At 60.7% G+C, this 54,846-nt stretch carries 56 protein-coding genes and 2 tRNA genes (2 of these 58 running past the window's edge); 27 read left to right on the forward strand and 31 right to left on the reverse strand.

What is annotated here, in order from left to right:
• Positions 1-211: the 5' end (the start) of an NAD-dependent epimerase/dehydratase family protein gene (locus F0P96_RS12675; RefSeq protein ID WP_151079267.1), read on the reverse strand. Its footprint begins 458 nt before the window's first position; the window shows 211 of its 669 coding nt (coding positions 1-211); the start codon lies at positions 209-211; its stop codon lies off the left edge, out of view.
• A gap of 99 nt (positions 212-310) precedes the next feature.
• On the opposite strand from F0P96_RS12675, the gene F0P96_RS12680 reads away from it, so the two are divergent.
• Complete coding sequence (locus F0P96_RS12680) at positions 311-949, forward strand: class I SAM-dependent methyltransferase (protein WP_151079268.1); 639 nt, start codon at positions 311-313, stop codon at positions 947-949.
• Between the two features lie 15 nt (positions 950-964).
• Here the strand turns inward: F0P96_RS12680 and F0P96_RS12685 are convergent, their stop codons facing one another.
• The 4 genes from F0P96_RS12685 to F0P96_RS12700 form a co-directional block, all read right to left on the reverse strand.
• Positions 965-1,720, reverse strand: coding sequence for a hypothetical protein (locus F0P96_RS12685; protein WP_151079269.1), 756 nt, complete (start codon positions 1,718-1,720; stop codon positions 965-967).
• 77 nt (positions 1,721-1,797) lie between these two features.
• Positions 1,798-2,655: an endonuclease/exonuclease/phosphatase family protein gene (locus tag F0P96_RS12690; RefSeq protein WP_160620097.1), complete on the reverse strand. Its 858-nt coding sequence runs from the start codon at positions 2,653-2,655 to the stop codon at positions 1,798-1,800.
• Positions 2,656-2,707: 52 nt separating this feature from the next.
• Positions 2,708-3,001, reverse strand: coding sequence for a hypothetical protein (locus F0P96_RS12695; RefSeq protein WP_151079271.1), 294 nt, complete (start codon positions 2,999-3,001; stop codon positions 2,708-2,710).
• Positions 3,002-3,026: 25 nt separating this feature from the next.
• Complete coding sequence (locus tag F0P96_RS12700; RefSeq protein ID WP_151079272.1) at positions 3,027-3,902, reverse strand: cation diffusion facilitator family transporter; 876 nt, start codon at positions 3,900-3,902, stop codon at positions 3,027-3,029.
• Positions 3,903-4,152: 250 nt separating this feature from the next.
• On the opposite strand from F0P96_RS12700, the gene F0P96_RS12705 reads away from it, so the two are divergent.
• On the forward strand, positions 4,153-5,898 hold the full coding sequence (locus F0P96_RS12705; RefSeq protein WP_151079273.1) for a hypothetical protein: 1,746 nt from the start codon (positions 4,153-4,155) through the stop codon (positions 5,896-5,898).
• Between the two features lie 432 nt (positions 5,899-6,330).
• Here the strand turns inward: F0P96_RS12705 and F0P96_RS12710 are convergent, their stop codons facing one another.
• The gene (locus tag F0P96_RS12710; protein WP_151079274.1) at positions 6,331-7,032 is read right to left on the reverse strand and encodes a hypothetical protein; all 702 of its coding nucleotides are present in this window, start codon (positions 7,030-7,032) and stop codon (positions 6,331-6,333) included.
• Positions 7,033-7,213: 181 nt separating this feature from the next.
• Between F0P96_RS12710 and F0P96_RS12715 the strand changes: the two genes are divergently transcribed.
• Entirely contained in the window at positions 7,214-7,699 is a 486-nt protein-coding gene (locus F0P96_RS12715; protein ID WP_151079275.1) for a cupin domain-containing protein, read from the forward strand.
• A gap of 42 nt (positions 7,700-7,741) precedes the next feature.
• On the opposite strand, the gene F0P96_RS12720 is transcribed toward F0P96_RS12715, so the two are convergent.
• Complete coding sequence (locus F0P96_RS12720; RefSeq protein WP_151079276.1) at positions 7,742-8,920, reverse strand: M1 family aminopeptidase; 1,179 nt, start codon at positions 8,918-8,920, stop codon at positions 7,742-7,744.
• A gap of 347 nt (positions 8,921-9,267) precedes the next feature.
• Between F0P96_RS12720 and F0P96_RS12725 the strand changes: the two genes are divergently transcribed.
• The gene (locus F0P96_RS12725) at positions 9,268-9,756 is read left to right on the forward strand and encodes a hypothetical protein (protein WP_151079277.1); all 489 of its coding nucleotides are present in this window, start codon (positions 9,268-9,270) and stop codon (positions 9,754-9,756) included.
• Between the two features lie 126 nt (positions 9,757-9,882).
• On the opposite strand, the gene F0P96_RS12730 is transcribed toward F0P96_RS12725, so the two are convergent.
• The 7 genes from F0P96_RS12730 to F0P96_RS12760 form a co-directional block, all read right to left on the reverse strand.
• Positions 9,883-10,389, reverse strand: coding sequence for a DUF695 domain-containing protein (locus tag F0P96_RS12730; protein WP_151079278.1), 507 nt, complete (start codon positions 10,387-10,389; stop codon positions 9,883-9,885).
• Positions 10,390-10,444: 55 nt separating this feature from the next.
• Complete coding sequence (locus tag F0P96_RS12735) at positions 10,445-12,256, reverse strand: ABC transporter ATP-binding protein (protein ID WP_151079279.1); 1,812 nt, start codon at positions 12,254-12,256, stop codon at positions 10,445-10,447.
• Positions 12,257-12,323: 67 nt separating this feature from the next.
• A complete protein-coding gene (locus F0P96_RS12740; protein ID WP_151079280.1) occupies positions 12,324-12,977 on the reverse strand; it encodes a DUF4279 domain-containing protein in 654 nt (217 codons plus the stop codon).
• A 54-nt stretch (positions 12,978-13,031) separates the two neighbouring features.
• Positions 13,032-13,340 (reverse strand): hypothetical protein, encoded by a 309-nt coding sequence (locus F0P96_RS12745; protein ID WP_151079281.1) that lies wholly within the window; start codon positions 13,338-13,340, stop codon positions 13,032-13,034.
• 25 nt (positions 13,341-13,365) lie between these two features.
• Complete coding sequence (locus F0P96_RS12750; protein WP_151079282.1) at positions 13,366-14,223, reverse strand: dienelactone hydrolase family protein; 858 nt, start codon at positions 14,221-14,223, stop codon at positions 13,366-13,368.
• 158 nt (positions 14,224-14,381) lie between these two features.
• Positions 14,382-14,753 carry a cupin domain-containing protein gene (locus F0P96_RS12755; RefSeq protein WP_151079283.1) on the reverse strand — a complete coding sequence of 124 codons (372 nt, stop codon included), beginning with the start codon at positions 14,751-14,753 and terminating at the stop codon, positions 14,382-14,384.
• A 12-nt stretch (positions 14,754-14,765) separates the two neighbouring features.
• Positions 14,766-15,011 (reverse strand): Kazal-type serine protease inhibitor domain-containing protein, encoded by a 246-nt coding sequence (locus F0P96_RS12760; RefSeq protein WP_151079284.1) that lies wholly within the window; start codon positions 15,009-15,011, stop codon positions 14,766-14,768.
• 234 nt (positions 15,012-15,245) lie between these two features.
• On the opposite strand from F0P96_RS12760, the gene F0P96_RS21385 reads away from it, so the two are divergent.
• Positions 15,246-15,680, forward strand: coding sequence for a YtxH domain-containing protein (locus tag F0P96_RS21385; RefSeq protein ID WP_151079285.1), 435 nt, complete (start codon positions 15,246-15,248; stop codon positions 15,678-15,680).
• 151 nt (positions 15,681-15,831) lie between these two features.
• Positions 15,832-16,353: a YtxH domain-containing protein gene (locus tag F0P96_RS12770; RefSeq protein ID WP_151079286.1), complete on the forward strand. Its 522-nt coding sequence runs from the start codon at positions 15,832-15,834 to the stop codon at positions 16,351-16,353.
• Positions 16,354-16,760: 407 nt separating this feature from the next.
• Here F0P96_RS12770 and lysS read toward each other — a convergent pair whose 3' ends face one another.
• The 6 genes from lysS to F0P96_RS12800 all read right to left on the reverse strand — a co-directional run bounded on the left by lysS (position 16,761) and on the right by F0P96_RS12800 (position 24,936).
• The gene (gene lysS, locus F0P96_RS12775) at positions 16,761-18,323 is read right to left on the reverse strand and encodes a lysine--tRNA ligase (RefSeq protein ID WP_151079287.1); all 1,563 of its coding nucleotides are present in this window, start codon (positions 18,321-18,323) and stop codon (positions 16,761-16,763) included.
• A gap of 232 nt (positions 18,324-18,555) precedes the next feature.
• Positions 18,556-19,602, reverse strand: coding sequence for a hypothetical protein (locus F0P96_RS12780; RefSeq protein WP_235917464.1), 1,047 nt, complete (start codon positions 19,600-19,602; stop codon positions 18,556-18,558).
• Between the two features lie 251 nt (positions 19,603-19,853).
• Positions 19,854-21,986 (reverse strand): carboxy terminal-processing peptidase, encoded by a 2,133-nt coding sequence (locus F0P96_RS12785; RefSeq protein WP_151079288.1) that lies wholly within the window; start codon positions 21,984-21,986, stop codon positions 19,854-19,856.
• Positions 21,987-22,184: 198 nt separating this feature from the next.
• Positions 22,185-23,078, reverse strand: coding sequence for a hypothetical protein (locus F0P96_RS21390; RefSeq protein WP_338074394.1), 894 nt, complete (start codon positions 23,076-23,078; stop codon positions 22,185-22,187).
• 176 nt (positions 23,079-23,254) lie between these two features.
• The gene (locus tag F0P96_RS12795; RefSeq protein WP_151079289.1) at positions 23,255-23,623 is read right to left on the reverse strand and encodes a hypothetical protein; all 369 of its coding nucleotides are present in this window, start codon (positions 23,621-23,623) and stop codon (positions 23,255-23,257) included.
• Positions 23,624-23,745: 122 nt separating this feature from the next.
• A complete protein-coding gene (locus tag F0P96_RS12800) occupies positions 23,746-24,936 on the reverse strand; it encodes a proline dehydrogenase family protein (RefSeq protein WP_151079290.1) in 1,191 nt (396 codons plus the stop codon).
• Positions 24,937-25,090: 154 nt separating this feature from the next.
• Here F0P96_RS12800 and F0P96_RS12805 point away from each other — a divergent pair, with 154 nt between their 5' ends.
• Positions 25,091-26,173, forward strand: coding sequence for a bifunctional 3-deoxy-7-phosphoheptulonate synthase/chorismate mutase type II (locus tag F0P96_RS12805; RefSeq protein ID WP_151079291.1), 1,083 nt, complete (start codon positions 25,091-25,093; stop codon positions 26,171-26,173).
• Between the two features lie 10 nt (positions 26,174-26,183).
• Here the strand turns inward: F0P96_RS12805 and F0P96_RS12810 are convergent, their stop codons facing one another.
• Both F0P96_RS12810 and F0P96_RS12815 read right to left on the reverse strand, forming a co-directional pair.
• Positions 26,184-26,603 carry a hypothetical protein gene (locus F0P96_RS12810; RefSeq protein WP_151079292.1) on the reverse strand — a complete coding sequence of 140 codons (420 nt, stop codon included), beginning with the start codon at positions 26,601-26,603 and terminating at the stop codon, positions 26,184-26,186.
• Positions 26,604-26,634: 31 nt separating this feature from the next.
• The gene (locus F0P96_RS12815) at positions 26,635-27,045 is read right to left on the reverse strand and encodes a hypothetical protein (RefSeq protein WP_151079293.1); all 411 of its coding nucleotides are present in this window, start codon (positions 27,043-27,045) and stop codon (positions 26,635-26,637) included.
• 112 nt (positions 27,046-27,157) lie between these two features.
• On the opposite strand from F0P96_RS12815, the gene aroB reads away from it, so the two are divergent.
• On the forward strand, positions 27,158-28,201 hold the full coding sequence (gene aroB, locus F0P96_RS12820; protein ID WP_151079294.1) for a 3-dehydroquinate synthase: 1,044 nt from the start codon (positions 27,158-27,160) through the stop codon (positions 28,199-28,201).
• Positions 28,198-29,436 (forward strand): 3-phosphoshikimate 1-carboxyvinyltransferase, encoded by a 1,239-nt coding sequence (locus tag F0P96_RS12825; RefSeq protein ID WP_235917465.1) that lies wholly within the window; start codon positions 28,198-28,200, stop codon positions 29,434-29,436. Before aroB ends, F0P96_RS12825 begins: the two co-directional genes overlap by 4 nt.
• On the opposite strand, the gene F0P96_RS12830 is transcribed toward F0P96_RS12825, so the two are convergent.
• The 3 genes from F0P96_RS12830 to F0P96_RS12840 all read right to left on the reverse strand — a co-directional run bounded on the left by F0P96_RS12830 (position 29,423) and on the right by F0P96_RS12840 (position 33,089).
• Positions 29,423-30,244 (reverse strand): helical backbone metal receptor, encoded by an 822-nt coding sequence (locus F0P96_RS12830; protein ID WP_151079295.1) that lies wholly within the window; start codon positions 30,242-30,244, stop codon positions 29,423-29,425. The two genes, F0P96_RS12825 and F0P96_RS12830, sit on opposite strands and share 14 nt — an antisense overlap.
• Before the next feature lie 65 nt (positions 30,245-30,309).
• Positions 30,310-31,380 carry a M42 family metallopeptidase gene (locus tag F0P96_RS12835; RefSeq protein WP_151079296.1) on the reverse strand — a complete coding sequence of 357 codons (1,071 nt, stop codon included), beginning with the start codon at positions 31,378-31,380 and terminating at the stop codon, positions 30,310-30,312.
• A 140-nt stretch (positions 31,381-31,520) separates the two neighbouring features.
• Complete coding sequence (locus tag F0P96_RS12840; RefSeq protein ID WP_151079297.1) at positions 31,521-33,089, reverse strand: acyl-CoA carboxylase subunit beta; 1,569 nt, start codon at positions 33,087-33,089, stop codon at positions 31,521-31,523.
• Between the two features lie 282 nt (positions 33,090-33,371).
• On the opposite strand from F0P96_RS12840, the gene F0P96_RS12845 reads away from it, so the two are divergent.
• The 4 genes from F0P96_RS12845 to F0P96_RS12860 all read left to right on the forward strand — a co-directional run bounded on the left by F0P96_RS12845 (position 33,372) and on the right by F0P96_RS12860 (position 36,863).
• The gene (locus tag F0P96_RS12845; protein WP_151079298.1) at positions 33,372-34,457 is read left to right on the forward strand and encodes a DegT/DnrJ/EryC1/StrS family aminotransferase; all 1,086 of its coding nucleotides are present in this window, start codon (positions 33,372-33,374) and stop codon (positions 34,455-34,457) included.
• A 1-nt stretch (position 34,458) separates the two neighbouring features.
• The gene (locus F0P96_RS12850) at positions 34,459-35,157 is read left to right on the forward strand and encodes a WbqC family protein (RefSeq protein ID WP_151079299.1); all 699 of its coding nucleotides are present in this window, start codon (positions 34,459-34,461) and stop codon (positions 35,155-35,157) included.
• Positions 35,158-35,220: 63 nt separating this feature from the next.
• Positions 35,221-35,883, forward strand: coding sequence for a class I SAM-dependent methyltransferase (locus F0P96_RS12855; RefSeq protein WP_151079300.1), 663 nt, complete (start codon positions 35,221-35,223; stop codon positions 35,881-35,883).
• 23 nt (positions 35,884-35,906) lie between these two features.
• Complete coding sequence (locus tag F0P96_RS12860) at positions 35,907-36,863, forward strand: glycosyltransferase family 2 protein (RefSeq protein WP_151079301.1); 957 nt, start codon at positions 35,907-35,909, stop codon at positions 36,861-36,863.
• A gap of 78 nt (positions 36,864-36,941) precedes the next feature.
• Here the strand turns inward: F0P96_RS12860 and F0P96_RS12865 are convergent, their stop codons facing one another.
• The gene (locus tag F0P96_RS12865; RefSeq protein WP_151079302.1) at positions 36,942-39,542 is read right to left on the reverse strand and encodes an ATP-dependent Clp protease ATP-binding subunit; all 2,601 of its coding nucleotides are present in this window, start codon (positions 39,540-39,542) and stop codon (positions 36,942-36,944) included.
• A gap of 51 nt (positions 39,543-39,593) precedes the next feature.
• Positions 39,594-40,292, reverse strand: coding sequence for a WbqC family protein (locus F0P96_RS12870; RefSeq protein ID WP_151079303.1), 699 nt, complete (start codon positions 40,290-40,292; stop codon positions 39,594-39,596).
• A 197-nt stretch (positions 40,293-40,489) separates the two neighbouring features.
• Between F0P96_RS12870 and F0P96_RS12875 the strand changes: the two genes are divergently transcribed.
• The gene (locus F0P96_RS12875; RefSeq protein WP_151079304.1) at positions 40,490-41,365 is read left to right on the forward strand and encodes a hypothetical protein; all 876 of its coding nucleotides are present in this window, start codon (positions 40,490-40,492) and stop codon (positions 41,363-41,365) included.
• On the forward strand, positions 41,362-42,273 hold the full coding sequence (locus tag F0P96_RS12880) for a lysophospholipid acyltransferase family protein (protein WP_167291209.1): 912 nt from the start codon (positions 41,362-41,364) through the stop codon (positions 42,271-42,273). The genes F0P96_RS12875 and F0P96_RS12880 overlap by 4 nt, the downstream gene beginning before the upstream one ends.
• A 61-nt stretch (positions 42,274-42,334) precedes the next feature.
• Here the strand turns inward: F0P96_RS12880 and F0P96_RS12885 are convergent, their stop codons facing one another.
• From F0P96_RS12885 to F0P96_RS12895, 3 genes are all read right to left on the reverse strand, one after another.
• On the reverse strand, positions 42,335-42,967 hold the full coding sequence (locus F0P96_RS12885) for an L-threonylcarbamoyladenylate synthase (RefSeq protein WP_151079305.1): 633 nt from the start codon (positions 42,965-42,967) through the stop codon (positions 42,335-42,337).
• A gap of 88 nt (positions 42,968-43,055) precedes the next feature.
• Positions 43,056-43,889, reverse strand: a complete 834-nt coding sequence (locus F0P96_RS12890; RefSeq protein ID WP_151079306.1) for a T9SS type A sorting domain-containing protein — start codon at positions 43,887-43,889, stop codon at positions 43,056-43,058.
• Positions 43,890-44,052: 163 nt separating this feature from the next.
• On the reverse strand, positions 44,053-45,018 hold the full coding sequence (locus F0P96_RS12895) for a T9SS type A sorting domain-containing protein (protein ID WP_160620095.1): 966 nt from the start codon (positions 45,016-45,018) through the stop codon (positions 44,053-44,055).
• 138 nt (positions 45,019-45,156) lie between these two features.
• On the opposite strand from F0P96_RS12895, the gene mltG reads away from it, so the two are divergent.
• The 11 genes from mltG (at position 45,157) to F0P96_RS12950 (ending at position 53,392) form a co-directional block, all read left to right on the forward strand.
• Positions 45,157-46,230 carry an endolytic transglycosylase MltG gene (gene mltG, locus F0P96_RS12900; RefSeq protein WP_151079308.1) on the forward strand — a complete coding sequence of 358 codons (1,074 nt, stop codon included), beginning with the start codon at positions 45,157-45,159 and terminating at the stop codon, positions 46,228-46,230.
• Between the two features lie 135 nt (positions 46,231-46,365).
• The gene (locus F0P96_RS12905) at positions 46,366-46,806 is read left to right on the forward strand and encodes an acyl-CoA thioesterase (protein WP_151079309.1); all 441 of its coding nucleotides are present in this window, start codon (positions 46,366-46,368) and stop codon (positions 46,804-46,806) included.
• Between the two features lie 57 nt (positions 46,807-46,863).
• Positions 46,864-47,844 (forward strand): YihY/virulence factor BrkB family protein, encoded by a 981-nt coding sequence (locus tag F0P96_RS12910; RefSeq protein WP_151079310.1) that lies wholly within the window; start codon positions 46,864-46,866, stop codon positions 47,842-47,844.
• Positions 47,845-47,966: 122 nt separating this feature from the next.
• Positions 47,967-48,053, forward strand: a tRNA-Ser gene (locus F0P96_RS12915).
• A 51-nt stretch (positions 48,054-48,104) separates the two neighbouring features.
• Positions 48,105-48,189: transfer RNA gene (locus F0P96_RS12920), tRNA-Ser, on the forward strand.
• 609 nt (positions 48,190-48,798) lie between these two features.
• Positions 48,799-50,787, forward strand: a complete 1,989-nt coding sequence (locus tag F0P96_RS12925; RefSeq protein WP_151079311.1) for a pilin — start codon at positions 48,799-48,801, stop codon at positions 50,785-50,787.
• A 217-nt stretch (positions 50,788-51,004) separates the two neighbouring features.
• The gene (locus F0P96_RS12930; protein WP_160620093.1) at positions 51,005-51,487 is read left to right on the forward strand and encodes a TlpA disulfide reductase family protein; all 483 of its coding nucleotides are present in this window, start codon (positions 51,005-51,007) and stop codon (positions 51,485-51,487) included.
• Between the two features lie 35 nt (positions 51,488-51,522).
• Positions 51,523-52,146 carry a thioredoxin family protein gene (locus tag F0P96_RS12935; protein ID WP_151079313.1) on the forward strand — a complete coding sequence of 208 codons (624 nt, stop codon included), beginning with the start codon at positions 51,523-51,525 and terminating at the stop codon, positions 52,144-52,146.
• 180 nt (positions 52,147-52,326) lie between these two features.
• Entirely contained in the window at positions 52,327-52,623 is a 297-nt protein-coding gene (locus F0P96_RS12940; RefSeq protein WP_151079314.1) for a heavy metal-binding domain-containing protein, read from the forward strand.
• 99 nt (positions 52,624-52,722) lie between these two features.
• The gene (locus F0P96_RS12945) at positions 52,723-53,046 is read left to right on the forward strand and encodes a four-helix bundle copper-binding protein (protein ID WP_151079315.1); all 324 of its coding nucleotides are present in this window, start codon (positions 52,723-52,725) and stop codon (positions 53,044-53,046) included.
• 133 nt (positions 53,047-53,179) lie between these two features.
• Complete coding sequence (locus F0P96_RS12950) at positions 53,180-53,392, forward strand: heavy-metal-associated domain-containing protein (RefSeq protein WP_151079316.1); 213 nt, start codon at positions 53,180-53,182, stop codon at positions 53,390-53,392.
• A gap of 210 nt (positions 53,393-53,602) precedes the next feature.
• Here F0P96_RS12950 and F0P96_RS12955 read toward each other — a convergent pair whose 3' ends face one another.
• Entirely contained in the window at positions 53,603-54,292 is a 690-nt protein-coding gene (locus F0P96_RS12955) for a TVP38/TMEM64 family protein (RefSeq protein ID WP_151079317.1), read from the reverse strand.
• Positions 54,293-54,387: 95 nt separating this feature from the next.
• On the opposite strand from F0P96_RS12955, the gene F0P96_RS12960 reads away from it, so the two are divergent.
• A protein-coding gene (locus F0P96_RS12960; RefSeq protein WP_151079318.1) for a zinc dependent phospholipase C family protein crosses the window boundary here: on the forward strand, positions 54,388-54,846 show its 5' end (the start). 807 nt of this gene lie beyond the right edge of the window; only the first 459 of its 1,266 coding nucleotides appear in the window; its start codon is at positions 54,388-54,390; its stop codon lies off the right edge, out of view.

Genomic DNA, 54,846 nt, shown 5'->3' on the forward strand with positions numbered 1-54,846 from the left:
AGCAGGCGTTGTAGCCCGTCAGCTGGCTTTCGATGGGAGAGAGGTTGTAGAAATCGGCGTGCAGTAGCTCGCGCAGCTTGGGGTGCCGCACGCCAGTGGGCTTGCGCGTGAGTACCAGTACCTGCTCCACGTCGGGGTGAGCGAGGCATTCGTGCAGCACGCCTTCGCCCACCATGCCGGTGGCGCCCGTGATGATGGCTCTGATTTTCATAGGGGGATGCAGTGAGGTTTCCGCGGCAGACGCGCTGCCGGCCAACTTACCTTAATTTGCCTCCGCCGGGCCGCTGAGCCAGGCCCGGCCCAATACCCCATGAACATCCAGCAAGCCTACAACGCGTGGTCGGAGAGCTACGACGCCGTCGTCAACAAAACGCGCGACCTGGAAGCCCGTGCCATCCGGGCCCTGGTGCCGGCTGGCCCCTACGCCGAGGTGATTGAGCTGGGCTGCGGCACCGGCAAAAACACCGTGTGGCTGGCTGCGCAGGCCGGGCACCTGACGGCCGTGGATTTTTCGGCCGACATGATGGCGCAGGCCCGGCAAAAACTGCCGCTGCCGCACATCACCTTTCAGCAGGCCGATGTGACGCAGCCCTGGGCCTTTGCCGACCCCGGCGCTGTCGACCTGGTCACGTGCAGCCTCATCCTGGAGCACATTCCCGACCTCGACGTGGTATTTGCCCAGGCCAGCCGCGCCCTTCGGCCCGGCGGCTTGTTCTACATCGGCGAGCTGCACCCCTTCAAGCAGTACCAAGGCAGCAAAGCCCGCTTCGATACCGCCGCGGGCCACACGTTTGAGTTGCAGTGCTACGTGCACCACCTCTCCGACTACACGGAAAGCGCTCGGCAGCACGGCTTCGGAGTCGCCCGCCTGCAGGAGTGGTTCGACGAAGACGACCGCACCGGCCCGCCGCGCATTGTGGCGCTGCTGTTGGAAAAACAAACGGCGTAAGCCGGCGCCGCTCGGTTATTTCTGTTTGGTGAGCGGCAACTGGTTGTGCTGCACCACCAGGGTGTCGCCCACGTTCAGGCGGCTCAGTGTGGTTTCGTTCACGATGTTGAAGGCGTTGCGGTACCCGATGCTGCAGCTCTGCCCGTTGGTGCCCGACACGAAAATGTAGGAAAGCAGGGCCATGCGGGCTTGCGCCCCGTTCAGCTCCAACACGTACAGCGGGTGGTATTCCAGCCGTTCGGCGTAGCCGGTGGAGCCGGGCAGCGGCGACCAGGAATACGTAGGCGTCAAGCCCAGAACTTCTTTGGTAAACAGGCGGCAGCGGTCGGCAAACAGCGGCATGAAATCCGACTGCGCTACGTTGTCGGCCAGTACCAGGTGCTCGGCCGATTGGGCGGCCGCGTACACGCCCGAGTAGGTAGTGTTGGCAGCGGTGGTGAGCTTCAGCGACCCTTGAATGGGCGTGTTGGCCGGCCGGGGGGTGGTAAACGTCAGGTCGACGGCCGCAAAGGGGGCTACCGGCCCCGGCGAGCCGTACAGCAGGCCGCCGTACCAGCGTTGGCTGAAGCGCTGAATCAGCTGCACGTCTTTCACCTCGCCCTGACGGGTGTACATGCGCACAGGGCCGGCCACGAAGTCGGCGGCCGTAGCCGAGTACGTGCCCGAAGCATCAAAAGAGGGTTTCTGTTCTTCTTCCTTGGGGTCGTTGGTGCAGGCGGCCAGGGTGCCAAGGGCTAGGAAAGCGGCTGTAGCGGTGCGAATAAGAAACATGTAGGGGTGGGGTGAGTGAATAGTGTTTTCAAAGATACTGCGCGGGTATACTGCTCCGCAAATGGTGGCCGGGCCGGCTACAACAGCCGCAACCGGCAATAGGTAGCGGGGTGGTCCGACACGTTTTCGCTGCGCGGAATAATGCCGACTTCGCGGGTGCTGAACCGCCCGGCGGAAAGGTAAATGCGGTCGATGGCGCCCCGATTGATGGGCGTGGGAGCCAGTACGTCGGTGTAGTCGGCGGGCGGCAGCTCGGGCACGGCGGTTTGGTTGAAGTCGCCCAGGATGAGCTGGGTGTCGCCGGCCCGCTCGCGGAAATAGGCTGCGGCCGTGCGCGCGGCCGGCTCCGAGGGCTGGAAGTGCAGCGAATACACCCGCACCCGGCGCGGGCCCACCCGCAGCTCGGCCGACAAGATGCTGCGCCGCTGCCACACGCTCACGTACTCGTTTTCGCGGTTGTCGATGCCCTCGATGGGAAAGCGCGTGAGAATGGCGTTGCCCCACTCGCCGCGGGCGGGCTTCACGCCGGGCGGCTCGTTGTGGCCGTGCGCGCCAAAAGCGTAGTTCATGCGCAGACGGGCGGCCAGCTGTTCCAGCAGGTCTTTGGTATCCACGTTGGAGCGGTTGCGCGGCACTTCCTGCAAGCAAATGATGTCGGGGTGCACGCGGCTTAGCACCCGGGCCAGGCTGTCGAGGTGAGCGGCCGAGCCGCCGCGCTGCGCGGCATCCCAGGGGTCCTGCCCGTTGCGAAACCCCAGCTGAATGTTGTAGGTCACGCAGGTGAGCAGGCTGTCGGGCTGGGCGCCGGGTACAGCGTTCAGGTAGTAGGCGGTGCGGGTTTTGTAATCGGGAAACAGCTTTTTGCAGCCGCCCAGCGTCAGAATCGAGGCCAGCGCCAGCGTCAGCAGCAACAGAACAGACGGGCGGTACGGCATGGAATAGGCCAAGAGAAGAGGGCTAACGTCGGGGCACTTCAGGCAGCGGCATTTAGCCCACCACGTTGAAGGCAATGAGCATGGCCGTGAGAAAGATGAAGACCAGGCCGATGAGAAACACGCCGTCGGCCACGCGCTCATAGGCCGCGCTGCGGGGCGTGGAGTCGCGCATGGAGAGGAACGAAAGGATGCTGCTGCTGATGAAAAACAGCGCCGCCACGGCCGTCAGCTCGTCGATGAAGGTGGCCGTGGAGCGGTTGGTCACGCGCAACGAGGTGAGGACGATAAAGCACAGCCCCAGCAGGTTCGACGAGGTATTGAGAATGTGCGGGGCTTTGTTTTTCACGGCGGCAAGGGGCGCTGGTGGCCCGCTAGTGGTAGTCGTTGGGCTCGATGTGCACCAGCACCTGCCCCAGCTCGGGCAGCTGCGCGTGCAAGGTGTCGGCCAGCCGGTGGGCAATGGCGTGGCCTTCGGTTACCGAAATATCCCCGTCGACCATAGCGTGCAGGTCGATGTGGTACTTCATGCCGGCTTTACGCACGTAGCACTTCTCGGTGCCCCGCACCCCCGGCACCTGCGCGGCCACTTGCCGAATGGCGTCTACGAGGTCGTCGTAGAGGTGTTCGTCGAGGATTTCGCCCAGCGCGGGCCGGAAAATCAGGTAGCTGTTGTAGAGAATGAAGCCCGCGGCCAGCAGGGCAGCCCAGTCGTCGGCCGCCTCGTAGCCCTTGCCCATCAGCAGGGCAATGGAAATGCCGATGAAGGCCGCTACCGACGTAATGGCGTCGCTGCGGTGGTGCCAGGCATCGGCTTTCAGGGCCGAGCTGTTGGTTTCGCGGCTCTTGCGCATCATCACCCGAAACGAGTACTCCTTCCAGCCGATGATGGCCCCCAGCACCAGCAGCGTGTAGGGCTTGGGCAGCGCGTGCGGGGTGCGAATGTTCTGCACGCTCTCGTAGGCAATGACCAGCGACGAGATGATGAGGAAGCCCACGACCAGAAACGTGACCAGCGGCTCGATGCGCCCGTGGCCGTAGGGGTGGTTTTTGTCGGCGGGGCGGGCGGCGTATTGCAGGCCGAAGAGCACCAGAAACGAGGAAAACACGTCGGCCGTCGACTCGATGGCGTCGGCAATGAGGGCGTAGGAGTTGCCGAAGTAGCCGGCCAGCCACTTCACCAGCGCCAGCACCACGTTGCCCAGAATGCTGAAGTACGTGGCCTTGATGGCGGTTTTCTCGTGACTCATAGGGAAGCTATACGGCCGGCCGCGCACCGGCAGCGGCCAACCGGGCCCGAAGGTCGGCATTCTTGCCGCGCGGCCCAACTTAGCGGGCCGCTATTGCTCGGGGCAGCGGCACCACCGGCCGCCGCCCGAAATACCCGGAAGTAGGTATAGGTGGCGGACAACCTCCTGAGTAGCTTTGTTCTTCCGAAGTTGCGGCCGGTGGCCGTCGGGTCGGCAAACACATTGCTCCACCTTTATTGCCCGCCACTTTATGGCCTACTCCTACAGACTGATTCTGTTGCTGATTACCGCGCTGCTCTTCTCCGTGAGCAGCTGCAAAAAGGAAACCGGCGAACTGCACGAGCCGGAAGACACGGCCACCGTCACGCTCGACAAAACCACCGCCGTGCCCGGCGACGTGGTGCTGCTGACCTTCTCCAAAACCCTGGAAAACAAACCCGGTTGGGAAGTCACGCTGGGCGGCCGCAAGGTGGTGGTGGGCCGCGTGAGCGACACCGAAGCGGGTTTCATCGTGCCCGAAATGCCCAGCGGCGCCACCAGCCTCGACCTCTCGGCCCTCGGCTTCAAGAAGGCCCAAAGCCTGACCATCGGGCAGTATACCGCCATTCAGGATCCGGCCGCGGTGTTTGCCGACTTCCAGACGCGCCTGACTACGGCCGTTGCCTACACCGAGGGGCTGACCCGCACCAGCACCTTCCCGCTGCCGGCCCAGAACCTGGCCGTGCTCAAGAACCTGCAACAAAGCCTACCGGCCATGTACGCCGCCGCCACGCCCGCCCAAAAGCTGGAAGCGGCCTACCTCGTGCGCCAGCTGGCCTTCGAGCAGACGGATTTTACCACTTATGGCGAGAAGACAGCCAACGACAACCCGGCCGATAAGCTCTCTAAAATGGTAACGCCTTACGCCCAGGCACGCATCAAGCTGGCCGTTACCATCGGCGTGATGGTCGCGGGCACTGCGGTAGCCAGTCCCCTGATTGTGGGTATTGGGTCGGTTGCCATGCTCTATCAGCTCAACAAGACCCTCAAGATGCAGGATGAAATCCTGAATACGGCGGCCATTGCCGCCAGCATCACCGACTACTCCAACCGCACCACCGACGCTACCGCCGGTCTTTTGACGCTTCCCAACAACATTGCTAAAATTACCCGCATCGAGGCCACCTACCGCACTGTGCAGGTGGGGGATGCTTCGGGCCCCGCGTTTCTGCAGCAACTGCTGAAAGGGGTCGACGAAGTGAAATCCGTGCATGCCCGGCTGCAAGCGGCCATCGACCAGATCAAACAGTGGTTGCTGGGTAGTGCCACCAACCTTGCTCCATTTGTGGGAGCCAAAACCCAGGCCGCTACGGCTACCCTCTATATTCCGGCTCGTTTGCTGAGGGTGGGGTCCGTATCCAACCAAGCTATTGACCTCTCGGCTACGGCACCGGCTACCGGCGACCTGCTCACGCTCAAAGCCTACAGCAACCTCACCGTGACAACGCCTTTTACCTTCGAGGTGAGCTACGAGAATGCCACGTTGGGGGTGAACGTCAAGAAACTTGTTACCGCCGAATTTGTACCCGCCAGTTTCTGCCCGGTTATCTCGCAGGCAACGATGCTGCTGCTCACCGGAACCGGCAGCAAAACGTGGCGCTTGGTGCGGGAAGTCCATACCTCAACTAGTGGTAGTGGTACCTGGCAACCAGCTGCAGGAGCAACCATACGGTATGTATTCGATACCCAAGGACGTATTACTTACGATGCAGCCAGCATCGGCTCTACTACTGTCTCGGGCGCGCACTATACCTATTCCCTGTACCCAAAAGGAGTTACCGTGGTACGTCCGTTCTGCAATGACACGCAATACTTGCTGGCTAACCAATTGTGGGTGCCAGACTCTTATTACGGTACTTCGAGTGTTTACACCATCGACAGCATTACGGCTACTTCCTTACGCATTTCGTTCTCGACTGGCCCAGGCAGCCTCTCGTTTATGGAGCTTGTCAACTGAGTTTGTCAAACGCTTTTAGCAGCAACCCCCATCCCACAACCGCCCCGCCTGCACCCAGGCGGGGCGGTTGCGTAATAGACGAAGCAACCCGCACAGCCGCTTTTCCGGTGCCGGCTAGTCGGCGGGGCCTTTCATACTTCCAAAACCCCGCGCCGTCTAGACGGCAGGCACTTTCCGATGCCACTGAACCCGGTGCCGTCTAGACGACGGGCACTTTCGCACTCTGCGAAACCCGGTGCCGTCTAGACGGCACCGGGTTTCGCAGTGCCCGAACCCCGCCCCGTCTAGGCAGCGGGCAATTTTGAGACTGTGTAAGCCCGTGCCGTCTAGACGGGGCGGTATGCCGCAAAACCAAACAGCCGCCTCCGCCAAGGCGGAAACGGCTGTTGCGGGGTCGGTAGGTAACCCTAGGTGTACCGGCTGGGTCCAGGCTTAGGCGCCGGGGGCCACGCTGGGTTGCTTGGCGGCCCTACGGGCAGATGAGCCCTTTTGCACCTTCCCGAAATCGAAAAACCGATACACCTGTTCCGCGTCGTCGAAGCGCAGCTCCAGCTGGGCCTTGAGGCGGCGCAGGGCGCGGGCCAGGGCCAGCCAGTCGGCCGAAAGGGCCACGCGGGCCTGGTCGATGGCCGCGTCGGCGGTGGTGCGGGCTTCGGTGGTGGCGGCCAGCTGCCGGTAGGCGGCCTGGGCCTCGGCGGGCAGGGTGGCGTGGCCCAGGGCGGCGGCGTGCTGCTCGTAGAGGGCCAGTAGCTTCTTGGCTTCGAGCAGCAATTCTGCCTGAGTCAGGCCGGCGAGCTTGCTTTTCTGGTACTGCTTGAAGTCGGCGTACACGGGGAGCTTGCGCAGCTTGGGCGTCACGTGGTCCTTCATGGTATCGTCGACGAAGGCGAGCCACTGCTTGCGGGCGGCGCGGTAGGCCGCGGTGCCGCCGCTGGTCGATTCGCCGGCGTCGGTCAGGTTCTCGTCGAAGCCGGCCAGTGCGGCTTGCAGGGCGGTTTCGTGGGCGGTAAAGTCGGCCCCAAGCTGGGCCTGGCGCAGGCTGGCCAGGGTGGCGGTGCCCAGGGCCTTGAAATTGACGCGCGAGATGGGCAGCGTCGCAAAAAAGTGGTCGAAATAACTCTGGTAAGCTGGCATGGTAGAATGGGTAATTGGTGGAAATGACTAGCCCGACCCGGCTAGGCCGGACCAAGCGTAAGGTATTGAATGGCTGCGCTGGGGCAAGCGCCCCCAGCGGGAATATTTTGGCGCGCGCCGCAACGCCGCCAGTCGTGTTTCTTTGCACCCACGGCCCTTCCGCTTCCCCGCCGCTTCCGTTATGACTACCGCCGACATCATCCGCCACCTGCACCTGACGCCGCACCCCGAGGGCGGCCACTACCGCGAAACCTACCGCTCCGGCCACACCCTCGGCCCCGCCGGGCCCGACGCCCGCCACGTGAGCACGGCCATCTACTACCTGCTGGCCGGCCAGGACAAGTCGCACTTCCACCGCATCAAGTCCGACGAGCTGTGGTTTTTCCACCAGGGCCAGCCCCTGGACATCATTCTGCTCCTCCAGGGCCAGCCGCCCACCACCGTCACGCTCGGCACCGACCTGGCCGCGGGCCAGGTGCCCCAGGCCATTATTCCGGCCAACACGTGGTTTGCTGCCCGCCTCCCGCACGGCACCGGCCACGCCCTGGTCAGCTGCACCGTGGCCCCCGGCTTCGATTTCGCCGATTTCGAGCTGGCCACCCGGGAAGAACTAACGGCGGAGTTTCCGCACCTAACCGAGCTGATTGGGGAGCTGACGTTGGGGTAAAGCTTATGCCGCAGTACCTGCAGTAAGCTCTTGGCTGATAACTCAACTGCCCAGCCGGGCAGCTAGCCAGTCACGGGTTTCCCGGCCGGTTTTTTGTTCTACCAGTGCCAGGAACGCCTGGGTGGTGTTTACGTGCGCGGCGGCCGTGGCTTGCAGGAGGCGGAAGAAGGCCTCGTCGCCGAGGCGGGTGTGCAGATCGGCGAGTACCACGGTGCCTTTGGAGTAGATAACCGCCCGGTACTGGGCCATGTCCTTGCGCGCATCAAACTGCAGAATGGGCGGGGCCGGCGCGGCCGCGGCGCGGTGCTTCAGCAACTGCTGGCGAAAGGTGGCTGTGTCGGCGGTAGCCCGCAGGTAGAGTAACCCCGAGTACGTGGCAAAGCCCTCGTTGAGCCAGTTGTCGTAGGTATTCCAGGTGCCCCAGCCCCACCACTTGTGGCTGATTTCGTGGGCCAGAATCAGCAAATCGGCTGGTTTGCGGGTGTCGAAATCGGAATAGGTAATGACCGCCGCGTTGTCAAGCAGCCCAAAGGCGTTCCGGTTGCTGCCGGGCAGCAGAATCCGAAAACGGCGAATGGGGGCGCGCCGACCAATGATGCGGTTCTGGTACGCGATGATGGCCAGCGCGTGCGTGCGCAAGAGCGAGTCGCGCACGTTGAAGGGGCGGTTGGCTTTGTAGAGTTCTACCCCGGCGTGCCGTCCGCCGAGCGTGGTAAACCGGCGGGCCGCCACGGCCGTCAGCTCGATGTTCGGGGCCTGACCGGTAAACACGTAGGTACCATTGGCGGCGCGGCGGGCGGGCCCGGTGCTGATTACCTGGTACGCAGCCGGAATATGCACGGCCAGCCGGTACCGTACCAGCGCGTATTCCTGGTCGGGAATGGTAGGCAGCCAGTTCGCGTGGGCCGTAAACTCCAGCACGCTGTCGGTCTGGAAAGGCGTAGTGCCGTTGTAGCGTACCGTAACGGTTTGTTGGCGGCTGGGCTGGGCAAAGCGCAGCGTCAGGCGGCGCAGGGTGTCTTGCTGAAACGCGTCGTAGAAAAGCGAATCGGTGTAGCCAAGTAGATGCGGACCCTGCACCTCCGTCACCCGAAATTTTCGGTTCACGTTGAATGCCAGGCTGCGCTGCGCCGTGGGGAACGATGCGGTCAGCTGGTAGCGGCAGGCAAACGTGCGGGTTTCCGGCTGGATGGAAAGGTCTACGTTGACCCGGTTTGGCATAGACCAAGCCAAGAAAGGCAGCAGCAAACAGGCAATAGAAATAGCGCAACGCATAGCAGAAAGCACAACAGCCGTCGAAGGTAGCGGATTGCGCCTTCGCCTGTCCGCTCTTACGCCGCCGTGTCGCCCACCTCACCCCCATCGTCAAGGATGGGAGATGCTGCCCTTCGTGAGCCGGGCAACTGGCTTGCGGTGCAGCAACCTCGCACAGGCTGCGAGTAGCTAATGCAGGCGAATATTAATAAATTAATATGCTTGTTAACCGGAGCGGGTAGTTCCCGCACGGGGGAGGGGCCCCAAACCTAAACGCCGGGTGCCCACGATGCCTAATCACGCACTGGAATTGTATGAAAAAGCTCGGTTTTCAGGTGCTACTGTGGCTGTCAACCTTGGGCGCCAGTGCCCAGGACCCAGCCTTTGCCAGAACCAAATTCGTAATCGGGCTATCGGCCCCCGAGTTGCTGCACGTCGGCGTTGGCATTGATGCAACCAAGTACAACCAATTAGGACTTGGGGCCGGCGTCGGGCCTTCCTGGGGGACGCTGTGGCCTTCCCTAAGTGCCGAGCACCGCCTCTATTTCGGCAAAACCCAGGAGCTGACGAACCGCAAACAATGGTTTTTCCGGCAAGGCGCCACCTACTTTCCGGCGGGTGATGAAGGCGCCGGCACTCTATCCATCGGCATCGATTTCAAGTCGAAGCGCAGCAACAGCGGGTGGACTATCGACGCGGGCATGTTTTGGTTCTACCCACAGGATCAGGACCGGTATTACAATTCCTTTCCGGCCCTACGCTTTCAGCACTACAGCTATTTCAGAAAGGGCGCCGGCGGGTGAGCCGCTAGCGTTTTAGGAAACACCAATACCTAGAGCGTTTTGGGGATTCTAGGTTTTGGTCATGCTGAGCTTGTCGAAGCATGACGTCTTCACGTCATTTTTAGCAGAATCCAAACACGCTCTTACTTACAGACAATTGGGAGTGCCGCTAAAAAACGATGCCACACGTTCCCACTTAGCATCTTCATCAATCTCATACTCCCAGGCTCTGGGCTGCTGCTCTTTGGTTAAGCGCGTGAGGATTGTATTTGCTTTTTCAGGATCGGGTACGAAATAATACAGTTCGCGGTAGCCTTTTACCGTTACCCGTCCCACATATTGTACCGCGCCGGCTTTCCGCAACGCCTCCGTAATGATGTCTTCCGTCGCATCCAGCACAGGAGCTTCTGCACGTGTGGGATAACCGCCTGGGTTTTTGTTGACGGTGGTAATGTTTACGGCTATACACCAAGGGAAATCTGCTTTGTGGGCATAGTCCTTATAGCCTAGATTGGCGGTAATAAAGACGTCGTTACGGTCTTGATCGGTAGCCTTCTGGATGCACCAATTTTCTGGGGGAGTTTCGTCGGATTGTGCCGTGCAAGCCGAATGAAGTGAAAGGAGAGATAGTAAAAACAAAGAATAAACTTTCATCGGGGACTATCTAAAAAGCTGCAGTGAAGGTGCATAATGTTGGCTCGAAGATACTTTACGCCGCCGTGTCGCCCACTTCGTCCTCATCGTCCACCATCACCCGGGCCAGCTTCTCGATGTTAAGACTGCGCGCCGAGGCGTCGAAAATCTCGCGGTAGGTGCCGCGCAGGTCGTAGAGTTGCTCGTGGGTGCCGCTTTCCACCATGCGGCCCTGCTTCATCACGTAAATGCAGTCGGCATCCACAATCTGGGCCAGGGAATGGGAGATGATGACCACCGTGCGGCCCTGCTTGATGGCTTCGAGGGAGTTCTTGATTTGCTCGGTGGCAATGGCGTCGAGCGAGGCGGTGGGCTCGTCGAGGAAGATGATGGGCGGGTTTTTCAGGAACAGCCGGGCAATGGCAATGCGCTGCTGCTGCCCGCCCGAGAGCTGCTGGGCGTCGCTCTCGTAGCCCTTAGGCAGGTCCATGATCTGCTCGTGCAAATACGCCTGCCGGGCCGCGTGCTGCACCTGCTCGAAGCTGGCGTCCATTACACCGTAGCGGATGTTTTCCTCGATGGTGCCCTTGAAAATGTGGTTTTTCTGGAGCACCAGTCCAATGCGCTGGCGCAGGGCGTGGGTGTCATAGTCGGCCAGCGGCTTGCCGTCGAGCAGCATTTTGCCGCTATCCGGCTCGTAGAACTTGCAGAGCAGGTTGATGACGGTGCTTTTGCCCGCGCCGGAGAGGCCCACCAGCGCGGTGGTTTTGCCTTCCTCAATGGTCAGGCACACGTCGTGCAGGGCTTGGGTGCCGCTGGGGTAGGTGAAGTCGACGTTGCAAATCTCGAAGGTGCCGCGCACGTTGTCGGCGGGCAGCTGGCCGGGTTTTTCGCGGGCGTCGGCGGCGTCGATGATGTCGAAGAAGCCCTCGGAGTAGGTGAGGGCGTCGTTCATTTCGTCGTAGATGCGGTGCAGCTGCCGGATGGGCGCCGACACGTTGTTGAACAGCAGAATGTGGAACATGATGGCCCCGATGCTGATCTGGCCGTCGAGCACGAGGTAGGCGGTGAGGATGATGATGAGCACCACGCCCACTTGCTCGGTAAAGGTTTTGAGGCCGTCGTAAAGGAAGTTGAGCTTGCGCGTCTGGAGCTGGGCGGCCTGCAACTGTGCCTGCAAGCCGGCCTGCTTCTGCTCCTCGTAGTCTTCGCGCACGAAGCTTTTGATGACCACCGCCGAGTCGATGAGGTTGACTAGGCCCTGGCTTTTCTGCTCGCGCAGGCTGCGCAGGCCGCGGCGGGTGCCGTTGAGGCGGTCGGCTTGCCGGTAGCTCAGCCAGAAGTACACCGGCATCACGGCCACCGCCACCAGCCCCACATACACGTTGGCCGTGAACATGACCACCAGGGCCACAATGGCGTTGGCAAACAGCGGCAGGATGTCGATGAAGAAGTTCTGCACCAGCTTCATCAGGCTCTCCACGCCCCGGTCGATGCGCGTCTGGAGCTTGCCGGTCTGGTTGCCGCTGTCGGAGTAGAAGCCGAGCTGGTAGGAGAGAATCTTGCGCACGGCCTCCTGCGACAGGTCGCTGGAGACGTTGATGCGGATTTTCTCGCCGTAGAACTTCTGCCCGAACTGAATGAAGGTGTTAACGATTTCCTTGCCCAGCAGCAGCCCGCTCACCAGCAGCAGCAGGTCGGCACCCTGTGCCAGCCCCAGGCCGCGGTTGAGCAGCCCCTGCACCGTATCCACGGTGTAGCGCAGCACAAACGGATTCACCTGCGCCGCCAACGAGCCCACCAGCGTCAGCAGCAGCGTGCCAATGACCAGCGGGCGGTAAGGGCGAACGTACGGGTAAAGGCGTTTGATAATTTCCCAGAGGCTCATGCGGCAAGTTGGCTAGGGTAGGTGGAGTAGCCGGTTAGACGTTGGGCGTGGGGGCGGGGTTATTGCGCTATTCTTTGAAAGCGTTGCCGGTGGCGTATAAGTCAAATTCGATGTCTAAGTCAAGTGCAGCCATACGCTTGATATTACGGGCATCGATGAATGGGCCGCCCAACATGCCGTTGCCGTTGTGCATATCTATAGCAACGGTGATTCCGCAATCGGCTTGCTCCACCAAACGTTGGACGCCGTTGGCATCCTGCTCCAGAAACTCCAGGAGCTTGCTGAGCTTGTGTTCAAATGTATCGGGCTCAGGATTGGGCAGAAAGCTAATAGAGCTGAACGAATAAACACCTTGGCCCTTCCGGCGAGCATCACCTTTGCTCCACTGATCGGATGGCTGTAAGGTGGTGAAGGCTGCTAATTCCGACGCGCTCAGGGTTGACGATGTAGCGCGCAGATATACCCGGTTCCAAGCTTCAGTGCTCAGGCCATTGAGGCCGCCGGTGTTTGCGTCGAGGTAAAAAACCAAGTAGAACTTTTCGCCTTGCACCGGCAGGTAAGCTTTGATGATGCCTTCCGAATCAGGTGGCGTAATTCGTTCGATAACAGGAATACCTTTTTTGTAAAGGACTTGATGCACATCTAGATATTGCTTGGTAACAGCTAGCCTTTGAGCTACGAGTTCATTAGCCACCAACTGGTTTATTGTTTGTTCAGTCATTGGGTAGTGAAACTCAGCGCCAGTTTTACCCTGCAATAGATTGATACGCCTTCATTAGGCTGACATGGCAGCACGGCGTTTCCAGCGAAACGCAACCGCAAACAGGAAGCCCAATACCACATGTGCTGTGACGGTGCAGAACAAGCCGAACAAACGGCCCAGCCCGTACTCGTCGTGCCCAAACGAGATGAGTGTGGGATGAAACAGAACATAGAGGTAGACAATTAGCAGGGCGGTATTGGCTGCGAAAAAGGCTGGAAAATGGCTCCAACGCCTAAGTAGGTAAAGGCTGATCAGCCATAGCATAGGTGAAGCTAGCAGGCATGAGAGGAAGACCTTGAAGGCATAGTCGTTGTCCATCATGGCATGGAAATAAGGCTTTGGCAGTTTACCCCAACTGCTCCTTAAACAGCCGCAACGTCCGTTCCCAGGCTTGCTTGGCCGCCGCCTCGTTGTAGCGCGCCGGCGACGAGTCGTTGTTAAAAGCATGGTTGACGCCCTCGTACACAAACTGCTCGTACTTCACGCCCGCGGCTTTCAGGGCGGCTTCCCAGGCGGCCATGCCGGCATTCACGCGCTCATCGAGGCCGGCGTAGTGCATCATCAGATGGGCCTTGACCTGGGCGGCGTCCTCGGCTTTGGGTTGGGTGCCGTAATACGCCACCGCCGCGTTCAGCTTGGGGTCGTGCACTGCTAGCTGGTTGGCCAGCGCGCCGCCCCAGCAGAAGCCCACGCAGCCGGTTTTGCCGTTCGCGTCGGGGCGGGCGCGTAGGTAGTCGAGGGCGCGCAGGTAATTGGTCAGGTTTTGCTGAGCGTTAAGCTGCCCGATGAGCTTGCGGCCGTCGTCTTCGCTCTGCGGTGTGCCCCCAAACGGCGACAGGGCATCGACGCCCAGCGCGAGGTAGCCGGCTTTGGCCACGCGGCGCGTCACGTCTTTGATGTGGGGCGTGAGGCCGCGGTTCTCGTGGATAACCACCACTGCGCCGCGTTTCTTTTTACCTTTCGGGTGCACCAGGTAACCTTTCATGGTAGCCCCGTCGCCGGGCCAGGTTACGTCTTCCACCACCAGGTCCTTGTCGTCTTCGGGCACCGTGGCGGCCTCGGCGTAGCCGGGGTCGAGCACGGAAAGAGCCGACATGGCCAGGGCCGTGCCGCCAGCCAGCTTCACCAGCCGGGTCATAAATTCCTTGCGGGAAAGCGGCTTGTGGGTGTACTCGTCGAAAAGGTTGATGATGCGCTGGTCCATAAGTGCAGAAGAAAAGAGAAGCCCCGACGACCAAATGTAGCCAGAACCGGTAGTGCCATCAAGCCGCAACGGTAGAGCAAAAAGCCCGGCCGCGGTGCTACGGTCGGGCTTTAACGCATGCAGACGGCTGCTGGCCGTTGCCCCGGCCGGAAAGCAGGTTACTCCGCCTCACGGTTCACGGTATCGGGGCTAAACGCCGGCACGCAAATCGACCAGTACTCGCACTCCTCGTCGAAGGGGTTGGAGTAGCGCACCCGCGCGCCGCTCTTAATGAGCAGGGCCTGGCCCGCGCCCAGCTCCACGGTTTCGCCGTCGATTTCGAAGCGTTTGCGGCCGCGCACCACAATCGTCATTTCATCGAACTGCGGCGACTGATGCGGCTCGCTCCAGTGCGGCGGTGCCACCATGTGGGCGAGGCTGTAGTGGCCTGTGCCGGTGCTGGCGTGGCCCACGTGCTCCTCAATGAGCTTGCCGTCGGTAGTGGGCACCACAAAGGGCGCAGGGTTCAGAACGTAGCGTTTTTCTGCCATGAAAGTGGGAAACTAGTTGGTAGTGGCGCAGGCGCCTTTGGTGTAGCTCGTCACGCCGGCATTGGTGGCGGCGCAGGGGTTGCTGTAGGTTTTGCCGTCGCAGCCGCACACGGGGTTGTATTCCATCGTGCACATGCCGTTGGGGTTGATTTTGCTTGGGTCGATGCAGGCGGACGCCGGCGGGCTGGAGCGGGCACAGGCGGCGGCAAGCAACAAACTCCCGAAAGCGAGGGGCTGGAAAAACGAGCGGATCGGCATGGGTAGAGGGCGGCAGGTGAAGCACCGAAAAGTACGGCGAAACCGCTGGTACGGCCAACTCCACCCAACCTGCTTCTGCCATTTGGTGCTATATGCCGAAAGCCCTATCTTTTTGACGCGGACGAAACAACCCCGTCCGTGGCCTTTCGTATAGGCAGGACAAACCAGCTCGACGGTACCCGCGGGCCGGTTTCTCACCTCGCATCTTTTCCTTCACCTACACTCTCCTTCATCATGTCTTATAACGAAGACAACAACTCGGGCAAAATCCTGCTGGCCGTTCTGGCTGGCGCCAGCGCTGGCATTGTGGCCGGCCTGCTCATGGCTCCTGATAAAGGCAGCGCTACCCGCGGCAACCTGAAAAACTACGCCGGCAAATACGGCGACCAACTCGGCGAACAGTTCGGCAAACTCAGCCAGCAGTTCGATACCTCGTTCAAAGGCATCGTTGAGAAGCTCGAGGACCTGGGCGTAACCGGCGCCGGCAGCAGCCTCAACCTGAAAGGCGACTGGAACGAAGCCAAGGGCAAGCTGAAGCAGCAGTACGGCCAGCTCACCGACGAAGACCTGACCTACACCGAAGGCCAGGGCGACGAGCTAGTGGGCCGCCTGCAGGAAAAGCTCGGCAAGGGCAAGCGCGAAATCGTGAAACTGCTCAACGACCTGTAGGCCCGGCCTACCGTCAACAACGTAAAAAGCCCGCTGCCAGCCTTGGCAGCGGGCTTTTTTGCACAACCTTCCCCGTGCTTTCGCGTTAGGAACCTACCGGCCCGCGGGCCGCCATCGTGTTTCTTCCCCAACCTCAACATCCTGCTTCCTTATGAAAGACAACAGCGGCAAAGTAATTCTCGCCCTGCTGGCTGGCGCTAGTGCCGGCATCGTAGCTGGTTTGCTCATGGCCCCCGATGCGGGCTCGGCAACCCGTGAAGGACTCGGCAAGTCACTCGGTAAGTTTGGCGACGACCTCAACAAACTGTTGCAAGACGGCTTGGCCAAGTTCGACGCCATGAAAGGCGGCAGTGGCCAAGGCGAAGGCGGCAATGCCGACCGCGCCGGCGCTGAAGATGCCCTCAGCGGCATGAGCGGCTCGGGGCGTTCGGGAGCAGGCAGCGGTAGCCGGTCGGGCGGGTCCTCGTCTGCGGGCGGTGGTACCAACGGCGGCTCGGCCACTTCGGGCAGCAACGCCGGGCGTAGCAGCTCGGGCAGCGGCGCCGGTGGTGGCGGGTCGTCAACGAGCGGCAGTGCTTCCACAGCTAGCAGCTCGCGCACCACGGGCGGCGGCGGCACTGCCAACGCTGGCGGCGCTGGCGGAACCGAAGGCGGCAGCGGCGTTGGCAGCTAAGCTTTTCAAAAAAATCAACGGATGCGTAACCTTTGAAAAAACGCGCCCGTAAAAGCCAGTATAAAGTCAGTTTGAATAGAAAGCTGGATAAGCTTCCTGAAGTAAAATTGCCGACAGTAGAGCTTCTGACAGGAATGGTTTAAATGCCTGACAGTAAAATCGTACTTGTCCATCGCACATTTCTTTAGGTTGAACTAGCTGGAATGGTAAGCTGATTTTATAAAAGAAGGCCTCCCGCACACATCATTAGTGCGAGAGGCCTTCGATTTTTTAGGTCGCATAAGAAGTCCGTCATCCTGAGCAACGCGAAGGCCCTTTTCACCGCTGAACGAGCCGTTGTTACAGCTACCGTTCTGCCGTAAAAGGTCCTTCGCGTTGCTCAGGATGACAGATAAAAAAGGGAGCCTCTATTTGGCTTCTTCTTTTTCCTCCGATTTCGTGGTTTCCTGCTTCTCCGGCTTCATCTGCGGGAAAAACAGCACGTCCTGAATCGAGTTTGAGTTGGTCATGATCATCGACAGGCGGTCGATGCCGATGCCTAGGCCTGCCGTGGGCGGCATGCCGTACTCCAGAGCGCGCAGAAAGTCTTCGTCGAGCACCATGGCCTCGGTATCGCCGCGCTTGCCCAGCTCCAGCTGGTCTTCGAAGCGCTGGCGCTGGTCGATGGGGTCGTTCAACTCGGAGAAGGCGTTGCAGATTTCCTTGCCGTTGCAGATGGCTTCGAAACGCTCCACCAAGCCTGGCTTCGAGCGGTGCTTTTTGGCCAGCGGCGACATTTCCACCGGGTAGTCGGTGATGAACGTGGGCTGAATCAGCTTCGGCTCCACGTGTTCCCCAAAGATTTCGTCGATGATTTTGGCCTTGCCCATGCTCGGGTCGAGGGCCACTTTTAGGTCTTTGGCGGCAGCGCGCAACTCGTCTTCGCTCTTGCCATCGATGTTGAGGCCCGTGTAATGCTCAATGGCCTCGGCCATGGTGAAGCGCTTCCACGGGCGCTGGAAATTGATGAGGTTCGGGCCGACCTGAACTTCGGTCTTGTCGTGCAGGGCCAGGGCCACGCGCTCCACCATTTCTTCCACCAGGTCCATCATCCAGTAGTAGTCTTTGTAGGCTACGTACAGCTCCATCTGGGTGAATTCCGGGTTGTGGAACCGCGACATGCCCTCGTTGCGGAAGTCCTTCGAGAATTCGTACACGCCGTCGAAACCACCCACAATAAGGCGCTTCAGGTACAGCTCGTTGGCAATGCGCAGGTAGAGCGTCATGTCCAGCGTGTTGTGGTGCGTTTTGAACGGGCGCGCCGCCGCACCCCCATACAAGGGCTGCAGGATGGGCGTTTCCACCTCCAGGTAGCCTTTGTCGTTGAGGTAGTTGCGCATGGCCTGCACCAGTTGGGTACGCTTTACGAAGGCGTCGCGCACGTGCGGGTTCACCACCAGGTCTACGTAGCGCTGGCGGTAGCGCATTTCCGGGTCGGTAAGGCCGTCGTACACCACTTTTTCGCCTGTGGCTTCGTCCACGCGCTCTTTCACCACCGGCAAGGGCCGCAGGCTTTTGCTCAGCAGCGTGAAGCCCGTGACGTGCACCGAGGTTTCGCCCACCTGGGTTTTGAACACGTGGCCTTTCACGCCCACGAAGTCGCCCAAATCCACCAGTTTCTTGAACACGACGTTGTAAAGCGTCTTGTCTTCGCCGGGGCAGATTTCGTCGCGGTTGATATAAAGCTGAATGCGGCCCGAAGCGTCCATCAACTCGGCAAACGAGGCCTTGCCCATCACCCGCACCGACATGATGCGGCCCGCCAGGCTCACTTCCTGGAAGTTGTTGAGCTCAGGGTGGTAGTTGTCTTGGATTTCCTGGGCGTAGAAATTTACGTCGAACAGTTCCGACGGGTAGGGCTCGATGCCGAGCTTGTGCAGCTCGTCGAGCTTGTTGCGGCGAATGATTTCCTGTTCGCTGAGGTGATGCATGGCGCGAAGCGTAAAAAGAAAGCCCTTGCAGGGCCGGAAAAGTCAAGCTGCAAAGATAAACCACGGATTCGACGGATTTTTCGGATGCCACGGATTTCGTGGTCGGCCAGCGCTGCGGCTTGCGGCAAACGAAGAAAGCGGGAACTGCTACGTGGGAGACAAACAAAAAACGCTGGCCCAGTGGACCAGCGTTTACGTGTATATGCAGTAGTAAGAATAGGCGCGGGAAGCGTTAGGCAGCCATGCCCAGTTGCGGCGTTTCCGTCAGCACCGGCTCGATACGGCTGCGCAGGCGCTCGGCCACGAAGCTGTTTTGCAGGTGCTGCGGCAGGTTGGCCACCAGCTCGCGGTAGCGCTCCAAGCCCAGGGCCTTGGCCACGTACGTCTCGTGGATGCCGTTCAGGTAGCTCACAATGTCGAGCAGCGAGTGATGGAACAGGTTGAAGTCGATGTCGGCTTCCACGTACCGCTCAATCTCGCGGCTGGTCTGCGAAATGCGCAGGCGGCCCAGCAAGTCGAAGATGGTGGTGTAGCCGAGGCGCCACGTAATCTGCTGCCAGTGCTGCGCCGTCCACTTATCGAGCAGTTTGCCCGTTTTCTGGCTGCGCAGAGCCGTATTGGGGTTAGCCTGCACCTGCTGGCGCACGGCCGCAGCTTTCTGCTTGCGGGTGGTGCGCAGAAACTGGCCGATCTGCGCCTGGGCGTCGATGGCCTTGCCGGCAATCTGCAGCCCGGCCTTGTAGCCGGCCAGCGGCAAGCGGTGGATGCTGAAGTCGCCGTAGGAACCAGCGGCGTAAAACGACACCGGACGCGGGTAGGCATTGCGCACCACCAAGCGGCCCACTTCGCGGCGAATCAGCGAAGGGTTGTTGGTACGCACACCGGCTGTGTACAAAAACGCCTGCAAACCGGCCGTTACGGCGTGGTAAGCCTGCGGAAACGTCCAATGAAGGGCGTGGCGCAGGTAGTCCTCGTTGCCCAGCTCGGCGGTGGCACGCAGGGCGTACTCCGTGCTCCAGCAGTTAAGCAGCATCTTCTCCACCGCAGCCTGGTCGGCTTCGGTCAGCTCGGCCTGGTGGGCGCGGAAGAAGGGCAGGTGCTGCAAGCCCCCAGCCGCATCATCCGCCTCGCGGATGTGGTAGCTCAAGGCAAAAAAGTAGTTGAGAAACACCTGAGCCGGAATCGACTTGCGCCACGCCTCATCGTGCAGGGGCTGGTTCTCGTCAGCGGCTTGCAGGTGCAGAATGTTATCGTTCAGTTGCTCGTTCGTCGTCATCATACAAGCACAACGCAGATACGCCTCTTGAAGTGCCATTTTGCTAAAAAAATTGGTGTCAAAAGCTACAAATTTTATCATTGATAATCAGTGTCTTGTGGTCTTAGTAATGATTTTTATTAGGAAGAATAATCGATACTGAAGCAAGCTGCTTCAGCAGTGGCTTTTCGATACCTTTTCAGCCAGCACGGAATGCAAAAAGCCCCCGCGCCGGGTGGCACAGGGGCTTTGCTTTCTTGGGCGAAACGAGGACCTTACCGCTTGGTTACGGCGGCACTCAGCTGGTCGTTTATCACGGCCACGGCTTCGCGCAGGTTGATGTCCTTCACCAGGTTTTTGGACAGGCGACGCACGCGGTTCTGCTTTACCGTATCCGATTGCACCGCGCGCAAATCAACAGGTAGCGGCGCGATGTTCAGCGCTACTGCCGCTTTCTGCGACTCTTCGTAGCGCTTTGACTCGGCCTTGGCTTTTTCCTGTTCGGCCAGGAACGAAGCCAGCTTCAGCGACACCACCGTGTCGTCTTTACGCTTGCGCATACGGGCCACAATGTCCTGCACCGTCTTGAAGCTGGGGCTGGCGGCCACACGGGCGGCGCTGGCAGCACGCAGCTTGTCGATGGCCGGGGGCTGGTTCCAGGCACGGTAGCGGGCCGGGCTGATTTCGTCCCACTTCAGCGGGTAATCAGCGTCTTTCTCGCCCTGGTCGAGGTAGCTGTCGGCGCCGGGCAGCAGAATGTCGGGCGTTACGCCTTTGAACTGCGTTGAGCCACCGTTGATGCGGTAGAATTTCTGGGTCGTGAGCTTGAGCGAACCAAACGGCTTGATGGCGTTGAACTCGGCTGGCAGGGCATCATCGAGGTTGATAATGCGCTGCACGGTGCCTTTGCCGTAGGTGCTGGTCGAGCCCATAATCACGCCGCGCTTGTAGTCTTGGATAGCAGCGGCCAGAATTTCGGAGGCCGAGGCGCTGTTCTTGTTCACTAGCACCACCAGCGGCCCGCCGTACTGCACGCGCGAATCACGGTCGTTCAGCACCTGGGCAGCACCCTGGGGCGAGCGAACCTGCACCACGGGACCGTTCTCGATGAACAAGCCCGACATTTCCACGGCGTCGGTCAAGGAGCCGCCGCCGTTATTGCGCAGGTCGAGAATCACGCCCTGTACATTTTCATGGCTCAGCTTCTCCAATTCTCTCTTCACGTCTTCGGCCGAGCTACGCCCGCCGTTGTCATTGAAATCGGCATAGAACGTGGGCAAGTGGATGTAGCCTACTTTCTTGCCGGCGTTGTCGATGGTGGCCGATTGGGCAAACCGGTCTTCCAGTATCACCACGTCGCGGGTGATGGGAATGATCTGGATGCTGCCGTCGGCTTTTTTCACCGTCAGGCGCACTTCGGTGCCTTTCGGACCGCGGATGTAGCTGATGGCCTTGTCGAGGCGCATGCCTTCGATGGAAATCGGTTCGGCGGCACCCTGCGCCACGCGCTGAATAACGTCGCCAACTTTTAGCTGCCCCTGCCGATACGACGCAGAACCGGGCACGATGTCGGCTACTTTGATCTGGCCGTCTTTCTGTTGCAGGGTAGCACCAATGCCTTCGAAGCGGCCCGTCAACTCAATATCAAACGCCTCTTTGTCGCGCGGGGCGTAGTATTCGGTGTGCGGGTCATAGGTGTTGGCAATGGTGTTGGCCCACAGCGCAAGCCGGTCGTTGTCGTCGGTTTGCATCAGGTCGTTGAACTGCTCGTCGAAGTTCTTGAGCACACGCTTGCGGGCTTCGGCCTCCATTTCGGTGGCCGATAAAGCCGGCGTAGACGCTTTCTTGGGGTCACGCTTGGCTTGCTCTTCCTGAATTTCAGCCAGACGAATCAGCGTCTGGTACTTCAGGTACTTGCGCCACTCTTCCCGCTGGGCAGCGGCATCAGCCGGAAACTGCGCTTTGTCGGGGTCCGACTGATACGACTCGTCCACCGTGAAATCCATGGGCTTGCTCAGCAGGTCGCGGTACAGGGCCTGCACGTCTTTGGTGCGCTGCTTGAGCAGCTGCGTCGAGAGGTCCACAAACTCGTGCGAACCGCGGCGCACCTGGTCGTCCAAGTCGGTTTGGTACTTACGCAGCTGGGCAATGTCCGATTGCAATAAGAACTTCTTCGAGTAGTCGATGCGCTTGAGGGAAAGGTCGTATACCCGGCGCGAGAAATTGTCATCAATTTGCTCCGGCTGGTAGTGCACGGCGCTCAGCCCTTGCAGCATCGCCTTGATGAGCACTTCATCTTTTTGGGGCGTGCGGGCGTCGTTGCCGCGGTACAGCTTGTAGGAGGCCAGTACGAATATGGCCGCAACTACGGCAGCGTACAGGCCTATGCGAAGGCGAAGGAAGGGCATGAGAAGCAACTAAAAAGTGTCTAAGCAAACATACGCAAAAGCCGTTCCTGCGGGTGAACAGGCCAGGGCCAGAAGCGTCGCTTTTTAAGTAAACGACGTGCTGTGGGCAATAAGTGCCCTAATGCTGAGCGTACTCCAATAGATACAAAAAAAGCCTCCCCGGTTGCGGGGAGGCTTTTCAATGAAGCTAAAAGTAGCTTAGTAGTAGATACGGTCGCCGTTGTTGCGGCGGAACTCGTCCTGGAAGTGACGGGCGTCGTCGTCGTTGCGGGGGCGTACGCCCATCACAATGCCGCCGTTCTTAATGTCCTGCTCGTACTCAGCAGCGCGGTCTTCGGGAATGCCCGAGCCTACCAGCGCGCCTACCAGGCCGCCCGTGAGGCCACCGGCGCCAGCGCCAGCCAGTGCAGCAGCCAGCGGACCGGCCACAATCAGACCCAAGCCGGGCAGAGCTACCGAAGTACCGATGGCGGCAATGGCGCCAATTACGGCACCAGCCGTGCCACCGATGGCCGAGCCTACACCAGCGCCTTCCATGGCTTTGTTGCCGAGGTCGGTATCAGGGGTGTGGTCACCAAAGTGGGTTTTGCGGGTGTCGTCCGACATCAGCAGGTTCACGTCGTCGGTGGTGTAGCCGCGCGACGACAGCGACTGGTATGCTTTTTCAGCACTTTGACGGTCGCGGAAAGTCGAGGTGAGGTAACCCCCGCCTTTGTTGCTCGAACCGTAGGTTTCGTTGCTGCCGGTTACGGCACGGGCGGCGTCGCCAGCCGTGTTTTGCACGGCATCAATGCCGCGGCCTACCACGGCACCCGGGGTGCCGGCCATTGCGCCGCCTTTCTGGGTGGCGCTGTAGTCGTGATGCTGCTCGTCCGAATCAGCGCGGTTTTGCGGGGCGCTGTAGCCCGAGCCCACGTTGCTGGCCGACGACGTATTGCTGCTCGAATTCAGTCCCGAGCTACCCATCGAACCGCTGCCCGAATGCTGCTCGCTGCCGTAGCCGGCGCCAGCACCAGTGCCTTGCGTATTGGGGTTCATGCTCGAGCCAGTGCCGGGCGTATTGCCCAAGTTGGAGGTGTTGTCGGTATTCATGGGTGAGGTTGTGGTATGTGAAAGGGAAGGGAAAACATTGACGGAAAACCTACCAGCAACAGAGCAGTTGCTATCGGTACCGTTGGCTCCCTTAACGGCAGCACTCCGGTCGGGGTTACAAACGACCGGGCCTAAATCCAACTTTCACAGGCCAGCGCCTCGCACCGGCAACGGCTTTAGGAGAACTGCTGGAAGTTCTCGTCGTTGCGCCAGAAGGCGCGGCATTCGTTGCGCAAGCCGGGCAAAAACTCCGGGTTTTGCTTCAGTTCCCGCCACGGGCCCAGGCCCATCCGCTCGCAGAGCTTGAAGAACGAGTCGCCCTGGCCTTTAGAGCCTTCTACTTTCACGAGGCTACTCAAAATGGGCCGGCCCGCCGTGTACTCGGTGTCCGATATTTCGGCCAGAATTTCGTTGAGGCGCGATTTTTCATGCGACACATCCAGGTTCAAGCCAAGCTCGGCTTCCTGCACCAACGTGAGGTAGCTGACGGTGCCGGTTTGGTTGCGGGAAATGTTGATCAGGTAGCGGCGAATTCGCGCGTTCATTGGACGGTAAGCGAGAGGGGAGAAGCAGTAACGGGCTCGGAAAATACAAAAAAAGACCCGCCGCGCCGGAAAATATCCAGCGCGGCGGAGCGTTGCACCAAAATTGTGCCGATACGAATGGGCTACGCCTTGCGCCGCTCTATCTCGCGCTTGATGAGCAAGAACTCGCGGCTGCTCTGCCCGGCAATGGCGGTGTTCTCGTCGGCGCGGCGCAGCAAGTAGGGCATAACGGCCTCTACGGGGCCGTAGGGCACGTATTTGGCCGTATTGTAGCCGGCGTGGGCGAGGTTGTAGCTCAGGTTGTCGCTCATGCCGTAGAGCTGCGCAAACCAGATTCGCTCGTCGTTGGGGGCCAGCTCGTGCTCGGCCATCAATTCGGTGAGCAAGCGCGAAGAATCTTCGTTGTGGGTACCGGCGCAGATGGCGAGGCGGTCGAGGTGCGCCACGGAAAAACGCAGGGCTTCGTTATACAGCTGGTCGGTAGCGGCTTTGGTAGGGTTGATAGGATTCTGATAGCCGCGCTGCGAGGCAGTACGGGCTTCTTTTTCCATGTAAGCGCCGCGCACCAGCTTGGCGCCCACATAATAGCCCTCGGCCACGCCCAGTTCGTAGTCGGCTTTGAGGCCGTCGAGGCGGTCGTGGCGGTAGAGCTGGTAGGTGTTCCACACGATGGCCCGCTCACGGTTGTAGCGGCGCATCATGTCGCGGGCTAAATCGTCGATGGTGGTCTGGAACCAGCTTTCCTCGGCATCGACAAACACGCGCACTTTTTTCTCGAAAGCGCGGCGGCAGATGGCGTCTACGCGCTCCAGGCCGCGGTCGTAGCGGGTTTGCTCGGCGGCGCTCAGCGGCTTGCCGGCCTGCACTTTTTCGAGCAGCGCGCTGTCGGCCACGCCCGTTACTTTGAAGACCGAAAACGGAATGTGCGGGTTGCCAGCGGCCAAATCGATGGTGCGCAGCAGCTCGTCGCGGGTGGCATCAAAGCTTTGTTCGCTGCCTTCGCCTTCCACCGAGTAGTCGAGGATGGTGCCGATGTGGTAGCGGCCCAACTCGGCAATGACGGGCTTGCATTCGTCGATGGTTTCGCCGCCGCAGAACTGCTGGAAGATGGTGTATTTCACGGCCGTTTTGGCGCCCGGAATACCCCAGCCCAAGGCCCGCTTCATCATGCCGCCGCCGAAACTCACCAACGTTTTGTTGTTCATGGCCGCAAAGAGGGCGTACATGCGCCGCAATTCGGCGCTGGACTTGGCGGCAAAGGCAATAGCGGTGTTGTCGAAGGAAACGACGGGCTTGGTTTGGGGAACGGGCATGCGGCGCGGTAAGTTTGGGGCAGCGAAGATAGCCACGAAACAACGTTTCGGGACGCGTAGTTACACTACCGGCCGCTTATCTGGGCTCGTTCGCATTCATTCTTCCGCGGTTGCCATTTTGGGTTGAAATGGCCCCATTACCGCGTCTCGCGCCATGGAACTCGACACGTATTTCACCCGCATGCTGGCCCGCAAAGGGCAGCCGCTCTTGTTTGCCGGGCCGTGCTCGGCCGAAACCGAAGAGCAAACCCTCGCCACCGCCTGCGGCCTGCAGGGCGTTGAGGTCGACTTGTTTCGGGCTGGCATCTGGAAGCCGCGCACCCGGCCCGGCTCGTTTGAGGGCATTGGCACCGAAGGGCTAAAGTGGCTGCAGCGCGTGAAAGCCGAAACCGGCCTGCTCGTGACGGTGGAAGTGGCCACGCCGCGCCACGTGGAAGAATGCCTCGCCCACGGCATCGACGTGCTCTGGATTGGGGCGCGCACCACTGTCAACCCGTTTGCGGTGCAGGAACTGGCCGAAGCTTTGGGCGGAACGGGCGTGCCGGTGATGGTGAAAAATCCCGTCAATCCCGACCTTGCGCTGTGGGCCGGGGCGCTGGAGCGCCTCGACCGCGCCGGCGTACGGGATTTGGCCGCCATCCACCGCGGCTTCAGCACCGGCGCGCCCTCGCGCTACCGCAACGCACCCACCTGGGGCATTCCCATTGAGCTGAAAACGCGCTTCCCCGAAATTCCGCTTATCTGCGACCCCAGCCACATTACCGGCCGCCGCGACCTGCTGCTGCCCGTGGCCCAAAAAGCCCTCGACCTCGACTACGACGGGCTGATGCTGGAAACGCACCCCGACCCCGACAACGCTTGGAGCGACGCCGCGCAGCAAGTCACGCCGCAACGCCTCGCCGAGATGATGCAGGAGCTGAAGTACCGCTACCGCACCACCGACAATGCCGACTACCTCAACAAAGCCGAGGAATTGCGCCAGAAAATGGACGTGGCCGACCAGGATATTATTGAGGCCCTGGCCCGGCGCATGTCGCTGGTAGAAGAGCTGGCCGAGTACAAAAAGCAGAACAACGTGAAGATTTTGCAGCTGGACCGCTGGACGGAAATCTTCAAAAGCCGCCCGGAATGGGCGGCACGGCTGAACGTGAACGACAAATTCGTGGCCGAGCTCTACAAGCTCATTCACATCGAAAGCATCCGCAAGCAGACGGAAATTATGCAGCGGCCGGAGTAGTCCGCGTGGCTTACTTGCTCTGACGGGTCACCACGCGGCCGTAGGTTTTGCGCGGCGCATCGAAGCACAACCCTTGGTCAATCACCAGCACGTCGTTGACGATACTGTAGCTGGCGGCCGGCGTCTGCGTAGCCCAACTGAAGGTCACCAAGTCGGCATTGGTGGCGCAGCTGGTGGAGCCGGTGCTGAGCTGGTATGTGCCCGTGCGCTCCACCTGGCCGTTGTGGTATTCGGTTACGTTGCCAGCGGCGTCAAACGTGATGCTTTCTACTGGAGTGGGCGTACCGGACGGGCAGTAGCACTCCAGCTTGTTGAGCGACCAAGTGCCCACCAGGCCCGTGGGTTTGGTTTGGGTTTCGTCGTCGGAATTGCAGCTGCCGAGGGCCAGGCCGCCTAGCAGCAGAAGAGAAAAGAGGGCAGGGATTTTCATGGCGGTAGGAAGATAAGAATGAAAGCGCCGGTTAGCGGTTGTACTCGTGCTGCTGGCCGTCGGCCACTTCGTCGCGCAGCGTGAGGTGGCTGCCGCCGACCAAGGCCGACTGGGCAAGGCCGCTGCCGTAGCGAATGATGAAAGCAGTTTGCCCGTCGATAACCGACGTGCCCCGGCGTACGGTGTAGCTGTCGGTACCCAGCAAGCGGCCGTTGCGGTAGCGGCGCACTTGGCCGTCGGGGCCAAACTCCAGTTGCTGCTGGTCGCCGGTGCCGGCAGGCGTGAGCACCTGGCCCGTGAAACCGCCCGAGGACTGCTGCCACGTCCAGCTGTCCTGCAGAATTTCGGTGGCAGGACGAACATCATCGGTCGAATCTTGCTGGCACGAAACCAGCGAAACCGACGACAAAAGCAGAAACAAGGCAAACAAACGGGTGCGCATGTGGTATTCGGGACTGACTATACAACAGATACCGGAACGCGGCTGCGCGGTTGCATCGTATGCCGGAAAAGCGCCGCCCCGCAAGTTTCGACCGAACTGTGAACTTTGCCCCGTGAACAACTCCTCTCTCTACATCGGCCCAACGGCGTTGCCGGCTCTGGCTGCGCTGCTGGCGCGCCCCGGCACCACCCGCGTGGCGGTACTGGCCGACACCAATACCGTGCGCCTCTGTTACCCCAAGTTACAGCCGCATTTGCCTGCCGACCACCTGCTCATCGAAATGTCGGCTGGCGAAGAGCACAAAACCCTGGCCACCTGCGAACGGGTGTGGGCCGAGCTGACCGAACACCAGTTCGACCGTCACAGCGTGCTGGTATGCCTCGGCGGCGGCGTGGTTACCGATTTGGGTGGTTTCTGCGCGGCCCTCTACAAGCGCGGACTGCGGTGCGTAGTGGTGCCCACCACGCTTCTGGCGCAGGTAGATGCTGGTATCGGCGGCAAAACCGGCGTCGATTTCCAGGGCTACAAAAACCACCTGGGCGTGTTTCAGCTGCCTGAAGCCGTATGCATTGAGCCCGAGTTTCTGGCTACGCTCGACCCACGCGAACTGCGGGCCGGCTACGCCGAAGTGGTAAAACACTGGCTCATTGCCGATTCTGATGCGTTTGTGCAGGGCCGGCAGCAAGGCATGTTCGTGGAAGATTGGGCGCTGGTGGTGCAGGCCTCGGTGGCCATTAAGCAGGCCATTGTAGCGCAAGATCCCTTGGAGCGCGGCCCGCGCAAGCTGCTCAACTTCGGCCACACCGTGGGCCACGCGCTGGAAAGCTACCTGCTGGGCCAGGCCGGCCGGGCCGTATTGCACGGCGAGGCCGTAGCGGCCGGCATGGTGTGCGAAGCGTGGCTATCGGTGCAGAAGGGCTTGCTGACGGAGCGCGAGCTGGACCAAATTGAGACTTTCCTGTTCTCGGTGTTCGAAAAAGTGCAGTTCGTGACCCTCGAAACCGACGCTATTGCCGAGCTGGCCCGCCAGGACAAGAAAAACCAGGGCGCTACCATCAACTGCACGCTGCTCGAAGGCATTGGCCGCGGCGTGTACGACCAACCCGTGACCGTGGCCGAGCTGGCCGAGTCGCTGCGCTACTACCACCGCCTGTGAACTACCCCGATTCGTTTACGCTGCGCTGGACCGGTGGCCCTTTGCGCGGTACGGCCACGCTGCCGGCTTCCAAAAGCGAAAGCAACCGCGTGCTGATTCTGCAAGCCCTAGCCGGCGGCGGAACCCTGGAGAATTTGTCCGACGCCAACGACACCCAGCTCATGCGCCGCCTGCTGGCGCACCCCGAAGCCTCCGTGGTCGATGCCGAGGACGCGGGCACCGTCATGCGCTTTCTCACGGCCTACCTGGCCGTAACGGGCCGGCAAGTCACGCTCACGGGCACGGCCCGCATGTGCGAGCGGCCCATCGGCGTGCTGGTAGATGCCCTGCGCCAACTTGGCGCCGTCATTGACTACGTGGACCGGCAAGGCTACCCGCCGCTGCGCCTGCGCGGGTGGGAACCCACCGAATCGGCACCATTGCAAGTGCGTGGCGACATCAGCAGCCAATTTATTTCGGCCCTCATGATGATTGGGCCGCTGGTGCCCGGCGGCCTGCAGCTGCAGCTCACGGGCCACGTCGGCTCCCGGCCCTACATCCAGATGACGGCCGAGCTGATGCGGCATTTCGGCGCCGACGTGGAGGCCGGCGAGCGAACCGTACGCGTGGGCACCCGGCCCTATCAACCAGCCGACTACCACGTGGAGTCCGATTGGTCGGCGGCCAGCTACTGGTACAGCATGGTGGCGCTGGCGCCCAGCGGGTCGCAAGTGCGGCTGCCGGGCCTGCGCCGCCAGTCCCTGCAAGGCGACCAGGTAGTACGCCATCTGATGGAATCGTTGGGCGTGCGCACCGAGTTTGTGGCCGACGGCGTGGAGCTGCACCAACTGGCCCCCGAAGAACGCTCCAGCCGCGTGGCTATGAACTTCACCGACTGCCCCGACCTGGCCCAAACCATTGCCGTGGCCGCCGCCGCAACCGGCGTGGTGGTCGACATGACCGGGCTGGAGAGCCTGCGCATCAAGGAAACCGACCGCATAGCCGCTCTGCAAACCGAACTGGCCAAAGTAGGAGCCACGCTCACCGATATCGGTGACGCGGTGTTCCAAGTGAAAGCGGCTGATTTTCGGGTGGCCGACGCCCGCATTGCCACCTACCACGACCACCGCATGGCCATGGCCTTTGCGCCCTTGGCGTTGCGCGGCCCGCTCACCATCGACCGGCCAGCCGTGGTGCGCAAGTCCTACCCGTTTTTCTGGGAAGAGCTGCGGCAGGCCGGCTTCACGCTGGAATAGCCACTTGCTGCCGCAATGCCGCCACATACGCCGCCGAATGGCGCAGGCGGCTGCCGTACCAGCTGAACAGCTCTCCGTCGACTACGCACACCACCGCTTGCGGGCAGATGGCCTGGAATTCGGCCACGTGTTTGGCCCCGAACGGATACGGTTCGGATGACAGCAGCACCACCTGCGGGGCCGCCGCGGCCAGCTCGTCGGCGCCGATTTCGGGGTAGCGGCTGCGGCCGGCAAAGGCATTGCGGAAGCCGGCGCGCTGCATTACGTCGTCGATGAAGGTGCCGGTAGCGGCCACCATGTAGGGCTGCCGCCAGATGAAATACGCGGCCGACAGCGGCTCAGCCGGCGGCGCCAATTGCCCGAACGATGCTGCTATTTCGGCAGCTAAGGCCTCGGCGTTGGCCTTGGTGCCGGTGATGAGGCCCACACGGCGCATCATGTCCAGGGCGTCGTCGAGGGTAAAAATGTCGCTCATCCACACCGGGTACTGTGCTGCTAGTTGCTCAATGCCGTCCTGGTAATTCTCTTCCTTGTTGCCGATGATGAGGTCGGGCTTGAGGGCGGCAATCTTGTCGAAGTGGAAATTTTTCGTGCCTCCGACCACGGCAGCTTTTTCTCTGGCCTCGGCCGGGTGAATGCAGAATTTCGTCACGCCCACCACCCGCTCGCCCAGCCCCAAATCAAACAGCAGCTCGGTTTGCGAAGGCACGAGCGACACAATGCGCTGCGGCGGAAACGGCACCGCCACGCGCCGGCCGATTTGGTCGGTGACGTTTAGCGGGAGCGACGGGAGTGGCGGAGTAAGCATCAGGTGCAAAACAACGAAAAACGCCGACCTGGGCAGGTCGGCGTTTTTCGTTTTGAATCGGGAGTTTATTTGAAATAGCGGAAATCGTGGCCGTCCTCGATGCGCAGCAGCGACTCGTAAATCAGGTCGATGACGTGCTGCACGTCGGCTTCGTGCACGGTTTCCACGGTGGTGTGCATGTACTTAAGCGGCAGTGAAATCAGGGCCGAAGCCACGCCCGCGTTGGAGTAGGCGAAGGCGTCGGTGTCGGTACCGGTGGCGCGGGTAGCGGCGGCGCGCTGGAACGGAATGTCCGCTTCCTGCGCCGCCCCGATAATCAAGTCGCGCAGGTTGTTTTGCACGGCCGGGCCGTAGGTAATAACCGGCCCTTTGCCGCAGTGAATGTCGCCCGAGGTCTTCTTTTCGTACATCGGCGACTGGGTGTCGTGGGTCACGTCGGTGATGATGGCCACGTCGGGCTGAATCTTGTGGGCAATCATTTCGGCCCCGCGCAGCCCGATTTCCTCCTGCACCGCATTCACGATGTAGAGGCCGAAGGGCAGCGTTTTGCCTTCCTCCTTGAGCTTGCGGGCCACCTCGGCAACCATGAAGCCGCCCACGCGGTTGTCGAGGGCGCGGCCCACGAGGTACTTCTCGTTGAGCGTCATCAGCTCGTCCTCAAACGTGACGACCGAGCCCACGTGAATGCCCATTTCCTCGACTTCCTTGGCCGACGAGGCGCCACAGTCGAGGAAAATCGTCTCGACGGTCGGAGCCTTGTCCTGCTCCACTTTGCGCACGTGAATGGCCGGCCAGCCAAATACCGCCCGCACCGGACCCTTGGCCGTGTGAATAATCACGCGTTTGGAGGGCGCAATCAGGGCGTCGGAGCCGCCGTTGCGGCGCAGGTAGAGGTAGCCTTCCTTCGTGATGTAGTTCACGAACCAGCTAATCTCGTCGGCGTGGGCTTCGATGACGACTTTGTACGGCGCCTCGGGATTCACCACGCCCACCACCGTGCCGTAGGTATCCACAAAATACTCGTCGATGTATGGCCGGATGTAGTCGAGCCACACTTTCTGGCCGTCTTTTTCGAAGCCGGTAGGGGAGTGGGTATTCAGGTATTTCTCGAGGAAGTCGAAGCTTTCTTTGCGCATGAGTGACGAAGTTAAAAACGTCTGTCATCCTGAGCGCAGTGAAGGACCTTCTCACGCTGGAACGGCAGGCGTTTGGGAATTGCTACGTGCTGAGGCAAGGTCCTTCGCTGCGCTCAGGATGACAGAGAAAATACAGCAGCCTATAGCGGAATATTCCCGTGCTTTTTACGCGGCAACTGGTCTACTTTGTTTTCGAGCATCTTGAAAGCGCGGATCAGCTTTTGACGCGTCTGCGAGGGCAGAATCACCTCGTCCACGAAGCCGCGGTGGGCGGCGCGGTAGGGCGTGGCGAACTTGCGCTGGTACTCGTCCACTTTTTCCTGCAGCTTGGCTTCGGGGTCGTCGGCGGCGGCTATTTCGCGCTTGAAGATGATTTCGGCCGCGCCCTTGGCGCCCATCACCGCAATTTCGGCCGTGGGCCAGGCGTAGTTCATGTCGGCCCCGATGTGCTTGCTGTTCATCACGTCGTAGGCCCCGCCGTAGGCTTTGCGGGTAATGACGGTGATGCGCGGCACGGTGGCTTCGCAGAAGGCATAGAGCAGCTTGGCCCCGTTGGTGATGATGCCGCGCCACTCCTGGTCGGTGCCGGGCAAAAAGCCGGGCACGTCCTCCAGCACCAGCAGCGGAATGTTGAACGAGTCGCAGAAGCGCACGAAGCGGGCCGCCTTGGTCGAGGCGTTGATGTCCAAGACGCCGGCCAGCACTGCCGGCTGGTTGCCCACGATGCCAATGCTGCGCCCGCCCAGCCGCGCGAAGCCCACCACGATGTTCTCGGCGAAGTTCTGGTGCACCTCCATAAAGGAGTCCTGGTCGATGATGCCGTGGATGACCTCGCGGATGTCGTAGGGCTGGTTGGGGTTGTCGGGGATGATGCGGTCCAGCTCGGGGCGCAGCTCGTCGCCCTGGGCGTCGTAATGGTACACCGGGGCGGTGTCCTCGCAGTTCTGCGGCATGTAGCTCAGCAGCTGCTTGAGCTGCTGAATGATGGCCACCTCGTTGGGGGCCGTGAAGTGCGTCACGCCGCTCTTGGTACTGTGGGTGCTGGCGCCGCCCAGCTCCTCGCTGGTTACGGTTTCGTGGGTTACCGTCTTCACCACGTTCGGGCCGGTCACGAACATGTAGCTCGTGTCCTCCACCATCAGGATGAAGTCGGTAATGGCCGGCGAGTACACCGCGCCGCCCGCGCACGGCCCCATAATGGCCGACAGCTGCGGCACCACGCCCGAGGCCAGGGTATTCTTGTAGAAGATGTCGGCGTAGCCGCCCAGGCTCACCACGCCCTCCTGAATGCGGGCCCCGCCCGAGTCGTTCAGGCCGATAACCGGAGCTCCGTTTTTCATGGCCAGGTCCATGATCTTCACGATTTTCTCGGCGTGCGTTTCGCTCAAGGAGCCGCCCAGCACCGTGAAATCCTGCGAAAACACGTAGGTCAGCCGGCCGTTAATCGTGCCGTAGCCCGTCACCACGCCGTCGCCGAGGTAGTATTCCTTATCGAGGCCGAAGTCCTTGGAGCGGTGCATCACAAACTTGCCGATTTCCTCGAAGGAGCCGGGGTCCATCAAGAGGTCCAGCCGTTCGCGGGCCGTTAGCTTGCCTTTTTTGTGTTGGGCGTCGATGCGGTCTTGGCCACCGCCCAGCAGCGCCTCGGCATTCTTTTTATCCAGGATTTCGAGGGCACTCAGCGTCGGGTCGGCGTGCGGATCGGACATAGCAGGGCGGAAAGGGGAGAAGTCAGGGAAATGGGAGCCAAAGGTAACCCGCGGGCACAAAAAAGCCGAACCGGATTTTGCAGGATAAGCGAGAGGGAAGTCAAGCTGCTCCAGGCCGTACTACCCGCGCAGGCCGAGGCATTTTGCTGGTTAACGGCATTTCCCATTACATTTTGCGGTGCCGTTTTAACGGCCTTTTAATGCTTTGAGTACAAGCTGCCAGATGCTTTATATGTAATATTGCAAGCTGCGCAGCCTTGCTGACCGACCGACTTTGGACGAATGATCAACGTTACGAAAACCTTCCTGCCTCCACTCGACGACTATGTCGCCTACTTGCAGGGAGTGTGGGAACGGGGCATCGTGACAAACGACGGGCCGCTGCTGCGGGAACTGGAGCAACAGCTCAAGGCCCACCTCCAAGTCAAGCATTTGCTGCTGGTCAGCAACGGCACCGTTGCGCTGAGCTTGGCCATTAAGGCATTGGTGCCGGCCGGGAGCGAAATCATTACCACGCCCTTCTCGTACGTGGCTACCACATCAAGTATCGTGTGGGAGGGCTGCACGCCGGTGTTTGTCGACATCGACCCGGCCACCTTCTGCCTGCGCCCCGATTTGATCGAAGAGGCCATTACCGACCGCACGCGGGCTATTCTGGCCACGCACGTCTACGGGGTGCCCTGCGACGTGGAAGCCCTGGAGGCCATAGCCAAGCGGCACGGCCTAAAAGTCATCTATGACGCGGCTCATGCTTTTGGCGTCAAGTACCAAGACCGTTCCGTGCTCACGTACGGCGACGTTTCGACGCTTAGCTTTCACGCTACCAAGCTGTTTCACACCGGCGAGGGCGGGGCGCTGGTCACCAACGACGACGAGTTGGCGGCCAAGCTGGAGTACATGCGCAACTTCGGGCACGCCGACTACAACCAGTTTCAGGGCCTCGGTATCAACGGGAAAGTATCGGAACTACATGCGGCAATGGGGCTGTGTGTGCTGCCCCAGGTGCCCGCGCTAATGGACCGCCGACGGGTGCTATCAGAGCAATACGATGCGCTGTTGGCTCCTTGTGGGTTGCAGCGGCCGGTAGTGTCGGCCAGGGTACACTACAACTACGCTTATTACCCGGTGGTTTTTGCCACCGCCGAACAGCGGGCAGCCGTGCATGCAGCCCTGAACGAGGCTGATATTTTTCCGCGCCGCTATTTCTACCCTGCCCTCACCGAACTGCCCTACGTGGACGGAGCGTGGCCGGCCATCCGCGAAGCACCCAGCATAGCCGAGCGGGTGCTGTGCCTGCCGCTGTACCACGATCTGGACGACGAGGTCGTGGAGCGCATTGCCGGCATCGTGTGCCAGCACACCCGATAGCATGCGTATTGCCGTCATGCAGCCGTATTTGTTCCCGTACCTCGGGTATTTTCAGCTGCTGAACGCGGTAGATGTATTCGTGCTGCTCGACGACGTGAACTACATCAAGAAAGGCTGGATCAACCGCAACCGGCTGCTGCTGAATGGGCAGGAGTTCTTGTTTACGGTGCCCTTGACCGGCAGCTCGCAGCATAAGCTCATCAAAGATCTGCACGTAGCCCCCGACGACCGGGCCAAGCGCAAGCTACTGGCTACGGTAGAGCAAGCCTACCGTGCCGCGCCGCACCATCAGGCCGCAATAGCCTTGCTAAGCGACATCCTGCACGCCGCCGAAACGCGCATTGCCCACTTGGTACGGGAAAGCCTGGGGCGTATTGGGGCCTACGTGGGGTACACCGCCGACATTCGATTCAGCTCCGACATTCCCAAAGATGCTTCGCTGACGGGGCAGGCACGCATTCTGGCAATCTGCCACCAGTTGGGCGCCCGCGAATACGTGAACCCTGCGGCTGGAGCTGACTTGTATAACGCTGCCGACTTCGCGCGTGGTGACGTGAAGCTGCGGTTTTTGCAGCCTCAGCTGAACCCTTATCCGCAATTTGGCCCTACCTTCGTGGCAGGGCTATCGGTACTCGACCTGTTGATGCATTGCGCGCCCTCCGTGGCTTTTGAACACATGCAGCGCGTGGTAGTACACTAGCCCATTCTTCGTTCTGCCCGGGCAGCCCGGGCCGGCTCCTCGGAACACCCATCCGCTGCCGCTATGCCTTCGACCACTTCCAACATCCCCCAGCACCGGGCCATTGTGGCCCAGTGCGAAACCTACCTGCACCAACACGGCGACAGTCATTTGGGCGTTGGCTGGCCCAACGAAGAGGATGCCCGCGTACGATACCAGGTGATGCTCGATCTGCTGGAATCGGCCGCGCAGCAGGGCCCGGTGCGGGTTCTCGATTTTGGCTGCGGTTTCAGCCACCTCTACGATTATCTGTTGGCGCGCCAAGTGCCCAACGTGGTATACGAAGGACTGGATCTGTCGGAAACGCACCTGCAGATAGCGCGGCAAAAACACCCCGGTATCCTGTATCACAGCTTCGATGTGTTGGAGTCGGAGGCGGAGTTGCCGACCTACGACTTCATCCTGCTCAACGGTATTTTCACCCAAAAATGCTCGTTGAGCTTCGACGATATGTGGGCCTACTGCCAGCGGCTGCTTCAGGTGCTGTGGCCCAAAGCCAGCCAAGGCTTGGCTTTCAATGTGATGTCTAAGCAGGTGGATTGGGAACGGGACGATCTGTTTCACATGCCTATGGACCTGCTGGCGGGTTTTGTGCGTAAAGAGCTAACCCGGCATTTCGCCTTCCGCCACGACTACGGCCTCTATGAGTACACCACTTACCTTCTTCGGCAACCCCGGCGCGATTAACCAGCATCCGTAGTTCCTTGCGCATGTCGGCTTCCCCTTTGGTTAGTGTATGGCTTATTACCTACAACCACGAGCACTACATTGCTCAGGCGTTGGAAGGTGTGCTGATGCAGCAAACCACTTTCGCTGTGGAAATTGTGGTGGGCGAAGACTACTCCACCGACCGCACCCGGGCCATCGTTGAGGAATACGCCCGACGCTACCCCGACCGTATCCGGCTGTTTTTGTCGCCGACCAACATGGGCATGATTCCGGTGTTGCGGCCCACGTTTGCCATGTGCAGAGGCAAGTACGTAGCCATGCTCGACGGCGACGACTACTGGACCGACCCGCTGAAACTGCAGAAGCAGGTAGAAGCCTTGGAAGCCGACTCGCAGCGCATGTTCACCTTCCACCAGGTGCAGGTGCTCGACGAAATAGTGGGCGCTATGTACCCGGCGCCAACCCCGCGCCAGCTGCCCGTTAACGGAGACTTCACACTCCGCGACTTTCTGCAGCCCAGTCACCCGGTCGTCACGTTGTCGGTGTTGTTTCGCAACACGTTCGCCGGGGCACTGCCCGAGTGGTATTACGAGCTGCCGTACCCCGACTTGGCGTTGTTGATTCTGCTGCTGCTCGAAGGCGGCACCGCTGTATACTCGCCCGACGATATGGGCGTGTACCGCATCCACGCACACGGCTCATTCTCCCGCCTCAATGCCTTTGTGCGCTACGAAGACCGGATTAATTTCTTCCTCAAACTTCAGCCTCACCTTCCGCCAGCTTATCATCAGCAAGTCAGCCGAGTCATTGGGTTTCATTATTTCGAATTGCTGCTGCTTGCCATTCGGGTGCGCCGCTTTGGGCAAGCATTTCGGTATTTCACCCAAATGACAAGCCACGATACCGGCCTCATTCGTTTCGACGGCAGCAGCTTGCCCCGAAACTTGCTAACGATGGGCCTAAAACAGTTCAGCCGTCTGTACCGAGTCTTGCGCTAGAAAATTCAGTACAGAAGGAATAAAAACACAAACGGCCGGCTGCGCAAGCAGCCGGCCGTTTGTGTTAATTAGGGACAATTACTCGCCCGTTTTCCCTTCCGGCGACTCCGGAGCCGGCTCAGCCGGACGTTCGTCGCTGGCGAGGCTCGACGCCTCGTCGCTCTTGCGCGAGGTAAACGTCAGTTCCTCTTTGCCTTCCTCGTGCGTAGCTTCGATGACGTCCCCTTGCGTGAGTTGGGCCTTCAGAATTTCCTCGGCAATCGGGTCCTCGATGAACTTCTGGATAGCGCGGTTCAACGGACGGGCACCGTATTTCGGGTCGTAGCCTTTCTCAGCCACAAACGTCTTGGCGGCTTCCGTCAGCTCGATGCGGTAACCCAGCGCCTGAATGCGGCTGCGAAGCTTCGAGAGCGAGATGTCGATGATCTTGAAGATGTCTTCCTTCTGCAGGCCGTTGAACACGATGACGTCGTCCAAACGGTTCAGGAACTCCGGCGAGAAAGTCTTGCGCAGGGCATTCGTGATGGTGCTCTTCGTCAAATCATCAATGCTTTCCTGGCGAGCCTTCGTGCCGAAGCCGATGCCCACGCCGAAGTCGGCCAAATCACGCGCCCCGATGTTCGAGGTCATGATGATGATGGTGTTGCGGAAGTCCACCTTGCGGCCGAGGCCGTCGGTCAGGATGCCGTCGTCGAGCACCTGCAGCAGCAGGTTGTACACGTCCGGGTGGGCCTTCTCAATCTCGTCGAGCAGGATAACCGAGTACGGCTTGCGGCGGATTTTCTCCGTCAGCTGACCGCCCTCTTCGTAGCCCACGTAGCCGGGAGGCGCGCCCACCAGGCGCGAGACGCTGAATTTCTCCATGTACTCCGACATGTCGATGCGCACCAGCGAATCTTCCTTGTCGAAGAGGTAGGTAGCCAGCACCTTGGCCAACTCCGTCTTACCCACGCCGGTCGGGCCGAGGAACACGAACGAGCCGATGGGCTTCTTCGGGTCTTTCAAGCCCACGCGGGTGCGCTGGATGGCCTTCACGAGCTGGGCAATGGCCTTGTCCTGACCAATGACCTTGCCCTTCAACTCCTCACCCATGTTGAGGAGCTTCTGGCTTTCGTTCTGGGCCACGCGGCTCACCGGAATGCCGGTCATCATGGCAATTACCTCAGCCACGTTTTCCTCCTTCACGGTGTAGCGCTTCTTCTTGGTCTCGTCCTCCCAGTTCTTTTTGGCCTGGTCGAGCTGCTCCAGAAGCTTCTTCTCCTTGTCGCGGAGCTGCGCGGCTTCCTCGTATTTCTGCGACTTCACTACGCGGTTTTTCTCGCCCTTGATGTTCTCGATGCTCTCTTCGAGCTTCAGAATATCCTCGGGCACCACAATGTTGTTGATGTGCACGCGTGCACCGGCTTCATCAAGAATGTCGATGGCTTTGTCCGGCAGGAAACGGTCCGACATGTAGCGGTCCGAGAGCTTCACGCACGCCTCAATGGCTTTATCGGTGTACACCACGTGGTGGTGGTCCTGATACTTGTCCTTGATGTTGTGCAGGATTTCGATGGTTTCCTCCGGCGTGGTGGGGTCCACCATCACCATCTGGAAACGACGGGCCAGGGCGCCGTCTTTCTCGATGTACTGCCGGTACTCGTCCAGAGTGGTGGCACCGATGCATTGAATTTCGCCGCGGGCCAGAGCCGGCTTGAACATATTCGAGGCATCCAACGAACCCGAGGCACCGCCGGCTCCCACGATGGTGTGCAGCTCGTCGATGAACAGAATTACGTCGGGCGACTTCTCCAGCTCGTTCATCACGGCCTTCATTCGCTCCTCAAACTGGCCACGGTATTTGGTACCGGCCACCAGCGACGCGAGGTCGAGCGTAACGACGCGCTTGTTGAAGAGCACGCGCGACACTTTCTTCTGCACGATGCGCAGGGCGAGGCCTTCGGCAATAGCCGTTTTACCTACGCCGGGCTCACCGATCAGAATCGGATTGTTCTTTTTGCGGCGCGAGAGGATCTGTGCTACGCGCTCAATTTCCTTTTCGCGGCCCACTATGGGGTCAAGCTTGTCGTCTTCGGCCAGCTTGGTCAGGTCGCGGCCAAAGTTGTCGAGCACAGGCGTGCGCGATTTTTCACCGGGCTTTTTGGCAGTGCCCGACGAAGACTTGGACGAGCCAAACAGCTTGTCGTTGTCGTCGTCGTCGGTGTCGGGGGCGCGGTCGGTGGGGTTTTGGCTGGTGCTACCGGTTCCGTGGTAATCCAGCGAATCGCGTACGGCTTCGTAGTTCACGTTGAACTTGCTCAGGATTTGAGAAGAAATGTTGTCTTCATCGCGCAGAATCGAGAGCAGCAGGTGTTCGGTGCCGATGATTTCGCTCTTGAAGATTTTGGCTTCGAGATACGTAATCTTCAGGACCTTTTCCGTCTGCTTCGTCAGCGGAATGCTGCCCGTTATACTGATTCCTTGGGTGGCTGTGTTACGTGTGGCTTGCTCAAGAGCGTATTTCAGCTCTTCTACCGACACGCCCAGCTTCTTGAGCAGGGCAATTGCCGTGCCCTCGCCCTCGCGAATCATCCCCAGCAACAGGTGCTCGGTACCGATATAGTCGTGGCCAAGGCGGATGGCCTCTTCCCGGCTAAGGGAAATGACCTCCTTGACGCGGTTTGAGAATTTCGCTTCCATGCAGATAAGGTGAGAAAGAATCCGGTGTCGCGCAAGCGCGCCCGTGGTGAGTTACCGGATGTCAGATATTAAACCGGCCGTTTGGGTCAAAGGTTCGGTGCCTTGTTCGCCCCCGGCGCTGGATGCGGGTACGAGGTACGTACCGGCCGCCGGACCCACCGCGAACAAGAGGTCCAGCACGCTCAGGCCGGGTACAAACCCCGCGCCAAAGCACTGCCGATAGCCTTGCCGCAACCCTGCGCCTGACGGGCTGTCAGGCAGGGCTTTTGGCGTCAGCCAATCCCGCCGGTCCGTAAGCGTACCGGCCGGGTAGCGGGCGTGCCACTCGGTAGTAAACTCGACGGGAAGCGTGAGGCGGAGGCAGCGCAACAACAAGTGCAGCACCGCCAGATTTAAATCAAAGAGCCGGTCTGGCTTACTTACGTAAATGTCGTGCAAGTAGTCGGCGTAGTATTCAAAATACGAGCTGTTGCCGTAAGCCGTTTGCAAAGTGCGCCAGTGGCGGTGCACCCAGTTTTGCCGGTAATCGATTTCCAGCGCGGCGATGGGGGCTTTTTCGGAGCGGTTGCCGTCGATGACGGGCACTGTGAGCGGCTGCACGCCCTGCGCCGTGAGAATGAGGCAGCGGTTGCGGTAGGTTTGCTTGCGGTAATTCTCGTGCCGCTCCAGCAACAGCGAATCGGCCGTCAGCAGTTCGGCGAAAAACGCCGCGGGCGGGCAGTAAGAAAGCTCGAACAGGATGGTAGACATAGTGGCAGGCAAGGGCAGGAAACAAGGCGGGAGCGGGGCGACCTTAGCCGCATAGCCGCGGCCGCGGCGCCTCGCCAATGATGATGCGAAATACGGCCGGATTCCATAAAAATTGTGCGACCGGGTTTATCAGGTTACTTCGGCCGCTTTTTTGCGTTGTACTCGGAGTATCTTCTGCTCTCGTTGCTTTGCTGCTTATGCGTGTTCGTTTGCTGTCGTCCTTCTTTTTGTTTTGGCTGTGGGCCAGTGCCGCATCAGCCGCCGCGCCGCAGCTGGTGCTCGACGTAGCCCGGTTCCGTACGTTGGCCGCTGGCAACACGTACGAAGTAGAGCTGTACGCCACCGTGCCGGGCAACGGCCTGACCTACGTAAAACGAGCCCAAGGCAGCTACCAAGCCGCCGCGGTAGTGACGCTACACATTCTCAAAGCCGATGGCAAGCCGGCCTACTCCGAAGCCATTACGCTCAAGCCGCCCGTCATCAGCGACACCAGCATTGCCATCAAAAACCCGCAGAGCTTTCTGAAGCGCATTACGCTGCCGGCTGGGCAGTACACGCTGCGGGGCGAGCTGCGCGATATGTACCGCAAAAGCGCGGCCCCGGCGAAAGTAGAGCAGTCGCTGGCGCTGGATTTCCCAGCCGCCGCTCCCGCCCTCAGCGACGTTGTGTTTCTGGCGAAAGCAGCCAGCACAACCACCGAGCAAAGTAATTTCATCCGCGGCGGCCACCTGCTCAGCCGCACGCCGGGCGGGGCCTACGCCCGTGCCTCCGACCAACTTTTTTTCTACCTGGAAATGTACCAGGTGCCCGCGGGCCAGCCATTAAAGCTGCATTACCACATCGAATCGGAAGATGGCGCGGCGGCCGATGCGGACGCGGCGATTGCCCAAGCCAAATCGGGCCGGCCCACGCCGGTGGTGGGCGAGTTGCCCCTTGGCCCGTTGCCGCCCGATAATTACACGCTGACGGTGGAAGTGCGCAATGCCGCCGGCAAAGTGCTGGCTACGCGCAAAGCCAAGCTCAGCCGCGGCACGCAGGATTACGCCCCCGAGGCTGCATCTTTGCCCCGATGAGCCACCCTATTGCGCCGCCTGCTACCCGCCCGTTTCCTTGGTATTATGTGCCGCTGGAGTGGTTGCTGCTGGGCTTGGCCCGGTTGCCGCTATCGGTGCTGCACGTAGTGGCCGATGGGTTTTATCTGCTGATGCGCTACGGCCTGCGCTACCGCCAAAAAGTAGTGCTGCAGAACCTGCGCAACTCGTTCCCGGAGCGCAGCGAAGCGGAAATCCGGCAGATCAGCGCGGGCTTCTACCGGCACTTCGCCGATGTTATCGTCGAGATTCTAAAGCTGGCCGCCATTAGTCCGGCCGAGTTGCGCCGGCGCGTGCAGATTCGCAACGCCGAGCTGTTTACCGAGCAGTTTGGGGCCGGACGCACGGTGCTGGCGCTGGGCTCCCACATCGGCAACTGGGAGTGGATTTTGCCCACCGGCGCCGTTACCTTCCCCGACAAAGCCCACGGCGTGTACAAGCCGCTCAGCAACCCCTTTTTCGAGCACTTCATGCTGCGGCTGCGCACGCGCACCGGCGCGCACCTCATTCCCATGCGCGACACCTTGCGCGACATGCTGCGCCGCCGCGGCCAGCCGCGGTCTTTGTCGATGCTCAGCGACCAAAGCCCGGCCAGCCCCGAGCAAACCTACTGGACCACGTTTCTGCACCAGGAAACTGCTTTCTACACCGGGGCCGACAAACTGGCGGCGCAGTTTCACTGCCCGGTGCTGTACGTGAATATTGTGCGGCAGCGCCGCGGCTACTACGAAATCAGCGTGGAGCAGCTGCACGACGGCACCGCGCCGCTCGACAAGGACGCCCACGCCATAACCGAAGCCTTTGCCCGCTGCGTGGAGCGCGATATTCGGGCCCGGCCAGCCGACTACCTCTGGTCGCACCGCCGCTGGAAGCTGAAACGTGCGGCCTAGACCGACAAAAAAGCCCGTCTGTGCACAGACGGGCTTTTTTGTCGGCTTGTTCGCAGGAGGTCTACAGATACTGCTCAATGTCCCCGGCGCCGGCCCGGATGACGTCGAAGTCTTCGGTTGTGCAGTCGACCACGGTACTGGCCACGTTGTTGCCGTAGCCGCCGTCGATGACGAGGTCGACGAGCACGCGGTACTTCTCGTAAATCAGCTCGGGGTCGGTGCTGTATTCAATAATCTGGTCTTCGTCGTGAATGGACGTGCTGACAATGGGGTTGCCCAACTCCCGCACCAGCGCCAGGGAAATGGGGTTGTCGGGAATGCGGATGCCTACCGTCTTGCGCTTCACGCCGCCGTACTTGGGCGCTTTGGCACTGGCCTCGAAGATGAACGTGAACGGGCCGGGCAGCGCCTTTTTCAGCACTTTGTAAACCGGCGTGGTAATGCCGTTGGCATAGTCGCTGATGTGCGACAAATCGGAGCAGATGAAGGACAGGTTGGCTTTGTCGGGCTTGAGGCCGCGGATCCGGCACAGCTTTTCCACTGCGCGTTGGTTGGTAATGTCGCAGCCCAGTCCGTAAATCGTATCGGTGGGGTAGATGATAACGCCGCCGTTGCGCAGCACCTCCACGGCTTGCTGAATACGGTTTTGGGGCGGGTTTTCGGGATGAATACGCAGCAGCTGAGCCTGGGCCATACGTTTTGCGGGTTTGGTGAGACGGAAAGGGCGGTGTAGTTACGCAATACTGGCTTGACGCGCAAACCGCCCTGCTAGTTACGACTCCCTAGCGCTGGACCACAATGCGCTGGGTAGCCGTACGGCCGTCGGCGGCCGTTGTGCGGAGCCAGTACACGCCCGCCGTCAGCTGCGCCACCGATACCTCAGCGGTGACGTGCGCCTGCATGTGCTGCTGCAACCGCATGCCGCCGGCCAGGTCAAACAATTCTACCTCGGCCGCTTGCGCAGGGCGCAAGTACAATACCGAACTGCTGGGCACGGGGTAGCAAGCCAGCAAAACCGTTGCATTCGGCTGCACGGCCATTGCTACGCCGCTTTGGCCGTAGAGGCGCACATTCTGCAAGCGCCACGTACCCGAAGCCGATTCCGCAGAATAGCCGTAGAACCGAAATTCCACCGGAACTCCCACGGCCCGAAAGCCGGTCGGCAGCGTGACCCGCTGGTCGGTGCGGGTATTGGTATCGTCGGGGACGGTGGCGGTGGCCAGATTGGCGGTGAAGTTGTCGAGGCTGGAACGTACGGCCCAGGCCAGAATGCCCGTGCCCGACCGCCGCTCGTCGAACCGCAGGCTGTCGAGGCGCAGCACGGAGCCGGGTGCGGGCTGAATGCTGAAGGCGAAGTAATCCGCAGGGTCGGGACTGGCAGCCGTGGTCCAATCGGCTGCGGAAATGGAGTTGCCCGCCAAGGAAGGCGTGAGCCCCGCGCCCCGCGTCATGGCCGAAGCCGTGGCGGCTGCGGGTTGGGCATTGGGCGGCAAACTGGTTTCGCTGCCCAGCGCACCGGCAAAAGAAAAGGAAACCAATTGGGCCTGGGCCACGCCGGGTACCCCCAAGGCAAAAGCACCAATCAGCCACGCATACGGAGCAGAAACCAACGACATAAGGCAGGTCGAAAGGCTGAAGATGCGACTTGTCGGCGACGGTGACAAACAGGCCGGTGAGAAAGACCGAACCGCATCGGTGCGAGCAAAAAAACACCCCTCGGCTGGCCAAGACCAACCGAGGGGTGCGAGAAGCTAACTGGCCGAATAACCGGCCGGTCAATTACTGCTTGATGAAGCGACGGGTTACGCTGCCGTCGGCCGTGGTGAGGCGCAGCATGTACACGCCGCCGGTCAGGCTGGCAACGTTCACTTTGCCTTCGGTGGCGGCGAGCGAACCGCCCTGCACGCGCTGGCCCAGGGCGTTCAGCACTTCGTAGGAAGCGTTGCGAGCTTCAGCAGCTACGGCTACGCTCAGCTCGTTGGCTACCGGGTTGGGGTAGATGCTCAGCGTGCGGCCGAAAGCGGCTTCTTTCGTGGCCGAAACGGCGCTGATGTCGGAACGGCGACGCGGGAAGATCTGGTAGCCGGTGTTGTAAGGAGCAGCGGTGGCAAACTGGTTGCCCGTGCCGGTAAGGGTGAAGTAGCCCGTCGGAGCCGGCATGCCAGCGAAGTCGGAACCGTTCGGAACGCGCATGGAGTAGGTCGTGCCGCCGGCCGTTACCACGTCCACGGTGAAAGCCGTGCCGGTAGCCGTCCAGTTGGCACCCGGAGCAAGGCGCACCGGCTGGCCAATGCGCACCAGCGACGACTCGTCGGCCTCGGTGAGGGGGCCGTTTACGATGCGCGGGGTTACCACCGTGCCGGTACCTACTTTGGAGATGGACGCGAAGTTGATTTCCGTCAGGCCGCGGAAGAAGTCAACGGCGCCGGTTACGCGCACCAGGTCGCCTTCTACGAGGGGCGTGGCGGGAGCAACCGTGGTGCTGAACACGTTCACACCTACGTTGTTGGCGTCGATGATAACGGCCTGGTAGCCGGTTTGCGTGGCCGAACGCTGGTTGGCACCGTGTACGGTGCCTTCTACGGTTACTACCTGGCCCAGCATGGTGGGCTGGAAGTCAGCGTCAACCTGGCGCAGGGCCGGCATGGGGGTCAGGGTTTGGGCAACGGCCGGAGCCGCGGTAAACAGGCCTGCGGCCAGAGCTACCGTGCCAAAGAAATGTACGCGAGAGTAAGAGTTGAACATGGGTAAAAAGGGAAGTGAGAGGGTAAGCGAAGAGAAGCCGTACTTTTGGCGCGTCAAAGGTACCGAAACAGCACCGTAACCCAAAGATACACGGGTATACGATGCATTATGTATTTGTTTCGGTTGCATCTGTCCTCTATGCCAACCCCCGCCGAATACCGCGCCCGCGCCACCCGCCGCCGAAATCGTATTGCCTACCCGCTGGGCATTTTCGGCTTGTTGCTGATTACGTTTTCCTACTACGCCTACCAGGTGTTTTTCACGCCCAACGTGGAAACCAAAGGCCGCCCGACGTACGTGGTGGTGCGCCCTGGGCAGAGCTACAAATCCGTCATGAACAGCATCGACTCCAGCGGGGTCATTATCGATAAGCTTTCGTTCCACTTCGTGGCCAAGCTCATGAAGTACGACCAGCTGGTGAAGCCCGGCCGCTTCGAGCTGAAGGAAGGCTACACCAACCGGCAGCTCATCAACGACCTGCGGCGTGGTATCCAGGCCCCGCTCAAGCTCACGTTTCAGAACATCCGGTTGCGGCGCGACTTGGCCGGCAAGCTTAGCCAGAGCTTTGCCGCCCGGCCGCAGGAGTTCGACTCCCTGCTCAGCAGCAACGCCTACGCCAAGTCGCTCGGCTTCGAGGACACGACGGCCCTGCTGACGATGTTCATTCCGAACACCTACGAGTTGTACTACACCACGCCCCCGCAGAAGGTGCTCGGCCGCCTCAAGCAGGAATACGAGCGGTTCTGGACGCCTGCCCGCGACGCCAAAGCCAAGGCCCAAGGCCTGAGCCGCGCCCAGGTAAGCACCCTCGCCAGCATTGTGGAAGCCGAGCAGCAGCAGCACGCCGATGAGCGGCCCCGCGTGGCGGGCGTGTACCTCAACCGCCTCAAGCGCGGCATGAAGCTGCAGGCCGACCCCACGGTGGTGTACGCCAACGGCGACTTCGGCATCCGCCGCGTGCTCAACGTGCACCTGCAGAAAGACTCGCCCTACAACACCTACAAGTACGCCGGCCTGCCGCCCGGCCCCATCAACCTGCCCAGCATTGCCAGCATCGACGCCGTGCTGAATCCCGAGCAGCACAATTACCTGTATTTCTGCGCCAAGGAGGACTTCAGCGGTTACCACGCCTTTGCCACCAACGAGCGGGAACACCTCGTAAACGCGCGTCGGTACCAGGCCGCGCTAAGCCGGAGCGGAATTATGAAATAATGTGCTGCGCTTCGCTGATGTGGTAAGTGTGGGGATGCACTAATTTTTAAACTTCCAGATAGTTAGAGCCTTTGCTCGTTAGCGAATCAGGTCATTAACCCATCAGCACATTCCTCACATTCGCACCTTAAAGCAATGTACCAGTCCGACGTTCACATCCGCGTGCGCTACGCCGAAACCGACCAGATGGGCTACGTGTACCACGGCAACTTCGCGGCGTATTTCGAAGTGGCCCGCACCGAAGCTTTTCGCCAGCTCGGCATCAGCTACCGCGACATGGAAGCCGAGGGCGTGGGCATGCCGGTAGGGGAGTTGCGCATCAAGTTCAAGCGCCCCGCCCGCTACGACGACCTGCTGCGGGTGCGCATGCTGCTGCGCGAAAAGCCGCACGGTTCCCGGGTGCTGTTCGAGTACGAAATCTACAACGAGGCCAACGACCTGCTCACCGAAGGCTCGACCCTGATGGTGTTTGTGAGCAGCCACAACGGCCGGCCCACCGCCATTCCCCAGCACGTGCTCGACAGCATTGCCCCGTACTTCGCGGCCACCACCGGCACCGACGACGCCAGCGCCTAGGGCACCTGCGCCGCCCGAGCCTTGTTCATTGTGCATTGATAGTTGTTCATTGACCACATGAACCTGCCCAACCGCTACCGCCGCGTCATCAACACCCGGCGCACCCGCACCTACCGACGCTTTATTCTGTGGCTGAGCGGTATCCGCTTCTACGGCGGGCGCGTGTCGCTCTACGACGTGGTGGACACCATGCTGCACCAGCTCAAGCTCGACTCGCTCACCAAGCGGGCCAGCTACATGGCGTTCAACTTCACGGTAGCGCTGTTTCCCACCATCATCTTCCTGTTCACGCTCATTCCCTACATCCCGGTGCCGGGCCTGAACCAGGACATCCTGCAGTTCCTCGGCGACATCATGCCCCGCGAGATGTACGCCGCCACCCGCGAAACCATCGAGGACATCGTGAACATTCCGCACGGCGGGCTGCTTTCCTTCGGTTTTGCCACGGCCCTGGTGCTTAGTTCCAACGGCATCATGGCCCTGCTCGACGCCTTCGACAAAAAGCACTCGATTTTCCGGCGGCGCAGCTACCTGCGCAAGCGCGCCATTGCCACGGTACTCACCGTGGGGCTGGCCGTGGCCCTGCTCGTGTCGGTGGTAGCCCTGCTCTTCGGCACCTACATCGTCGACGCGCTGGTGTACTACGAAATTGTGCCCGAGCGGCTGACGGGCTTCCTGCTGGGGCTGCTTAAATATGGATCGGTAGTGGGGCTCTTTCTATTCGGTACTTGCGCCGTGTACTACTACGTGCCCGCCGTGCACAGCCGCTGGCCGTTTTTGTCGGTCGGGGCCGTGGTGGCTACCGTGCTCATTCTGCTCGTGTCGCTGCTCTTCGCCCTCTACGTGCGCATTTTCGACAGCTACAACCACTTCTACGGCTCCATCGGCACGCTCGTCGGCTTCATGGTCTGGCTCGATTTCGTGTGCATGACCCTTATTCTGGGCTTCGAAGTGAACATCAGCATGGACGAGGTGACCGGACGCGGCGAAAGGAAGCGCGCCGTCAGTGCCGCGCTCAAAGCTGCCCGCGCCCATTAGCCGCTGACACTCACCGGAAAAGGGGGCGAGCGGCGCATTAGTGGAAATATTTTCGGCCGAAACGTTGCCTAAGCTGGCTCATCGTGCTAGTTTTGCCGTCCCAATCCACTCGTTTGGGTCCCAGAGAGGTGGCAGAGTGGTCGAATGCGACGGATTCGAAATCCGTTATACCTGCAAGGGTATCGGGGGTTCGAATCCCCCCCTCTCTGCAAAAGGCTTTTTCCGGTTCGTGAAAAAGCCTTTTTTTGTGAAGTGCCCTTAGAGGAGTGGCAGAGTGGTCGATTGCGGCGGTCTTGAAAACCGTTGAGGGTAACACCTCCGGGGGTTCGAATCCCTCCTCCTCTGCAAAGCAAAAAGCCCGTTTCTGGATTGGAAACGGGCTTTTTACTTCGTGGCTGGTTTAGCAGACAAGGTGCGGCATTGCTTGCTTCGCCGTGCGCCGCTTGTGGTGCCAATGGAGTTGCAAAGTAGTTTTGCTACAGACGGCGCTGGGGTTAGCCGCTGAAAAGAGAAGAAGCAGCGGTACAGGGCAGCTACGCATGGGTCGGTGGGGCACACTGCGGTGAAACTTGCTGCTCAGCGAACTGTAGTGGCGTTTGCCGAGTCTTCCTCGGTGGCCTTCGTGAGAAAGACCGAGTGGGGTTCTGATTGCTGGGCAGTTGCCAGGCTGCGCCAGACTTGCCAAGCGTAAACAGTTCCCCATCGTATCCCATTGCCCGAGCAAGTGTGGCCGGGTTGCTACACGCTTCTGGCGCTAATTACTGTCATCGGCAACTGCCTAGCGGAATAGTCGTTTCGCCCGGCGAAATACCCGGAAGCAGGTATTGTGGCAGCTCACGGCGAACAGTAATTTTACCGGGTTATTACGCTGCAACAAGCTCTTGCGGGCTTTGGGTTTACGCCTCGTTTACACAAGTGCAGCCTCAAACTTCGCCCACGCATTTCTCCCACGGAATGGCCCATTTCTCCGCCAAATCAACCTTTCTGCTGCCCGCACGCCTGGTAGCGGCCCTTTTTGCCTTGCTGGTGCTGGCGGGCGGCTGCACCAAAGACCCGGCCGACCCGGCCCAGGACGCGCCCGACGACAAGAAGCTCACCGCCGAAAAAAGCAACGTGGGCACCTACGAGCTGGTGAACCTGAAAGCCACGGGGCCCGTGGCGGCCGCCCGGTACACGGCCACTTTCGGCAGCCTCCCGGTAGAGCTGGTGAAAACGGGCGACAGCACGCTTACGTTCTTCGTGCCCGAGGTCAGCATCGGCGAGCAGTACCTGCAGTTCGAGAAATCGAAAGTGCGGTTTGTGGTGGCGCAAACCAAGGATACCGACCCGGCGCAGCTGGTAACAAACCTGACCACCACCCTCGATGCGCAGCTGGTGGCCCTGAACCCGAACACGCCCGCCGAAGTAGCCGAGGTCAACGCCATCAAGCAGCAGAAGCAGGACGTACTGACGCTGTTTAACTCGCTGACGCCGGCCCAGAAACGGCAAACGGCTCTGTTCTACGAGGCCAACAAGGGCGTATTCAAGGCCTTTACCAACAACGTAGCCGCCACGCTCGACGGCCCAACCGTGTTCCGGACGCAGGGGCAGTCGAATTGCCCGCGCACCGATTTCAAGGCGTTTTACGGCTGCACGGCCGACAACCTGGCCAGCGCCGCCGGCGACCTGAAAAACAGCTCCAAGAAGTTTCTGGAAATGCTGCTGCTGGGCGGTGCGGCGGCCTATCTGGCACCGGCCTCGTTTGGGCTGTCGGCAGCGGCGGCCACGCTGGCGTTGGGCACGGCCGGCTACCTGCTGATAACGGAAGTGCGGCCCGCCGCGCTGCAGTTCAAGCGGGCGTTGTGGCCGTTTCTGGAAGCCAACTGGATTTTTGGCAAAGGCCTCTACCTCTACACGGTATCCGAGTTCAACAACAACGCCAACACCGACCTGAACCTGAAGCCCGCTTTCCGGCCCGTGGCCGAGGGCGACGGACAGGTAAACGCCGGTACCGCCCGCTTCCTGGGGGCCATGTCGGCCCTGAAAGGCTACTGGGCCAAGCTGACGGCCGTGTTTGGCGCCGTACCCAGCTACAACAACTCCACTGCTGCTACCACTCTGGCGGCCAGCAACATCACCGTCAGCGGCATTTCGAACCCCAACGTGCAGCTGGTGAGCCAAACCGGGCAGCAGGTGAAGTTCAAGTCGCTGTCGGGCCAGCCCGAAACGTTCAGCTACCACCTCAAAGTCACCAAAGAAGGCTTTGTGGAAGAGAAAGACCTCACGGGTAAGGTGCTGGCCGTAGCCTACAACTATAAGCTGCAGATTGGCGACTACAACCCCGACTACACGCTCATCACGCCGCAGGCCACCTACGACAACGGCCAGAGCGTGACGCTGCCCAACCACATGACGCAGATGGTGCGCCTGACGCTGGACGGCGTGCCCGTGAAAGTGGGCCAATACCGCCTCGATTGGACGCCCGTGGTATTCGGCAGCCTGCCCACGTCGGCGGCTTCGGTTACACAGCCCACCTACCAGGTGACGGTATACGACGCCACCAACAACCGCAACGCCACCATTACGCTGAACGCGACCTTCACCAACGCGGCGTTTGCCCGCATCGTGGGCCAGACCATTACGGTGGACTACCGCCAAAACGGAACAAGCGGAGTGGGGCCGATAACCATTCGCTTCGGCACCAACGGTACCTACACCAAAACCTACCGGGATGGAACCAGCGCGGGTAGTGGATCATACTCATTCATTCCTACCAATGCCTACATGTACCAGCCGTGCTCTACCTACACCATCCGGAAGCTGATGGACGGGTGCATTTCGCTCCCCTCGGAATCCAGCAACGTGTTCATTCCGAACTTTATGTACATCTACACCGATGGTACCATGAGTGCCAATAGCTTCTATGCCTGCATGGACAGCTACCAGTCGTGGGTCATTCAGTAACAGCTCCGGCTAAACCATAACCCGTCGTTTCGTGCCGGCTTGCCGGGTGCCTCGTCGAAGAAGCTGAACTGCCCCGCTGGATTTCATCTGGCGGGGCAGTTTTATTACGCAACGTATGCGAGGCGCAACCTTCCGGCCGTGTTACTTGTCGATACCGAAACCAACGCCTGATTTCGACGGCCGAAGTACCTTGCCGATGCCGGCCACGCCCCACGCCATGAAACTCCGCTTCCTCGTTGCCAGCCTGCTGCTAAGTGCCTTGCCCGCCGCAGCCCAGCAGGTGCGCGTGGTGAAGCTGCCCGCCCTGCAACAGCTGCTGGCCCGCCCCACCGACACAACCTACGTGGTGAACTTCTGGGCGACGTGGTGCGGGCCCTGCGTGGCCGAGCTGCCCCACTTCGAGCAGCTGCGCCGCCGCCACGCCACTGCCAAGGTGCAAGTGCTGCTGGTGAGCCTAGATTTTGCCTCGCAGCTCGACAAAAAAGTGCGCCCCTTTGTGCAGCGCCACCGGCTGGTCGCGCCGGTGTGGCTGCTCAACGAGCCCGACCAAAACGCCTTCATCGACAAGGTCGATGCGGGCTGGTCGGGGGCGCTGCCGTTTACGCTGGTGTTCAACAACGCCCGCCACCGCCGCCAGTCGTTTGAGAAGCCGCTGACCCTGCCCGAGCTGGAAACCGCGCTGCAGGCCGTGGCGCGCTAACGTATCGTCCAATTTTTCACCCCAACGCATTTGCCATGAAAAAGCCCCTGTTTCTGTTGACGCTGCTGGCCCTGGTGGCTACCCTGAGCAGCTTTCTGCGCCCCGCCGAGGGCGGCTACCAGGTAGGCGACAAAGCCGCCGACTTCAAGCTCAAGAACGTGGATGGCAAACTCGTGTCGTTGGCCGACAACAAGGCCGCCAAGGGCTATATTGTGGTGTTTACCTGTAACACCTGCCCCTACGCCCAGGCCTACGAAGACCGCATCATTGCCCTGAACAAGAAGTACGCCGCCCAGGGCTACCCGGTAGTGGCCATCAACCCCAACGACCCGCAAATAGCACCCGGCGACTCCTACGCCGACATGCAGAAGCGCGCCCGGAGCAAGCAATACGCCTTCCCGTACCTGCTCGACGAAAGCCAGGACGTGGCCCGTACCTACGGCGCCACCCGCACGCCGCACGTGTACGTGCTGCAGCGCGCCGGCTCCGAGTTCAAGGTGGCCTATATCGGCGCCATCGACAACAACACCGAAGACGCCAACGCCGCCACCGCCAAATACGTGGAGCAGGCCCTGACGGAAATTATGGCCGGCAAGCCCGCCACCACCAGCGCCACCAAGGCCGTGGGCTGCGGCATCAAGTGGAAGAAAAAAGCTTAGCCGGAGCTGCTGAATCTGGCCTCGGCTAGGTCCGTCGGGGCGCCAAAGCCCGGTTGGCAACGCTTTCCTGCAAAAAACGCCCGGCACTGCCGGGCGTTTTTCGTTGGGAGCTTGCTTTGTTTTCAGTAAATACGGGGTTTGTTTCGGAATTTTGCGGGCCACATTCTTGTCGTAGCCTCCATGCGTATTTCTCGTTTTTTCTTTGCCGTGCTGCTAGCCAGCAGCCTCCTGAGCGCCTGCAACAGCAAGCCCGCCGACGACGCCACCGTGACGCCGCCCACCGAGGCCACCGCCGACTCGGCTAAAATTGAGCAGCCGACCGACGAAGTGGCCCGCCCCGAAACCGAAGGCGGGACCGGCGACCAAACCAACACCGGCACCACCAGCTACGTGTGCCCCATGCAGTGCGAGGGTAGCCAAAGCGCCAAGCCAGGCAAATGCCCCGTGTGCGGCATGGCCCTGGAAAAAGCGGCCTAGCTCGTCGGGTGGCGGCTTTGGGCCGGCTAATCGGCGCCAAGCACAACGCCGGACGCGGGCAGGGGGTATAGCAGTGAAGCACCTACTTTCCCCGCCCCTATGATTGCTCCCAACCAAACCCTACTGTCGGCCCTCGACGAGTGCGTAGCCGCCTGCGAAAACTGCGCTTCGGCCTGCCTGCGGGAAGAGCACGTGCAGATGATGGTCCGCTGCATTGCCCTCGACCGCGACTGCGCCGACATTTGCGCCCTCACGGCGCGGCTGCTGGCGCGCGGCTCGGAGCACGGCAAGCACCTGCTGCGCGAGTGCGCCGAAATCTGCCGCTTGTGCTACGAAGAGTGCAGCCAGCACGAGGATGAACACTGCCAACTCTGCGCCCTGGCCTGCCGCCGGTGCGAAGAGGCCTGCAGGGCAGCCGCCTAACCAGTGGCTGGGTACGCGCAAATCTTGTAAGCCGGGCTGCCGAATTCTGTTGCCCGGCGGCGGAATGTAGGTCCTACTTTTGTTGTTGATACTGTGGCCCGGCATCGGTAGGGCCGCCTCAACACCAAACGCCATGCAAACCCTGCGTTTCAAAACCAACATCAACTGCGGCGGCTGTATCAAGGCCGTTACGCCCGCGCTCAACAACGTAGCCGGCCTCGACAACTGGCAGGTCGACACGGCTTCGGCCGATAAAATCCTGACCGTTACCAGCGACGACCTCACGGCCCAGGAAATCATTGCGGCCGTGGAAGACGCCGGCTTCAGCATCAAGCCCGCGGCCTAGCGCTGGCCCGGTACAACAAGCAGCGGGCGGCTCCGGCAACGGAGCCGCCCGCTTTGGTTTTGGGCGTGAGGCAACCCGAAAAATCGTTGGTCATCCTGAGCCGAGCGAAGGATCTTCTCAACGCTGAACGCGTCGTGAAAAAGTAGTCGTTGTGCGCTGAAAGGTCCTTCGCTCGGCTCAGGATGACGTTCCTTTACTGGCAACTGGCAACTACTTCTTCCGGTGCTTCTTGTCCCACCACACGTAGCCGCCAAACAGCAGCAGGCCCACGCCCGACACCCACAACAGGCCCGTTTTCAGCCGCTGGCTGTCCTGGCCCAAGTAGGCCAGCAGGCCGATGAGCGGCATGATGGCCACGGCCGTCACGCCAATGAACTTGAAGTAGCCCATGCGCGCCACGCCCGCCACGAAGCTGATGGCGTCGTTGGAAATGACGGGCGTGAGGCGGGCCGCGGCTACGGCCCCCATGCCGTAGTCGTCCACAAAGCCGGCCACTTTCTTTTCGGCTTTTTCGCCCAGCAGCCGCACGATAAACGCCTCGCCCAGGCCGCGCCCAATCCAGTAGCCAATGCTGCTGGCCGTGAGCACGCCCGTCCAGGCCAGCAACGAGCCCCACCACGGCCCGTAGGCCAGCACCGCCACCAGTATCAGCAGGGCGTTGTTGATGACGAACAGAAACATCTGCGCCACCATGGCCACCACCAGCACCACCGGCCCCCAGTAGCCAAACTGCTCGACCCAGGCCGCCACTTTTTCCTGCTCGCCGCTGCGCAGCGCCGCCCAGGCCGTTTGCAGCTGCTGCTGAAACGCGGGCCACAGAAAGTAGCACGCCACCAGCGCACCAACGATGGTCAGGGAAATGTAGAGCGGCAGGCGGCTTGACGTGGCACGGTGGGGCATGGGCGGAAAAGCAGGTGGAACCCGGTGGTACGGCAACGCCATGCCGCGGTTTGCCGTTTCGGCACTGGGGGCCGCCGCAGGCCCTGTTGCCGCCTATGTTCCGTTTTCTGCTGGTGCTGCTGCTGAGCGCACCGTTTTCCGCCGCCGGGTATTCTGTGCTCACCCACCAAGCCAACGTGGACACCTGCTGGCGACGCTGCCTGCGGCCCCTGCTCGACCAACGCTTCCCCGGCGCCACGCCCGAGCAGTGGAAGGAAGCCAAGAGCTACACCTACGGCGGCTCCATCGTGCAGGACATGGGCTACTACCCGCTCGGCTCCAAGCTCTTCACCGACCTCACCCACTACGTGCGCTCCGGCGACTTCGTGCGCAACCTGCTGCTCGAAGCCCACAACCGCAACGAATACGCCTTCGCCCTCGGCGCCCTGGCCCACTACACCGCCGATGTGCGGGGCCACTCCGAAGGCACCAACCGCGCCATGCCCTCGGTTTACCCCGACCTGGGCGCCCAATTCGGCCCGTCCGTTACCTACTTTGAGGCCCCCATTCAGCAC

Source organism: Hymenobacter busanensis (assembly GCF_008727865.1).
In the GTDB taxonomy this organism is placed as follows: Bacteria; Bacteroidota; Bacteroidia; order Cytophagales; family Hymenobacteraceae; genus Solirubrum; species Solirubrum busanense.

What these genes read in the sequence shown, in the direction of transcription:
- F0P96_RS12680 (WP_151079268.1), top strand. Translation starts at nt 311, where the DNA reads ATGAACATCCAGCAAGCCTACAACGCGTGGTCGGAGAGCTACGACGCC.
- F0P96_RS12685 (WP_151079269.1), bottom strand. Translation starts at nt 1,720, where the DNA reads ATGTTTCTTATTCGCACCGCTACAGCCGCTTTCCTAGCCCTTGGCACC.
- F0P96_RS12690 (WP_160620097.1), bottom strand. Translation starts at nt 2,655, where the DNA reads ATGCCGTACCGCCCGTCTGTTCTGTTGCTGCTGACGCTGGCGCTGGCC.
- F0P96_RS12700 (WP_151079272.1), bottom strand. Translation starts at nt 3,902, where the DNA reads ATGAGTCACGAGAAAACCGCCATCAAGGCCACGTACTTCAGCATTCTG.
- F0P96_RS12705 (WP_151079273.1), top strand. Translation starts at nt 4,153, where the DNA reads ATGGCCTACTCCTACAGACTGATTCTGTTGCTGATTACCGCGCTGCTC.
- F0P96_RS12710 (WP_151079274.1), bottom strand. Translation starts at nt 7,032, where the DNA reads ATGCCAGCTTACCAGAGTTATTTCGACCACTTTTTTGCGACGCTGCCC.
- F0P96_RS12715 (WP_151079275.1), top strand. Translation starts at nt 7,214, where the DNA reads ATGACTACCGCCGACATCATCCGCCACCTGCACCTGACGCCGCACCCC.
- F0P96_RS12720 (WP_151079276.1), bottom strand. Translation starts at nt 8,920, where the DNA reads ATGCCAAACCGGGTCAACGTAGACCTTTCCATCCAGCCGGAAACCCGC.
- F0P96_RS12725 (WP_151079277.1), top strand. Translation starts at nt 9,268, where the DNA reads ATGAAAAAGCTCGGTTTTCAGGTGCTACTGTGGCTGTCAACCTTGGGC.
- F0P96_RS12730 (WP_151079278.1), bottom strand. Translation starts at nt 10,389, where the DNA reads ATGAAAGTTTATTCTTTGTTTTTACTATCTCTCCTTTCACTTCATTCG.
- F0P96_RS12735 (WP_151079279.1), bottom strand. Translation starts at nt 12,256, where the DNA reads ATGAGCCTCTGGGAAATTATCAAACGCCTTTACCCGTACGTTCGCCCT.
- F0P96_RS12740 (WP_151079280.1), bottom strand. Translation starts at nt 12,977, where the DNA reads ATGACTGAACAAACAATAAACCAGTTGGTGGCTAATGAACTCGTAGCT.
- F0P96_RS12745 (WP_151079281.1), bottom strand. Translation starts at nt 13,340, where the DNA reads ATGATGGACAACGACTATGCCTTCAAGGTCTTCCTCTCATGCCTGCTA.
- F0P96_RS12750 (WP_151079282.1), bottom strand. Translation starts at nt 14,223, where the DNA reads ATGGACCAGCGCATCATCAACCTTTTCGACGAGTACACCCACAAGCCG.
- F0P96_RS12755 (WP_151079283.1), bottom strand. Translation starts at nt 14,753, where the DNA reads ATGGCAGAAAAACGCTACGTTCTGAACCCTGCGCCCTTTGTGGTGCCC.
- F0P96_RS12760 (WP_151079284.1), bottom strand. Translation starts at nt 15,011, where the DNA reads ATGCCGATCCGCTCGTTTTTCCAGCCCCTCGCTTTCGGGAGTTTGTTG.
- F0P96_RS21385 (WP_151079285.1), top strand. Translation starts at nt 15,246, where the DNA reads ATGTCTTATAACGAAGACAACAACTCGGGCAAAATCCTGCTGGCCGTT.
- F0P96_RS12770 (WP_151079286.1), top strand. Translation starts at nt 15,832, where the DNA reads ATGAAAGACAACAGCGGCAAAGTAATTCTCGCCCTGCTGGCTGGCGCT.
- lysS (WP_151079287.1), bottom strand. Translation starts at nt 18,323, where the DNA reads ATGCATCACCTCAGCGAACAGGAAATCATTCGCCGCAACAAGCTCGAC.
- F0P96_RS12780 (WP_235917464.1), bottom strand. Translation starts at nt 19,602, where the DNA reads ATGATGACGACGAACGAGCAACTGAACGATAACATTCTGCACCTGCAA.
- F0P96_RS12785 (WP_151079288.1), bottom strand. Translation starts at nt 21,986, where the DNA reads ATGCCCTTCCTTCGCCTTCGCATAGGCCTGTACGCTGCCGTAGTTGCG.
- F0P96_RS21390 (WP_338074394.1), bottom strand. Translation starts at nt 23,078, where the DNA reads ATGAATACCGACAACACCTCCAACTTGGGCAATACGCCCGGCACTGGC.
- F0P96_RS12795 (WP_151079289.1), bottom strand. Translation starts at nt 23,623, where the DNA reads ATGAACGCGCGAATTCGCCGCTACCTGATCAACATTTCCCGCAACCAA.
- F0P96_RS12800 (WP_151079290.1), bottom strand. Translation starts at nt 24,936, where the DNA reads ATGCCCGTTCCCCAAACCAAGCCCGTCGTTTCCTTCGACAACACCGCT.
- F0P96_RS12805 (WP_151079291.1), top strand. Translation starts at nt 25,091, where the DNA reads ATGGAACTCGACACGTATTTCACCCGCATGCTGGCCCGCAAAGGGCAG.
- F0P96_RS12810 (WP_151079292.1), bottom strand. Translation starts at nt 26,603, where the DNA reads ATGAAAATCCCTGCCCTCTTTTCTCTTCTGCTGCTAGGCGGCCTGGCC.
- F0P96_RS12815 (WP_151079293.1), bottom strand. Translation starts at nt 27,045, where the DNA reads ATGCGCACCCGTTTGTTTGCCTTGTTTCTGCTTTTGTCGTCGGTTTCG.
- F0P96_RS12830 (WP_151079295.1), bottom strand. Translation starts at nt 30,244, where the DNA reads ATGCTTACTCCGCCACTCCCGTCGCTCCCGCTAAACGTCACCGACCAA.
- F0P96_RS12835 (WP_151079296.1), bottom strand. Translation starts at nt 31,380, where the DNA reads ATGCGCAAAGAAAGCTTCGACTTCCTCGAGAAATACCTGAATACCCAC.
- F0P96_RS12840 (WP_151079297.1), bottom strand. Translation starts at nt 33,089, where the DNA reads ATGTCCGATCCGCACGCCGACCCGACGCTGAGTGCCCTCGAAATCCTG.
- F0P96_RS12845 (WP_151079298.1), top strand. Translation starts at nt 33,372, where the DNA reads ATGATCAACGTTACGAAAACCTTCCTGCCTCCACTCGACGACTATGTC.
- F0P96_RS12850 (WP_151079299.1), top strand. Translation starts at nt 34,459, where the DNA reads ATGCGTATTGCCGTCATGCAGCCGTATTTGTTCCCGTACCTCGGGTAT.
- F0P96_RS12855 (WP_151079300.1), top strand. Translation starts at nt 35,221, where the DNA reads ATGCCTTCGACCACTTCCAACATCCCCCAGCACCGGGCCATTGTGGCC.
- F0P96_RS12860 (WP_151079301.1), top strand. Translation starts at nt 35,907, where the DNA reads ATGTCGGCTTCCCCTTTGGTTAGTGTATGGCTTATTACCTACAACCAC.
- F0P96_RS12865 (WP_151079302.1), bottom strand. Translation starts at nt 39,542, where the DNA reads ATGGAAGCGAAATTCTCAAACCGCGTCAAGGAGGTCATTTCCCTTAGC.
- F0P96_RS12870 (WP_151079303.1), bottom strand. Translation starts at nt 40,292, where the DNA reads ATGTCTACCATCCTGTTCGAGCTTTCTTACTGCCCGCCCGCGGCGTTT.
- F0P96_RS12875 (WP_151079304.1), top strand. Translation starts at nt 40,490, where the DNA reads ATGCGTGTTCGTTTGCTGTCGTCCTTCTTTTTGTTTTGGCTGTGGGCC.
- F0P96_RS12880 (WP_167291209.1), top strand. Translation starts at nt 41,362, where the DNA reads ATGAGCCACCCTATTGCGCCGCCTGCTACCCGCCCGTTTCCTTGGTAT.
- F0P96_RS12885 (WP_151079305.1), bottom strand. Translation starts at nt 42,967, where the DNA reads ATGGCCCAGGCTCAGCTGCTGCGTATTCATCCCGAAAACCCGCCCCAA.
- F0P96_RS12890 (WP_151079306.1), bottom strand. Translation starts at nt 43,889, where the DNA reads ATGTCGTTGGTTTCTGCTCCGTATGCGTGGCTGATTGGTGCTTTTGCC.
- F0P96_RS12895 (WP_160620095.1), bottom strand. Translation starts at nt 45,018, where the DNA reads ATGTTCAACTCTTACTCTCGCGTACATTTCTTTGGCACGGTAGCTCTG.
- mltG (WP_151079308.1), top strand. Translation starts at nt 45,157, where the DNA reads ATGCCAACCCCCGCCGAATACCGCGCCCGCGCCACCCGCCGCCGAAAT.
- F0P96_RS12905 (WP_151079309.1), top strand. Translation starts at nt 46,366, where the DNA reads ATGTACCAGTCCGACGTTCACATCCGCGTGCGCTACGCCGAAACCGAC.
- F0P96_RS12910 (WP_151079310.1), top strand. Translation starts at nt 46,864, where the DNA reads ATGAACCTGCCCAACCGCTACCGCCGCGTCATCAACACCCGGCGCACC.
- F0P96_RS12925 (WP_151079311.1), top strand. Translation starts at nt 48,799, where the DNA reads ATGGCCCATTTCTCCGCCAAATCAACCTTTCTGCTGCCCGCACGCCTG.
- F0P96_RS12930 (WP_160620093.1), top strand. Translation starts at nt 51,005, where the DNA reads ATGAAACTCCGCTTCCTCGTTGCCAGCCTGCTGCTAAGTGCCTTGCCC.
- F0P96_RS12935 (WP_151079313.1), top strand. Translation starts at nt 51,523, where the DNA reads ATGAAAAAGCCCCTGTTTCTGTTGACGCTGCTGGCCCTGGTGGCTACC.
- F0P96_RS12940 (WP_151079314.1), top strand. Translation starts at nt 52,327, where the DNA reads ATGCGTATTTCTCGTTTTTTCTTTGCCGTGCTGCTAGCCAGCAGCCTC.
- F0P96_RS12945 (WP_151079315.1), top strand. Translation starts at nt 52,723, where the DNA reads ATGATTGCTCCCAACCAAACCCTACTGTCGGCCCTCGACGAGTGCGTA.
- F0P96_RS12950 (WP_151079316.1), top strand. Translation starts at nt 53,180, where the DNA reads ATGCAAACCCTGCGTTTCAAAACCAACATCAACTGCGGCGGCTGTATC.
- F0P96_RS12955 (WP_151079317.1), bottom strand. Translation starts at nt 54,292, where the DNA reads ATGCCCCACCGTGCCACGTCAAGCCGCCTGCCGCTCTACATTTCCCTG.